Annotated in this window: 47 protein-coding genes, 5 tRNA genes and 3 pseudogenes; 43 read left to right on the top strand and 12 right to left on the bottom strand. The window is 58.2% G+C overall.

Features of this window, described 5'->3' with window-relative positions:
• The first annotated feature begins 168 nt into the window (after positions 1–168).
• The 16 genes and pseudogenes from truA (at position 169) to HT737_RS05575 (ending at position 15,735) form a co-directional block, all read left to right on the top strand.
• Positions 169–993 carry a tRNA pseudouridine(38-40) synthase TruA gene (gene truA / locus HT737_RS05650; protein WP_041066053.1) on the top strand — a complete coding sequence of 275 codons (825 nt, stop codon included), beginning with the start codon at positions 169–171 and terminating at the stop codon, positions 991–993.
• 65 nt (positions 994–1,058) lie between these two features.
• Positions 1,059–1,705 (top strand): annotated as a pseudogene (locus HT737_RS05645) (phosphoribosylanthranilate isomerase).
• Between the two features lie 200 nt (positions 1,706–1,905).
• Complete coding sequence (accD, locus tag HT737_RS05640; protein WP_041066058.1) at positions 1,906–2,826, top strand: acetyl-CoA carboxylase, carboxyltransferase subunit beta; 921 nt, start codon at positions 1,906–1,908, stop codon at positions 2,824–2,826.
• Positions 2,823–4,130 carry a bifunctional tetrahydrofolate synthase/dihydrofolate synthase gene (gene folC, locus HT737_RS05635; RefSeq protein WP_182401789.1) on the top strand — a complete coding sequence of 436 codons (1,308 nt, stop codon included), beginning with the start codon at positions 2,823–2,825 and terminating at the stop codon, positions 4,128–4,130. The genes accD and folC overlap by 4 nt, the downstream gene beginning before the upstream one ends.
• The gene (locus HT737_RS05630; RefSeq protein WP_047293229.1) at positions 4,114–4,779 is read left to right on the top strand and encodes an SPOR domain-containing protein; all 666 of its coding nucleotides are present in this window, start codon (positions 4,114–4,116) and stop codon (positions 4,777–4,779) included. The genes folC and HT737_RS05630 overlap by 17 nt, the downstream gene beginning before the upstream one ends.
• A gap of 98 nt (positions 4,780–4,877) precedes the next feature.
• Positions 4,878–5,438, top strand: coding sequence for a CvpA family protein (locus HT737_RS05625; RefSeq protein ID WP_007961197.1), 561 nt, complete (start codon positions 4,878–4,880; stop codon positions 5,436–5,438).
• 41 nt (positions 5,439–5,479) lie between these two features.
• Positions 5,480–6,985: an amidophosphoribosyltransferase gene (gene purF / locus HT737_RS05620; protein WP_123448659.1), complete on the top strand. Its 1,506-nt coding sequence runs from the start codon at positions 5,480–5,482 to the stop codon at positions 6,983–6,985.
• A gap of 80 nt (positions 6,986–7,065) precedes the next feature.
• Entirely contained in the window at positions 7,066–8,277 is a 1,212-nt protein-coding gene (locus tag HT737_RS05615) for an O-succinylhomoserine sulfhydrylase (protein WP_095668817.1), read from the top strand.
• On the top strand, positions 8,274–9,050 hold the full coding sequence (locus HT737_RS05610) for an SDR family oxidoreductase (protein WP_047293232.1): 777 nt from the start codon (positions 8,274–8,276) through the stop codon (positions 9,048–9,050). The genes HT737_RS05615 and HT737_RS05610 overlap by 4 nt, the downstream gene beginning before the upstream one ends.
• A 216-nt stretch (positions 9,051–9,266) precedes the next feature.
• Positions 9,267–9,342: transfer RNA gene (locus tag HT737_RS05605), tRNA-Val, on the top strand.
• Between the two features lie 54 nt (positions 9,343–9,396).
• Positions 9,397–9,473, top strand: a tRNA-Asp gene (locus HT737_RS05600).
• A gap of 94 nt (positions 9,474–9,567) precedes the next feature.
• Positions 9,568–9,644 (top strand) — tRNA-Asp (locus tag HT737_RS05595).
• A gap of 515 nt (positions 9,645–10,159) precedes the next feature.
• Positions 10,160–12,991, top strand: a complete 2,832-nt coding sequence (locus HT737_RS05590) for a xanthine dehydrogenase family protein molybdopterin-binding subunit (RefSeq protein WP_047293233.1) — start codon at positions 10,160–10,162, stop codon at positions 12,989–12,991.
• Positions 12,984–13,523, top strand: coding sequence for a (2Fe-2S)-binding protein (locus tag HT737_RS05585; RefSeq protein WP_047293235.1), 540 nt, complete (start codon positions 12,984–12,986; stop codon positions 13,521–13,523). Before HT737_RS05590 ends, HT737_RS05585 begins: the two co-directional genes overlap by 8 nt.
• Before the next feature lie 2 nt (positions 13,524–13,525).
• Entirely contained in the window at positions 13,526–14,761 is a 1,236-nt protein-coding gene (locus tag HT737_RS05580; RefSeq protein ID WP_182401787.1) for a cytochrome c, read from the top strand.
• A 1-nt stretch (position 14,762) separates the two neighbouring features.
• Positions 14,763–15,735 (top strand): annotated as a pseudogene (locus HT737_RS05575) (XdhC family protein).
• Positions 15,736–15,883: 148 nt separating this feature from the next.
• On the opposite strand, the gene HT737_RS05570 reads toward HT737_RS05575, so the two are convergent.
• The gene (locus tag HT737_RS05570; RefSeq protein ID WP_047293239.1) at positions 15,884–17,167 is read right to left on the bottom strand and encodes an FAD-binding oxidoreductase; all 1,284 of its coding nucleotides are present in this window, start codon (positions 17,165–17,167) and stop codon (positions 15,884–15,886) included.
• A 184-nt stretch (positions 17,168–17,351) separates the two neighbouring features.
• Here HT737_RS05570 and HT737_RS05565 point away from each other — a divergent pair.
• The 3 genes from HT737_RS05565 (at position 17,352) to HT737_RS05555 (ending at position 18,388) form a co-directional block, all read left to right on the top strand.
• Positions 17,352–17,428, top strand: a tRNA-Val gene (locus HT737_RS05565).
• Between the two features lie 204 nt (positions 17,429–17,632).
• Positions 17,633–17,896: a hypothetical protein gene (locus HT737_RS05560; RefSeq protein WP_131671784.1), complete on the top strand. Its 264-nt coding sequence runs from the start codon at positions 17,633–17,635 to the stop codon at positions 17,894–17,896.
• Positions 17,897–17,932: 36 nt separating this feature from the next.
• Positions 17,933–18,388 carry a DUF2214 family protein gene (locus HT737_RS05555; protein WP_182401785.1) on the top strand — a complete coding sequence of 152 codons (456 nt, stop codon included), beginning with the start codon at positions 17,933–17,935 and terminating at the stop codon, positions 18,386–18,388.
• A gap of 223 nt (positions 18,389–18,611) precedes the next feature.
• Here HT737_RS05555 and csrA read toward each other — a convergent pair whose 3' ends face one another.
• Positions 18,612–18,806 (bottom strand): carbon storage regulator CsrA, encoded by a 195-nt coding sequence (csrA, locus tag HT737_RS05550; protein ID WP_003179932.1) that lies wholly within the window; start codon positions 18,804–18,806, stop codon positions 18,612–18,614.
• Between the two features lie 250 nt (positions 18,807–19,056).
• On the opposite strand from csrA, the gene HT737_RS05545 reads away from it, so the two are divergent.
• Together HT737_RS05545 and HT737_RS05540 are read left to right on the top strand one after the other, a co-directional pair.
• The gene (locus HT737_RS05545; protein ID WP_047293271.1) at positions 19,057–19,425 is read left to right on the top strand and encodes a sporulation protein; all 369 of its coding nucleotides are present in this window, start codon (positions 19,057–19,059) and stop codon (positions 19,423–19,425) included.
• An 86-nt stretch (positions 19,426–19,511) separates the two neighbouring features.
• The gene (locus HT737_RS05540) at positions 19,512–20,423 is read left to right on the top strand and encodes a siderophore-interacting protein (RefSeq protein WP_182401783.1); all 912 of its coding nucleotides are present in this window, start codon (positions 19,512–19,514) and stop codon (positions 20,421–20,423) included.
• Positions 20,424–20,479: 56 nt separating this feature from the next.
• On the opposite strand, the gene HT737_RS05535 is transcribed toward HT737_RS05540, so the two are convergent.
• The 3 genes from HT737_RS05535 to HT737_RS05525 form a co-directional block, all read right to left on the bottom strand.
• Complete coding sequence (locus HT737_RS05535) at positions 20,480–21,169, bottom strand: endonuclease (RefSeq protein WP_041066103.1); 690 nt, start codon at positions 21,167–21,169, stop codon at positions 20,480–20,482.
• A gap of 4 nt (positions 21,170–21,173) precedes the next feature.
• Positions 21,174–21,464: a DUF1654 domain-containing protein gene (locus HT737_RS05530; protein WP_182401781.1), complete on the bottom strand. Its 291-nt coding sequence runs from the start codon at positions 21,462–21,464 to the stop codon at positions 21,174–21,176.
• A gap of 178 nt (positions 21,465–21,642) precedes the next feature.
• On the bottom strand, positions 21,643–22,731 hold the full coding sequence (locus HT737_RS05525; protein WP_027611548.1) for an asparaginase: 1,089 nt from the start codon (positions 22,729–22,731) through the stop codon (positions 21,643–21,645).
• A 349-nt stretch (positions 22,732–23,080) separates the two neighbouring features.
• Between HT737_RS05525 and HT737_RS05520 the strand changes: the two genes are divergently transcribed.
• From HT737_RS05520 to HT737_RS05485, 8 genes are all read left to right on the top strand, one after another.
• The gene (locus HT737_RS05520) at positions 23,081–23,536 is read left to right on the top strand and encodes a hypothetical protein (protein ID WP_121186252.1); all 456 of its coding nucleotides are present in this window, start codon (positions 23,081–23,083) and stop codon (positions 23,534–23,536) included.
• Between the two features lie 201 nt (positions 23,537–23,737).
• Positions 23,738–24,694, top strand: a complete 957-nt coding sequence (locus tag HT737_RS05515) for a sugar ABC transporter substrate-binding protein (protein ID WP_041066111.1) — start codon at positions 23,738–23,740, stop codon at positions 24,692–24,694.
• A 56-nt stretch (positions 24,695–24,750) separates the two neighbouring features.
• The gene (locus HT737_RS05510) at positions 24,751–26,304 is read left to right on the top strand and encodes a sugar ABC transporter ATP-binding protein (RefSeq protein WP_047293277.1); all 1,554 of its coding nucleotides are present in this window, start codon (positions 24,751–24,753) and stop codon (positions 26,302–26,304) included.
• Positions 26,301–27,278 (top strand): ABC transporter permease, encoded by a 978-nt coding sequence (locus HT737_RS05505; protein WP_041066117.1) that lies wholly within the window; start codon positions 26,301–26,303, stop codon positions 27,276–27,278. Before HT737_RS05510 ends, HT737_RS05505 begins: the two co-directional genes overlap by 4 nt.
• 3 nt (positions 27,279–27,281) lie before the next feature.
• The gene (locus tag HT737_RS05500; RefSeq protein ID WP_121186246.1) at positions 27,282–28,301 is read left to right on the top strand and encodes a LacI family DNA-binding transcriptional regulator; all 1,020 of its coding nucleotides are present in this window, start codon (positions 27,282–27,284) and stop codon (positions 28,299–28,301) included.
• Between the two features lie 24 nt (positions 28,302–28,325).
• Positions 28,326–29,243 (top strand): ribokinase, encoded by a 918-nt coding sequence (rbsK, locus tag HT737_RS05495; protein WP_182401779.1) that lies wholly within the window; start codon positions 28,326–28,328, stop codon positions 29,241–29,243.
• Positions 29,240–29,644 (top strand): D-ribose pyranase, encoded by a 405-nt coding sequence (gene rbsD / locus HT737_RS05490; protein ID WP_041066125.1) that lies wholly within the window; start codon positions 29,240–29,242, stop codon positions 29,642–29,644. Before rbsK ends, rbsD begins: the two co-directional genes overlap by 4 nt.
• A gap of 45 nt (positions 29,645–29,689) precedes the next feature.
• Entirely contained in the window at positions 29,690–30,718 is a 1,029-nt protein-coding gene (locus tag HT737_RS05485; RefSeq protein WP_047293285.1) for a nucleoside hydrolase, read from the top strand.
• 33 nt (positions 30,719–30,751) lie between these two features.
• Here HT737_RS05485 and HT737_RS05480 read toward each other — a convergent pair whose 3' ends face one another.
• Positions 30,752–30,964 (bottom strand): hypothetical protein, encoded by a 213-nt coding sequence (locus tag HT737_RS05480; RefSeq protein ID WP_182401777.1) that lies wholly within the window; start codon positions 30,962–30,964, stop codon positions 30,752–30,754.
• A gap of 132 nt (positions 30,965–31,096) precedes the next feature.
• Here HT737_RS05480 and HT737_RS05475 point away from each other — a divergent pair, with 132 nt between their 5' ends.
• Both HT737_RS05475 and HT737_RS05470 read left to right on the top strand, forming a co-directional pair.
• Positions 31,097–31,402, top strand: a complete 306-nt coding sequence (locus HT737_RS05475) for a hypothetical protein (protein ID WP_041066130.1) — start codon at positions 31,097–31,099, stop codon at positions 31,400–31,402.
• A 168-nt stretch (positions 31,403–31,570) separates the two neighbouring features.
• Entirely contained in the window at positions 31,571–31,888 is a 318-nt protein-coding gene (locus HT737_RS05470) for an I78 family peptidase inhibitor (RefSeq protein ID WP_047293287.1), read from the top strand.
• A 72-nt stretch (positions 31,889–31,960) separates the two neighbouring features.
• Here HT737_RS05470 and HT737_RS05465 read toward each other — a convergent pair whose 3' ends face one another.
• Complete coding sequence (locus HT737_RS05465) at positions 31,961–32,173, bottom strand: cold-shock protein (RefSeq protein WP_003179963.1); 213 nt, start codon at positions 32,171–32,173, stop codon at positions 31,961–31,963.
• 292 nt (positions 32,174–32,465) lie between these two features.
• A complete protein-coding gene (locus HT737_RS05460) occupies positions 32,466–32,765 on the bottom strand; it encodes a hypothetical protein (RefSeq protein WP_047293289.1) in 300 nt (99 codons plus the stop codon).
• A gap of 379 nt (positions 32,766–33,144) precedes the next feature.
• Here HT737_RS05460 and thrS point away from each other — a divergent pair.
• The 9 genes and pseudogenes from thrS (at position 33,145) to HT737_RS05415 (ending at position 40,597) form a co-directional block, all read left to right on the top strand.
• Positions 33,145–35,067, top strand: a pseudogene (thrS, locus tag HT737_RS05455) (threonine--tRNA ligase).
• Positions 35,067–35,618: a translation initiation factor IF-3 gene (gene infC / locus HT737_RS05450; RefSeq protein ID WP_170929410.1), complete on the top strand. Its 552-nt coding sequence runs from the start codon at positions 35,067–35,069 to the stop codon at positions 35,616–35,618. The pseudogene thrS and the gene infC overlap by 1 nt, the downstream one beginning before the upstream one ends.
• A 60-nt stretch (positions 35,619–35,678) precedes the next feature.
• The gene (gene rpmI, locus HT737_RS05445; protein WP_002553160.1) at positions 35,679–35,873 is read left to right on the top strand and encodes a 50S ribosomal protein L35; all 195 of its coding nucleotides are present in this window, start codon (positions 35,679–35,681) and stop codon (positions 35,871–35,873) included.
• 28 nt (positions 35,874–35,901) lie between these two features.
• Positions 35,902–36,258, top strand: coding sequence for a 50S ribosomal protein L20 (rplT, locus tag HT737_RS05440; RefSeq protein ID WP_002553161.1), 357 nt, complete (start codon positions 35,902–35,904; stop codon positions 36,256–36,258).
• A gap of 109 nt (positions 36,259–36,367) precedes the next feature.
• Positions 36,368–37,384 carry a phenylalanine--tRNA ligase subunit alpha gene (pheS, locus tag HT737_RS05435; RefSeq protein WP_003226365.1) on the top strand — a complete coding sequence of 339 codons (1,017 nt, stop codon included), beginning with the start codon at positions 36,368–36,370 and terminating at the stop codon, positions 37,382–37,384.
• Positions 37,385–37,410: 26 nt separating this feature from the next.
• Entirely contained in the window at positions 37,411–39,789 is a 2,379-nt protein-coding gene (pheT, locus tag HT737_RS05430; protein ID WP_182401775.1) for a phenylalanine--tRNA ligase subunit beta, read from the top strand.
• Between the two features lie 3 nt (positions 39,790–39,792).
• Positions 39,793–40,095, top strand: a complete 303-nt coding sequence (gene ihfA, locus HT737_RS05425) for an integration host factor subunit alpha (protein ID WP_002553164.1) — start codon at positions 39,793–39,795, stop codon at positions 40,093–40,095.
• The gene (locus tag HT737_RS05420) at positions 40,076–40,432 is read left to right on the top strand and encodes a MerR family transcriptional regulator (RefSeq protein WP_003179985.1); all 357 of its coding nucleotides are present in this window, start codon (positions 40,076–40,078) and stop codon (positions 40,430–40,432) included. Before ihfA ends, HT737_RS05420 begins: the two co-directional genes overlap by 20 nt.
• A gap of 88 nt (positions 40,433–40,520) precedes the next feature.
• Positions 40,521–40,597, top strand: a tRNA-Pro gene (locus HT737_RS05415).
• A gap of 89 nt (positions 40,598–40,686) precedes the next feature.
• Here the strand turns inward: HT737_RS05415 and HT737_RS05410 are convergent.
• From HT737_RS05410 to HT737_RS05400, 3 genes are all read right to left on the bottom strand, one after another.
• A complete protein-coding gene (locus tag HT737_RS05410) occupies positions 40,687–41,799 on the bottom strand; it encodes a tyrosine-type recombinase/integrase (protein ID WP_182401791.1) in 1,113 nt (370 codons plus the stop codon).
• On the bottom strand, positions 41,799–42,011 hold the full coding sequence (locus tag HT737_RS05405; protein ID WP_182401773.1) for a hypothetical protein: 213 nt from the start codon (positions 42,009–42,011) through the stop codon (positions 41,799–41,801). The genes HT737_RS05410 and HT737_RS05405 overlap by 1 nt, the downstream gene beginning before the upstream one ends.
• Before the next feature lie 376 nt (positions 42,012–42,387).
• Positions 42,388–42,558, bottom strand: coding sequence for a hypothetical protein (locus tag HT737_RS05400; RefSeq protein WP_182401771.1), 171 nt, complete (start codon positions 42,556–42,558; stop codon positions 42,388–42,390).
• 559 nt (positions 42,559–43,117) lie between these two features.
• Between HT737_RS05400 and HT737_RS05395 the strand changes: the two genes are divergently transcribed.
• From HT737_RS05395 to HT737_RS05385, 3 genes are read left to right on the top strand one after another with little or no spacing between them, the layout of a single operon-like run.
• Positions 43,118–43,945: an ATP-binding protein gene (locus HT737_RS05395; RefSeq protein WP_182401769.1), complete on the top strand. Its 828-nt coding sequence runs from the start codon at positions 43,118–43,120 to the stop codon at positions 43,943–43,945.
• Positions 43,946–43,947: 2 nt separating this feature from the next.
• A complete protein-coding gene (locus tag HT737_RS05390; protein WP_220459315.1) occupies positions 43,948–44,190 on the top strand; it encodes an STAS-like domain-containing protein in 243 nt (80 codons plus the stop codon).
• A gap of 51 nt (positions 44,191–44,241) precedes the next feature.
• Entirely contained in the window at positions 44,242–44,727 is a 486-nt protein-coding gene (locus HT737_RS05385) for a hypothetical protein (RefSeq protein WP_182401766.1), read from the top strand.
• A 393-nt stretch (positions 44,728–45,120) separates the two neighbouring features.
• Here the strand turns inward: HT737_RS05385 and HT737_RS05380 are convergent, their stop codons facing one another.
• Positions 45,121–46,350: a hypothetical protein gene (locus HT737_RS05380; RefSeq protein ID WP_182401764.1), complete on the bottom strand. Its 1,230-nt coding sequence runs from the start codon at positions 46,348–46,350 to the stop codon at positions 45,121–45,123.
• Positions 46,351–46,625: the final 275 nt, after the last annotated feature.

Raw genomic sequence — 46,625 nt, 5'->3', positions numbered from 1 at the left:
GGTATTGCATGCGCTGCAGAAAACTGTGGGAGCTGGCTTGCCAGCGATGGGGCCGGATCGGTCAACACAGAACTGACTGGCATCCCCGACCCACAGCCTTATAATGCCCGCCTTTGTACATCAGCAGGCTGTCCCACCTTGGCAAACATAGATAATCCGGCCGCCGAAATGGCACCCGAAGGCTTTTACCGCGTGGCACTGGGCGTCGAGTACAAAGGCTCGCGCTACAGCGGCTGGCAGCGTCAGTTGACCGGCGTGGCCACGGTGCAGGAAGAGCTTGAAAAAGCCTTGTCGAAAGTCGCCAATTCGCCGATTTCGCTGCAGTGCGCCGGTCGCACCGATGCCGGGGTGCATGCGTGCGGGCAGGTGGTGCATTTCGACACGCCGGTCGATCGTTCGCTGAAAGCCTGGGTGATGGGCGCCAATATCAATCTGCCCCACGACATCAGTGTCAGTTGGGCGCGGGTGATGCCGGCGCATTTTCATGCGCGGTTCAAAGCCATCGCCCGACGTTACCGCTATGTGATCTACAACGATCAGATTCGTCCGGCGCATCTCAATGAAGAGATCACCTGGAACCATCGCCCGCTCGACGTCGAGCGCATGGCGCAAGCTGCGCAATATCTGATCGGCACCCACGACTTCAGTGCGTTCCGTGCCGGTCAGTGCCAGGCCAAGTCGCCGATCAAGAAGATGCATCACCTGCGCGTGACCCGGCACGGCAAGATGATCGTGCTCGATATCCGTGCCAATGCGTTCCTGCACCACATGGTGCGCAACATTGCCGGTGTGCTGATGACCATCGGTGCCGGCGAGCGCCCGGTGGAGTGGATGAAGGAAGTGTTGGAGAGCCGAGAGCGGCGCTCCGGTGGCGTGACAGCGCATCCGTATGGGTTGTATCTGGTGCAGGTTGAGTATCACGACGAGTTCCCGTTGCCCGAGCGTTTCATCGGGCCACATTTCCTTACGGGTTTCTCGGACCTTGACGGCTGACGCCTCCCGACGCTTTTGTTACCATCCGGGACTTTCCCGGTTTTTACCTTGAGGTTTTTATCGACATGTCAGCCGTTCGCAGCAAGATTTGCGGGATTACCCGCATAGAGGATGCGTTGGCAGCGGTCGAGGCCGGGGCCGATGCCATCGGTTTCGTGTTTTTATGCAAAAAGTCCGCGCGCAGTGAGCGTGCAGCAGGCAAGGGCGATCATTCAGGCTTTGCCGCCCTTCGTGACGACGGTGGGCTTGTTCGTCAACGCCAGTCGCTGTGAATTGGGGGAAATCCTCGATGCCGTGCCGCTGGATCTGTTGCAGTTCCATGGCGACGAGACCGCTGAAGAGTGCGAAGGCTGGCATCGTCCGTACATCAAGGCATTGCGGGTCAAGGCCGGCGACGACATCGCGGCTGCCGTCGATGCCTATCTGAGTGCCAATGGCGTGCTGCTCGACACCTACGTCGAAGGCGTGCCTGGCGGAACCGGTGAGGCGTTCGACTGGTCATTGATTCCGCAGCAGTTGAGCAAGCCGCTGATCCTGGCGGGTGGCCTGACCCCGGAAAACGTCGCCGACGCCGTGGCCCGGGTCAAACCGTACGCCGTCGATGTCAGCGGCGGGGGTAGAGGCGAGCAAGGGCATCAAGGATCCTGCGAAGATCCGCGCGTTCATCAATGCCGTACGCAGCAGCTCGCAGGGAGCGTCTACTTCGATGTGACGGCTGGCAGTCTGCCGCCGTCCATCAATGCACTTGCACAAAGCAGGCGAGGCTGAGGGTTTCTGGAGGTGCACGCAGGTCATGTTTCGCGCTGACCGCGGCGTTCCACGAACCATCGCCACACACATGAATTTAGCTGAAGGGCATACGCGGGGCTGCGAACCAGAGCGTTCGGGCCGCCGGTACTGGAGAAAGAAAGCATGAGCAACTGGTTGGTAGACAAACTGATCCCTTCGATCATGCGGTCGGAGGTCAAGAAGAGCTCGGTGCCCGAAGGTCTGTGGCACAAATGCCCGTCCTGCGAGGCTGTGCTGTATCGTCCTGAGCTGGAAAAGACCCTGGATGTTTGCCCCAAGTGCAACCACCACATGCGCATCGGCGCACGGGCGCGTATCGACATCTTCCTGGATGCCGAAGGTCGCAACGAGCTGGGTGCCGATCTGGAGCCGGTTGACCGTCTGAAGTTCCGTGATGGCAAGAAGTACAAGGACCGTCTGGTTGCTGCACAGAAGCAGACCGGCGAAAAGGACGCGCTGATCTCCGTCAGCGGTACCTTGCTGGGCATGCCGGTGGTGGTGTCGGCGTTCGAATTCAACTTCATGGGCGGTTCCATGGGTGCCATCGTCGGTGAGCGCTTCGTGCGCGCCGCCAACTACGCCCTGGAAAACCGTTGCCCGATGATCTGCTTCGCCGCCTCCGGTGGTGCGCGCATGCAGGAAGCGCTGATCTCGCTGATGCAAATGGCCAAGACATCGGCCGTACTGGCGCGCCTGCGTGAAGAAGGCATTCCGTTCATCTCGGTGCTGACCGATCCGGTCTACGGCGGTGTTTCTGCCAGTCTGGCGATGCTCGGCGACGTGATCGTCGGTGAGCCAAAAGCCCTGATCGGCTTCGCCGGTCCGCGCGTGATCGAGCAGACCGTGCGGGAAAAACTGCCGGAAGGCTTCCAGCGCAGCGAGTTCCTGCTGGAGCATGGCGCAATCGACTTGATCATCGATCGTCGTGAACTGCGTCCACGTCTGGGCAATCTGCTGGCGCAGCTGACCGGTCAGCCGACACCGACCTACGTCGCCGCTCCTGTCGAGCCAATCGTCGTTCCACCGGTGCCTGCCAACGTATGACCGAACGTACCCTTGGCGAGTGGCTCGCCTACCTTGAACAGTTGCATCCATCGGCCATCGACATGGGGCTGGAGCGTTCGCAACAGGTAGCGTCCCGCATGGGACTGGGCCAGCCGGCGCCTCGGGTGATCACGGTCACCGGCACCAACGGCAAGGGTTCAACCTGCGCTTTCATGGCTTCATTGCTACGGGCGCAGGGCCTGAGCGTAGGTGTCTACAATTCTCCGCACCTGCTGCGTTACAACGAGCGGGTGCAGCTAAATGGCGTCGAAGCCACTGACGCACAGCTGTGCGAGGCCTTCGCTGCAGTCGAGGCCGGGCGAGGCGACACTTCCCTGACTTACTTCGAAATGGGCACCCTGGCGGCGTTCTGGCTGTTTCAACAGGCAAAACTTGACGCTGTGGTGCTGGAAGTCGGTCTGGGCGGGCGTCTGGATACGGTCAATGTGGTGGATGCCGATATCGCGCTGGTCACCAGCATTGGCGTTGATCATGCCGAATACCTGGGTAACACCCGTGAATCCGTGGCATTCGAGAAGGCCGGGATTTTCCGTCAGGGCAAACCTGCCTTGTGTGGTGATCTGAATCCTCCGCAGCCGTTGCTCGACAAGGCGCGCGAATTGGCGTGTCCGTTTTTCCTGCGTGGGCGTGATTTCGACCTGGGTATCACTGATCAGCATTGGCAATGGCGCGGTATCGATGCGCAAGGCCTGCAGGTCGAACTGCATGATCTGCCGTTGCTGGATCTGCCGATGGAAAACGCCGCGCTGGCCTTGCAGGCGTATCTGCTGCTCGGTCTGCCGTGGCATGCGTCGCAGATCGTTGCAGCCTTGCAGGCGACTCGCGTGGTCGGGCGTCTGGATCGTCGCTCCTTTGACTTCAATGGCAAGCGCTTGAACCTGCTGCTGGATGTGGGACACAACCCGCACGCGGCGGAGTATCTGGTGCGGCGTCTGGCCAGTCGGCCACTGGCGGGCAAACGTCTGGCGGTGTTCGGCTTGCTGGCCGACAAGGATCTGGATGGTGTTGTCGGCGAATTGAATGCTAGTGTCCAGCATTGGGCGGTCGCGCCGCTGGATTCGCCGCGTTCGCGCCCGGTCAGCGAATTGCACGCCGGGTTACAGAACCTTGGCGCATCCGTCACGTCCTATGACAGTGTTGCGGCGGCGCTGGAAGGGCAGTGCGCAGTGGCCACCAGTGACGACGAGATTCTGTTGTTCGGATCATTTTATTGTGTCGCCGAGGCCCTTGAATGGCTGGCCCGGCGCTCCACGGAGGAAGCGGCAAATGGCTTTGCTGGATAAAGCGTACAAGCAGCGCATGGTTGGTGCCCTGGTGCTGGTGGCACTGGCGGTGATTTTCCTGCCGATGCTGTTTTCCCGTCAGGACGAGCAACGTCAAGTGACGGTCGAGGCGCCATCCGCACCGCAAGCGCCGGCTGTGCCGCAAGTGCAGCTCGAGCCGGTGGCCGTGCCTGAGCCGCAAGCACTGCCGCAGGAGCCGGTACCGAGCGACGACGAAGTGGCCGAGCAATCGGCGCCGTCGATGCCGATTGCCGCAGCACCGGCACCCGCGCCGACCCCGGCTCCGGCTCCGGCAGCCAAACCGGTTGCGCCTGCGCCCGTTGCCAAGCCTGCTGCGGCGCCGGCTCAGCCGATTGCTGCGGCTGCGGCCAAGCCTGATACCACGCAAAGCCGGGTCGATGCCAACGGTCTGTCGGTCAGCTGGTCGGTGCAACTGGCCAGCCTGTCGAGCCGTGAGGGCGCGGAATCGCTGCAGAAAACCCTGCGCAGCCAAGGCTACAACGCTTACATCCGTTCTGCCGATGGCAAGAATCGGGTGTTCGTCGGGCCGCTGATCGAACGTGCCGAGGCTGATCGTCTGCGGGATGTGTTGAGCCGTCAGCAGAACCTCAAGGGTTTTGTCGTGCGCTTTCAGCCCGAGCGCGGCTAGGATCTATCGATTCGATTGAAATGCACTGAAAATCGCAGCTTACCGACAGCGGTGCGCTCTGCTAAAATGCGCCGCCTTATCCGTCTGTAGGCTGCACTGTGCCATTTACCCTGGTTGACTGGGCGATCGTTGCAATCATCGCCATCTCCGCTTTGATCAGTTTGAGCCGCGGCTTCGTCAAGGAAGCATTATCGCTGGTGACCTGGATCATCGCAGGAGCGGTTGCCTGGATGTTCGGTGGCTCACTGTCCGAGTACCTCGCCGGATACATCGAAACCCCATCGGCTCGCGTGATCGCGGGCTGTGCCATCATGTTTGTCGCCACACTGATCGTGGGCGCAATGATCAATTATCTTATCGGCGAGTTGGTGCGCGTGACCGGGTTGTCCGGCACCGACCGATTCCTGGGCATGGCCTTCGGCGCGGCGCGTGGCGTGTTGCTGGTGGTCGTGGCAGTCGGGCTGTTGAGCCTGGGGCCGGTACAGCAGGACGGGTGGTGGAAAGAATCACAGCTCGTGCCAAAGTTTCTATTGGTCGCCGACTGGTCCAAAAACCTGATTCTCGGGTGGAGCAGTCAGTGGCTTGCCAGCGGAATCAGCGTACCCGCTGATATTCCGTTCAAGGAGCAGCTCTTGCCGTCGGCCAAAACGCCACAGTGAGTGTTGTTCAGTTCAGATCCATTAAGTAGGGGTTGCGTCGCATGTGTGGCATCGTCGGTATCGTCGGTAAGTCGAACGTCAATCAGGCGCTGTATGACGCGCTAACCGTGCTCCAGCACCGCGGCCAGGACGCTGCCGGTATCGTGACCAGCCATGATGGCCGGTTGTTCTTGCGCAAGGACAATGGTCTGGTGCGTGACGTGTTTCAGCAGCGTCACATGCAGCGCCTGGTCGGCCACATGGGTATCGGCCACGTGCGTTACCCGACCGCCGGCAGCTCGACCTCGGCCGAAGCGCAGCCGTTTTACGTCAACTCGCCTTACGGCATCACCCTGGCGCACAACGGCAACCTGACCAACGTTGAACAGTTGGCCAAGGAAATCTACGAATCCGACCTGCGTCACGTCAACACCAGTTCCGACTCGGAAGTGCTGCTCAACGTGTTCGCCCACGAGCTGGCCCAGCGCGGCAAGCTGCAGCCGACCGAAGAAGATGTGTTTGCCGCCGTGACCGACGTGCACAACCGTTGCGTCGGCGGTTACGCCGTGGTGGCAATGATCACCGGTTACGGCATCGTCGGTTTCCGGGACCCGCACGGCATTCGTCCGATCGTGTTCGGCCAGCGTCACACCGACGAAGGCGTCGAGTACATGATCGCTTCCGAAAGCGTTTCGCTGGACGTACTCGGTTTCACCCTGATCCGCGACCTGGCCCCGGGCGAAGCGGTCTACATCACTGAAGACGGCAAGCTGCACACCCGTCAGTGCGCGACCAACCCGTCCCTGACCCCGTGCATCTTCGAACACGTTTACCTGGCGCGTCCGGATTCGATCATCGACGGCGTGTCGGTGTACAAGGCGCGTCTGCGCATGGGTGAGAAACTCGCCGAGAAGATCCTGCGCGAGCGTCCAGAGCACGACATCGACGTGGTCATCCCGATTCCGGACACCAGCCGCACCGCCGCGCTGGAGCTGGCGAACCATCTGGGCGTGAAATTCCGCGAAGGTTTCGTCAAGAACCGTTACATCGGCCGGACCTTCATCATGCCGGGCCAGGCGGCGCGCAAGAAATCGGTTCGCCAGAAGCTCAACGCGATCGAACTGGAATTCCGCGGCAAGAACGTGATGCTGGTCGACGACTCGATCGTGCGCGGCACCACCTGCAAGCAGATCATTCAGATGGCCCGCGAAGCCGGCGCGAAAAACGTCTACTTCTGCTCGGCGGCCCCGGCGGTACGCTTCCCGAACGTTTACGGCATCGACATGCCGAGCGCTCACGAACTGATCGCACACAACCGTTCGACGCAGGACGTGGCGGATCTGATCGGCGCAGACTGGCTGATCTATCAGGACTTGCCTGACTTGATCGAGGCGGTCGGTGGCGGCAAGATCAAGATCGAGCATTTCGATTGCGCAGTCTTCGATGGCAAGTACGTCACCGGCGACGTCGACGAGGCTTACCTGGACAAGATCGAGCAGGCCCGCAACGATGCCTCCAAGGTCAAGACCCAGGCGGTCAGTGCGATCATCGATCTGTACAACAACTGAGTTTCTACCGGCCCTGAGGGGCCGGTTTTGTATCTGGCAAAAGACTTTCATTTATTCAGAACAGGGCAAGGAGTGACAGCATGAGTCAGGAATGGGATGCCGGTCGGCTGGACAGCGACCTCGAAGGCGTAGCGTTCGATACCCTGGCCGTACGTGCCGGTCAGCACCGTACGCCGGAAGGCGAACACGGTGATCCGATGTTCTTCACTTCCAGCTATGTGTTCCGTACCGCCGCCGACGCGGCCGCGCGCTTTGCCGGGGAAGTGCCGGGCAACGTTTACTCGCGCTACACCAACCCGACCGTGCGCGCGTTCGAAGAGCGCATTGCCGCGCTGGAAGGTGCCGAGCAAGCGGTCGCCACTGCCACGGGCATGGCCGCGATCATGGCGGTGGTGATGAGCCTGTGCAGCGCCGGCGATCATGTGCTGGTGTCGCGCAGCGTATTCGGTTCGACCATCAGCCTGTTCGAAAAGTACTTCAAGCGTTTCGGCGTGGAAGTCGATTACGTGCCGCTGGCCGATCTGTCGGGTTGGGAGGCGGCGATCAAACCGAACACCAAGCTGTTGTTCGTCGAATCGCCGTCCAATCCGCTGGCTGAACTGGTCGATATCAGCGCGCTCGCGGAAATCGCTCACGCCAAAGGCGCGATGCTGGTGGTCGACAACTGCTTCTGCACGCCTGCCTTGCAGCAACCGCTGAAGCTCGGTGCAGACATCGTCGTGCATTCGGCAACCAAGTTCATCGACGGCCAGGGCCGTTGCATGGGCGGGGTGGTGGCCGGTCGCAGCGAGCAGATGAAAGAAGTTGTCGGTTTCCTGCGCACCGCCGGGCCGACCCTCAGCCCGTTCAATGCGTGGATCTTCCTCAAGGGCCTGGAAACCCTGAACCTGCGGATGAAGGCGCACTGCGCCAACGCTCAGCAACTCGCCGAGTGGCTGGAGCAGCAGGACGGTATCGAGAAAGTCCATTACGCCGGGCTCAAGAGCCATCCGCAGCACGAACTGGCCCAGCGTCAGCAGAAGGGCTTCGGTGCGGTGGTGAGTTTCGAGGTCAAGGGCGGCAAAGAGGGCGCATGGCGCTTTATCGACGCCACCCGCTTGATCTCGATCACTGCCAACCTTGGTGACAGCAAAACCACCATCACCCATCCGAGCACCACCTCCCACGGCCGTCTGGCGCCGCAGGAGCGTGAGGCGGCGGGGATTCGTGACAGCCTGATCCGCATTGCGGTCGGTCTGGAAGACGTGGCGGACCTGCAGGCCGACCTGTCGCGCGGTCTGGCGGCGTTGTGATCGAGTTGTCGACGCCGACGGCGGGTACCCATGGCCGCGTGGCGCTGGTCACCGGAGCCGCGCGTGGCATCGGTCTGGGCATCGCGGCCTGGCTGATCAGCGAAGGCTGGCAAGTGGTGCTGACCGATCTTGATCGCGCACGCGGTTCGAAAGTGGCGAAGGTGCTGGGTGAGAATGCCTGGTTCATCGCCATGGACGTGGCGGATGAAAGTCAGGTGGCATTGGGTGTTGCTGAAGTGCTTGGGCAGTTCGGTCGTCTCGATGCGTTAGTGTGCAACGCGGCGGTGGCTGATCCGCACAACATCACCCTGGAAAGTCTGGATCTGGCGTACTGGAATCGGGTGCTGGCGGTGAACCTCAGCGGGCCGATGCTGCTGGCCAAGCACTGTGCGCCGTATCTGCGTGCGCACAACGGTTCGATCGTCAATCTGGCGTCGACGCGTGCGCGGCAGTCGGAGGCAGATTCCGAGGCCTATGCGGCGAGCAAGGGCGGGTTGTTGGCGCTGACCCATGCGCTGGCGATCAGTCTCGGGCCGGAGATTCGGGTCAACGCGGTCAGTCCCGGCTGGATCGATGCGCGGGATCCTTCTGCGCGTCGAGCCGAGCCGCTGGCCGATGCCGATCATGCGCAGCATCCGGCGGGCAGGGTAGGGACGGTCGAGGATGTGGCGGCGATGGTTGCGTGGCTGTTGTCGCGCAATGCCGGGTTTGTCACCGGGCAGGAATTCGTCGTGGATGGCGGCATGACCAAGAAGATGATTTACACCGAGTAGATCGCGTGCTTCTCCTGAATTTGCGTCAAATGGGCTGCCGTCTTCGCGAGCAAGCTCGCTCCCACATTTGGAATGCAATCCCCTGTGGAAGCGAGCTTGCTCGCGAATGCAGTCTTGCAGGATGGAAACAATTTCGTCTTTTTCAGAAAAACTTCAATCCTGCTATTGACTTAGGTTCGCCACCTGCGTAAATTTCGCGGCCTCGGAGATGCAAACGGGTGATTAGCTCAGCTGGGAGAGCGTCTGCCTTACAAGCAGAATGTCGGCGGTTCGATCCCGTCATCACCCACCACTCCCGAGAAACTTGCGAAAGCAAGAGGTAGGCTGAAAGTGCCTCCACCGACGCGCAGCGGTAGTTCAGTCGGTTAGAATACCGGCCTGTCACGCCGGGGGTCGCGGGTTCGAGTCCCGTCCGCTGCGCCATATTTTACGAGTCGGGCATTGTCCGGTTCGCGATTGAAAAGCACCGAAGCTTTCAGTCAAAACGAGTTACTTGAGCGCAAGCTCAAAGCGATACGCAGCGGTAGTTCAGTCGGTTAGAATACCGGCCTGTCACGCCGGGGGTCGCGGGTTCGAGTCCCGTCCGCTGCGCCATATCTGTTTCAAGGACCACTGAACGCCTTGAAACACCGAAAGCAACCCTTGGTTGATTCGGAATCGATAGCAAAGACCCTGGTCGAAAGACCGGGGTTTTTTGTGTCTGAAATTTCACCGCTCTCCCTTCACTACCCAGTCCTGCACAAATCCCTGTAGGAGCTGCGGCACGCTGCGATCTTTTGATTTTGATCTTGATCGTAGAAGTAGGATCAAAAAATCGCAGCCTCGTTTCACTCGACAGCGCCTGCATGAAGTGGGCAACCGCATTCGACTGTGTATGGCGGGGGGCAATCGACCTCATGCGGTGCCACGTCGCATTGATTTTTTGATTCTTTAGTCAAATTTTTGTAACTGGTTGTTTGCTGCGAGCGCGGAAACCTTTAAAGTTAACCTTTCGGTCAGCTTTGCACTGTCAACACGCCCTTTGTTTAGCCAAGAAGGGCTTCTGCAAGACTCGAGATTCCCAGTAGATAACCAGAAGGGCGGACACATAACCGCCCAGAGGATGATCCATGTCCAACCGTGATATATCCCGGCGCTCGTTCCTCCAGGGCGGGCTGGTGGCGGGTGTGAGCGTCACGCTCACGCCGCTCAGCAGCCAGGCGCTGGCTGCCTTGATGGAAACCAGCGTTACCGTGCCGTCCGAGAAGTGGCTCGGCAACAACGGCAAGGCGCGTCAGCGTAACGATGCGCTGTCCAAAGTTTGCGGCAGCAAAGTATTTGCCCGCGACATTCGCTCCAAGGACATGCCGGGCTGGCCTGAGCAACAGGGCCACGCCATGCTGCTGAAAACCATCAAGGCCGACCGTATCTACGCTGGCTACGACCTGTCGTGGCTCGGTGCCGACTTGCAACCTGACCGCATCGTCACCGCCGCCGATCTGGACAAGGACGGCATCGTCTTCCCGGAAGAGCACGCGCCGGACCCCTTGCTGCCGGAAGGCAAAGTACCGATGTTCATCGGTCACCCGGTAGCAATCCTGATCTGGAACGATTTCGAGCGTTTCCGCCAGGCCAAGAACAAACTCAAATTCAATGACAAGGCGATTCGTTACGGTGCACAAGTACCGTACTACGAAGGCGACCCTTATGGCAGCTTCCGCTACGTGCGCGTGGGCGGTCCGACCTCGGCCGACGAAGACGAATTCGCCAGCCTGAAAGACTCGATCCTGTTCCCGATGCTGAAGAACCGTCGGCCGGTGTGGAATTCTCAGCCGAACCTGCACGGCAACCTGACTGAGCGCGGTCTGTTCTACGCCGATCGCATGAAGAAAGAGATCGATAGCCCGCCAGACAACTGGCTGGTGTTCGACGAGCGCTACAAGACCCCGTCGATCGAACCGGCTGCGATGGAACCGGACAACGGCAACGGCTGGTACGACCCGAAAACCAAGACCCTGCATTTCGTGGTCGCCACTCAGTGCCCGCTGGAAGCCGCGACCGAGACCGCGAAAATGATCGCGCCGTCGCGCTTCGGCCTGGCCAATTTGAACATGCACCCGGGTTACACCGTGGGTTACGGTTCCAAAGACCACAACATCTTCGTCTACTACGCAGCCCTCGCGGCGCTGTACGGTGCCGGTGTGCCGATCCGTCTGGCGAATGACCGCTATGAGCAGTTCCAGAGCGGCATCAAGCGTCACCCGTTCGACATCCGCTACCAGTTGGCGGTGGACAAGAACGACTACAGCTTCAAGATTTTCCGTGCCGAGATGAGCGTCGACGGTGGCGGTCGCATCAACTACAGCCCGTCGGTGGCGGCGGTGGGTGCCACGGCTGCGCAGTCGATCTATTACATGCCGCAGAACGATCTGCAGGTCACCGCTTACCACTCGCGTGGTGTTGAGGCGGGGTCGATGCGCGGTTACGGCACCCTGCAAAGCATGGCCTCGACCGAAATGATGGTCGACGAAATCGCCCATCGTCTCGGCGTTGACCCGATTGATCTGCGTCGCAAGAACGCCTTGCGTTCGGGGATGAAAAACACCCAGGGCGCGATCCCGGCGGGTGCTCTGCGCCTGCACGAAATTCTCGACAAGGCTTCGGTGCACGAAGTCTGGAAAAACCGCGACGCGATCAAGAAGCAGCGCGAAGCCGCCGACCCGGACAACTGGTACGGCGTGGGTTTTGCCATTTGCCAGAAAGACTTCGGCACCGGTTCGGAAGCGCCGATGGCCAGCATCGAATTCACCGCTGAAGGTCGCATCACCCTGCGCCACATCGGTATCGAAATCGGCACCGGCATGTCCACTTCGCAAGCGCTGGTGGTGGCCGATTTCCTCGGTAGCCCCGCGCATGAAGTGAAGACCGGTGAAACCGAATGGCAGGAAATGCAGCTGATCACCAGCGGTAACCCTTACATCATGAGCCAGGCCGAACAGGACAACCTGCTGCGCAATCCGCGCTGGGTTGGCAAGCTGGCTTCGGCGTCGTCCGCGACCAACTCGGCCTACTATTTCAGCCACGCCACCCGTGAAGCGGCGCGCGTGCTGTTCAACAATGGCTTGTGGCCGGCGGCCATGGAAATCTGGCGTCAGGGCCCTTACGGCGGTCAAGCCAACCCATACGTGGTGCGTCGTGAAGATGCGCATTGGGTCGACGGCAAACTCACTGCCAACGGCATGCAGCCGTTGAGTTTTGAAGAGCTGGCCAAGCGCGCTCACGAACGTGGCCTGGTCACCGGTGCCACCGTTCACGCGTTCAACCGCTGGAGCTGGGCCGAGGCTGAATACAGCATCGACGGTGTGCGCGAGCGTCTGCCGCTCGACGGTCTGGCGGTGAAGTACGGCGATGGTGCGCCGAAGGCGAAGAAGGCGCTGATGAACACCGCTGGCTTCCACCTGCTGGATCGCCAGAACATCAACTACCCGGTGGTTCAGTTGAACAATGCCGCGGTGACTTACTACAGCCCGGTCGCGACGCTGGTCGAGCTGAAGGTCAACAAAGGCTCGGCGGAAGTCGAAGTGCTCAACCACCATTCGTGGGTCGAGTGCGGTCGGGTGCTGGTTGAAGAACTGGTCAAGGGCCAGCTCGAAGGCGGTATCGCGATGGGTATTGGTCACGCATTGATGGAAGAGATGCCGCTGTACGAAGGCGGACCGGGGGAGGGTGACTGGAACTTCAACCGTTATCGCCTGCCGATGGCCCGTCACGTCGCAGTGTGGAAGCAGACCGCGGAGATTCTGCCGCCGCTGTCGCCAAGCGATCCGTCCAAAGGCATCGCCGAAGTGGTGATGATCCCGGTGGTTGGTGCCATCGGTAACGCCGTGGCGCATGCCATCGGTAAACGTGTTCGCGATCTGCCAATCACTGCTGCGCGCATCAAGGAGGCCCTCAATGGCTAACCGTCCGCTTCAACTGACCCTCAATGGTCAATCCGTCGGCCCGGTGGACATCCCTGATGACCTGCCGATGATCGACTACCTGCACGAATACAAGAATCTCACCGGTTCGCGCCTGGGCTGCGGCCAGGGCATCTGCCACGCCTGTGTGGTGATCGTCGACAACCCGGACGGCACCAGCGAAGAAGTGCGCACCTGCATCACCGGCGCGCATTACTTCGAGGGCAAAAAAGTCCGCACCATCGAAGGTCACGCCAAACGTGATGAGAGCGGTCAGGTCACTGAGCTGAACCCGATCCAGCAGCGTTTCGTCGACGAATTCGCCTTTCAGTGCAGCTATTGCGCGCCGGGCTTCGTCAACGCCGCGACGGTGCTGGTGGAGAAGCTGCAGCGCCAGCCGATCGTCAAAAGCCAGCTGGAAAGCGTCATCGAAGACAGCCTCGGCCATCACGTCTGTCGTTGCACCGGGTACGTGCGTTACTACAACGCCACGCGCAACGTGCTGACCGATCTCGGCCTGGTCAAGGAGGGTTGAGCATGAAGCATCTATTGACCCGCTTGACCCTGGCGGTCGGGCTGGCTGCGCCGGTGTTGTTTGCCCACGCCGACGATCAGGTCAAGCGCGGCGAATACCTCGCCCGCGCGGCCGACTGCATGGCGTGCCACACCGCACCGGGCGGCGCGCCGTTTGCCGGCGGGCTGCCGATCGTCTCGCCGTTCGGCACCATCTACGGCACCAACATCACTCCGAGCAAAGAGCACGGCATCGGCCTGTACAGCGATGACGAGTTCTTCGCCGCGCTGACCGAAGGCAAGCGTCGCGACGGCGCCAATCTGTATCCGGCGATGCCCTACACCTCGTATCACCTGGTGCCGCGGGAAGACTCGGACGCGATTCATGCGTACCTGAAAACCATCGAGCCAATCGAGCGCGCCGCGCCGGTCACCCGCCTGAGTTTTCCGTTCAACGTGCGTCCGGGCCTGATCGGCTGGAACATGCTGTACGGCAAGGCCTTGAAGCTTGAGTCTGGTGAAGGCAAAAGCGAAGCCTGGAAGCGTGGCCAGTACATGGTCGAAGTGCTCGGCCACTGTGGCGAGTGCCACACGCCACGCGGTCTGCCGGGCGCGATGCAACTGGACAAGCGCCTGACCGGCGGTATTCTCAACGGTTATCTGGCACCGAGCCTGCTCGCCACCGATCTGGCGGCGCGTGGCTGGAATCAGCAGGACCTGAGCACGTTCCTCAAGCACGGCATGAGCGCCCAGGGCACGATGTTCAACGAGATGTTCCCGGTGTTCCACAACAGCACCCAGGGCCTGAACGATCAGGATCTGGCGGCGATGGCGACGTTCCTGCTTGGCGACAAGCCACCCGCGGCGAAAGAGCTGACTGAAGTGTCGCTGGACAAACTCAGCCCGAGCGCCCAGCGCGGTCGTCAGGAATATTTGAACGTCTGCGCCGGTTGCCATGCTGCCGGCGGCGAAGGCAAGCCGCACATCGCCGTGGCCATGCGCGGCAACACCACGCTGCGTCTGGAAGATCCGCTCAATCTGTTGCGGGTGATCGAGGACGGCATCGGCGAGCAGAAATTCGCCGGGTTCGAACACATGCAGCCAATGCCGGGATTCGCTGACAGGCTCAGCGCTGAACAGCTGACCGATCTGCTGAACTACCTGCGTCAAGGCTGGGGCGGCCAGTCGGCAGAGTTGGCAGTGAGCGATGTGCAGAAGCTGCAGGCTGACGCTCCAACCGTCGAGCACAAGGCGCACTGACATGCAGCATCTCGATCTACAGGTTGTGCGGCGGGTACTGGAGTGGTCGGTGGCCGGGCAGCGTATTTGGCTCTGTACGGTGCTGACCACTTACGGCTCGGCGCCGCGTGCGCCGGGTTCGCTGCTGGCGGTGAACGATAACGGCCAGTGGATCGGGTCGCTGTCCGGTGGCTGCGTCGAGGAAGACTTTCTCGCGCGCGTCGCTGAAGGTGCGTTTCTCGATGCAGTCAACGTGGTGCGTTACGGCGAAGGTGATGATCCGCGCTCGCGGGTCAGCCTGCCCTGTGGCGGTATTCTCGACGTACTGGTAGAGAAATTTGACGCCGACTGTGAAGTGCAGGCGCATCTGCGTGAGCTTGAATCGGCGTTGCTCGGCCAGCGTCGTCTGATTCGCGAGGTCGATCTGGCCAGCGGTGCGCGCAGTCTGTTCGCGGATCGCGAGCAAGGCGCGCGCATCGAGCGCGAGATCGACCGGGTGCGGATTCGCATCGGTGCTGCTCAGCGCTTGCTGCTGGCGGGTTACTCCAGCGTGGCGCAGGCCTGTGCCGAGTTCGCGGTCGGTCTCGGCTTCGAAGTGATTCTTTGCGATCCGCGCGACGAAGTGCTCGAAGGCGTGGTGCTGAATGGCGTAGAGATTCGTCGGCAATTGCCGTCAGTGTTTATCGCCGATGGCGGCTGTCACCGCGATACCGCGGTGGTAGCGCTGACCCATGATCCGCGTATCGACGACCTGGCAATGATGGAAGCGGTGCGCACCGAAGCGTTTTTACATCGGCGTCATGGGCTCGCAGCAGACCTCGCAGAAACGTTTCGAGCGCCTGCGCAGGATTGGTGGGCTGGGAGAGGTCGAACTGGCGCGGATTCATGCGCCGATCGGGCTTAACCTGGGCAGCAAGACACCGGCTGAGATCGCTTTGGCGGTGCTGGCGGATATCTTGCGGATTCGTAGCGGGATCGCTCGAGACCAGCTCTGATCTGGATTTTGCAAATATTTGTGGCGAGGGAGCTTGCTCCCGCTGTACTGCGCAGCAGGCCTTCTTTCTAGATAAAAAGAGGGGCCGCTGCGCGACCCGGCGGGAGCAAGCTCCCTCGCCACAGTTGTTTGCCAGTCAAGAAAACTGATCAGAAACCCAGCTTGTCACGCAGTCCGTAATACCACGCACCCAGCGCCGCAAATGGCGTACGCAGCAACTGCCCGCCCGGGAACGGGTAATGCGGCAGATCGGCAAATGCATCAAAACGCTCGGCCTGTCCACGCAACGCCTCGGCCAGTACCTTGCCGGCCAGATGTGTGTACGTCACACCATGGCCGCTGCAGCCTTGCGAATAGTAGATGTTGTCGCCCAGGCGCCCAACCTGCGGCAGGCGCGACAGGGTCAGCAGGAAATTGCCGGTCCAGGCGTAGTCGATCTTCACGTCCTTGAGTTGCGGAAAAGCCTTGAGCATTTTCGGGCGGATGATCGCTTCGATGTTCGCCGGGTCCCGCGCGCCATAAACCACACCGCCGCCGAAGATCAGGCGCTTGTCGCCCGTCAGGCGGTAGTAGTCGAGCAGGTAGTTGCAGTCCTCGACGCAGTAATCCTGTGGCAGCAGGGATTTCGCCAGTTCTTCGCCCAGCGGTTCGGTAGTGATCACCTGAGTGCCGCACGGCATCGATTTGGCCGCCAGTTCCGGCACCAGATTACCGAGGTAGGCGTTGCCGGCAACGATGATGAACTTGGCCCTGACCTTGCCTTGCGGCGTGTGCACCACCGGACTGGCACCGCGCTCGATGCGCACGGCCGGCGATTGCTCATAGATCGTGCCGCCGAGGGACTCGACTGCAGCGGCTTCACCGAGCGCCAGGTTCAGCGGGTGGATGTGACCGCCGCTCATGTCGAGCATGCCGCCGACGTACTGATCGCAGGCGACCACTTCGCGAATGCGGCGCTGGTCGAGCAGTTCCAGTTGCGTGTGGCCGAAGCGCTCCCACAGGCGCTTCTGCGATTCCAGGTGACCCATCTGTTTGGCGGAGAGGGCGGCAAACACGCCGCCGTCCTTCAGGTCGCACTGGATGTTGTATTTGGCCACGCGCTCCCGAATGATCCGGCCGCCTTCGAAGGCCATCTGCCCGAGCAGTTGTGCTTGCTTGGGGCCGACTGTGCGCTCGATAACGTCGATGTCGCGGCTATAGCTGTTGACGATCTGCCCGCCATTACGCCCCGACGCACCGAAGCCGACCTTCGCTGCTTCCAGGACTGTGACGCGAAAACCGTTCTCCAGCAGAAACAGCGCCGAGGACAGCCCGGTGTACCCGGCGCCGATCACACAGACATCCGTCTCCACATCATCCTGCAGGGCCGGACGTGGCGGTGCAGTATTGGCCGACGCAGCGTAATAAGACTCTGGGTAAGGGGTGTTCGCCATCCTGCAGCCTCTGTTTAATATATTTTACGAGTGCGTCGATCCTACCCGAGTTGAAAAACCTCCGCCAGCCACCGGAAAAATCTTCCTCACCGACCCGAAATTAAATATTTTGCATATTCATAGGGTTAGGTGAAAAAAAGGTGTTGACACCCCTCCGGAATTCCGTAGAATGCCGCCTCACAGCAGGCACGTAGCTCAGTTGGTTAGAGCACCACCTTGACATGGTGGGGGTCGTTGGTTCGAGTCCAATCGCGCCTACCAAACAAAATCCGCTCTGCTGGGCGGTCTCGAAGGGCTCACCGAAAGGTGGGCCCTTTTTTGTTGTCTGCGATTTTTCAAAGCCTTGCTCCAGGCGCTCGCCTCAATCCTTCCGATCTTTCGTTACCCTGACCGCTTAGCGTGTTTCGAAATAACACGACCTGCTGATATGGCGTTCTGTGCTTTTTTTGGATCCGTCGAAAAAGTGTGGATATTGAAGGGGTTACCGGGATTTTTAACCGTCCGGTAATCAAAAAAATGTTGTTGCTGATCGTGAATTTCAGTAACATCTGCCCCGCGTTCACCACCACGGTTTATGCATTTTTAAATCCCAAGCTTCCATCAGCTGCTTGGGATTTTTTTTGCCTGCGATTTGGCCAATCCCGTTCTCTGTCTCCTGGCTTCCTGCGCGAAGCTTTCCAGTCCCACTGCTGTGTGCGGGCGAAACCGGTTTTTTTCGACTACTACTGACTGGCGTTTTTCACGGCTTTCTCAAGGAGTTCGTCGATGCTGGTTCATTGGTTTCTCGCCGCTATTCATCTCTTGGCTTTTGCACTGGGCTTCTGGGCCGTGTTGGCCCGTGGCACGGCGTTCAGTCGTTTGGCGACTGGCGTCGGTGAAGCAAAACGGGTTTTGCTTGCCGATAATCTGTGGGGCATTGCTGCGCTGGTGCTGTTGGTGACTGGCGGCATGCGCGCCTTCGGCGGCTTTGAAAAGGGCACTGACTACTATCTGCACCAGCCGCTGTTTCATTTGAAGATGACGTTGTTCGTGCTGATTCTGCTGATAGAGCTGGCGCCGATGATCACGCTGGTCAAATGGCGGATCGCATTGGCGCGAGGCAAGGCGTTCGATACCACGCGTGCAAAGCTGTTTGCACGGATCAGTCACGTCGAGGCGCTGCTGTTGGTATTGATGGTGATTGCAGCCACCGGCATGGCGCGCGGTGTGACGTTCGGCTAGCAGGGAGCAATTCCCTGTGTGCTCTCGGAAATGTCTGACAGCCAGGCTGGGCAGTCGCAGGTAGTATCGCGCTGCAGGGGAGGAGGGAAGCGAAGGAAATAGAGCGATGGGATGTGTCAGGCGCCGTGCCCAGTAAATTGGGGAGCGGATGGCAATACGGCGCGTGTATCTCTAGCCAGTCATTACGCAAAGCAAACGAACTGGCTACTGACTGCAATGCGGTTCAGGGTGTTTGTGGCTTGTCCGGGGCGGTCAGGCCGGCCTGAATGCGCTGATAGATTTCTTCACGGTGTACGGCAACGTTTTTCGGAGCATTGATGCCGATACGGACTTGCTGACCGCTTACGCCGAGGATGGTGATCGTAATGTCATCACCAATATTTATGCTTTCACCGACTTTGCGGGTGAGTATCAGCATGGTCTTCTCCTTGATTGCTTTGTAGGGCACCTGATTCAGACAGTGCAGAGGTCGGTGGTACGTATAGATTAGTGCGAAGTCTCACGGTTTGGGTGCCTCTTTCTGACGCGCAGATGCGGCATTAATTCCCAGGGCGTAACTATACAGAGGCTGCAATCATCAATCTCGTTGTTTTGTGCCCATTTTGCGGGCCTCGCGAAGTATTTATGAATGTTAAGATCGCCGCTTTGTGATTTTCGAGGAAAGCGTTGTGCGCAAACTGGTCTGGATGGTCGCGGCACTGGCATTGGCGGGATGTGGTGAAGGCAAGAGTGTAGACGTGCAGAAGCCGAAAACGGCAGTCGCAGCCGCACCTGCGGCGGCGTCCGCCCCGCAATGGGACCTCGAAGTACGTGGCGAAACACCTCAGGCTGTCAGTGACCTGAGTGGCTGGTTGATCGAGCATGCGTTCGTGCCGACCGTGATCAAGGACAGCAGCGGCAAGACGCGGATCCTGATTGGTCCGTTCAACTCCCAGGCCGACGCGCAAGCACGCAAGGTCGAGGTGGATGCAGCATTGGTGAAGGCCAAGAAGCAGAACGTCGAATCGGTGATCGTCGAGCATCCGCTCGCACCGTAAGCCGCACTTTCAGCGGAGCGGCCTAAAGGACATCGCAGTCGACTCGTCTTATACGAATCAATCACGATTTCTCGAAGGAGCTCCGCATGGCCTCCGCCGCTCCCTATAAGCTTTTCAATGCGGTTTTGCGCCGCAAGACGCTGGTGAGTCCGCACATGATGCGGATCACGCTCGCCGACCCTTCAATAGGTGGCATGGCCACTTGGGCGCCGGATCAGCGCGTCAAACTGTTCTTCCCTGCTGAAGATGGATCACCTGCGAGCCTTGCGCAGGAGGAGGGCTGGTACGCGCGTTTTCGTTCGATGTTGGCGAGCCGTCGACCGGCAATGCGCACTTACACCATTCGTCATTTACGCGCTGATCAGGGCGAGGTCGACATCGATTTTGTCCTGCATGGCGAGACCGGTCCCGCGTCGCGCTGGGCGCTGCGTGCGCAGCCGGGAGCGTCGATGCAGATTCTTGCTCCCGACAGCGGGTTTTCCGCGCAGGACGCCGGAGGGTTCGAATGGAAACCGCCGCAGCTGCTCAAACAGGTTTTGCTGGTGGCCGATGCCACGGCATTGCCGGCGGCGATGGGTATTCTCGAAGAATTGTCCGCCATGGCTGAGCCGCCTCAGACTCAGGCGTACTTTGAAGTCGACAGTCTGCCAGACATGCTCCCGGTGCCGGATTGGCCAGGGCTGTCGGTGCAGTGGCTGATTCGCGATCAGGCGCCAGAAGCAGTGGCTGGCGCGCTGATGGTAGAGGCGGTGCAGCAGGCGTTCTTGCCTGCAGAGGATTCATCGGTCGGGCAAGCCGCCGAACTCGCCGAAGTCGATATCGACAAAGACATTCTCTGGGAGATCGCCAACACGGCCCCCGAAGGTTTTTATGGCTGTATTGCCGGCGAAAGTGCTGCGGTCATGCGTCTGCGCAAATACCTGATCAAGGAATGCGGTATCCCCCGCGAGTCACTCAATCTGATGGGCTACTGGCGCTACAACAAGGCTGGCAGCTAAAAACAGAAAAGGCCTCGAACATCACGTTCGAGGCCTTTTCTTTTTGCGCTGAAGAATCAGCCGCAGGCTTTCAGGTTCACCGGGCCGACAAATTCATTGCCGTGTCCCATGACGCACGCCACGCTCTGATTACGCTGGCGTTCCCAGTCTTGCACCGGGTACGTCTTGTCCCAGGCTTCGTAAAGCTGCCGATCCTGTTTCGACAGGCGCAAGCCGTACTGCTTGCTCATGTAGAAATAGGTGCGCGCGATCATGCCGCGAATCGACGGGCGAGGCATGACCTTCTTGGCCTTGAAGTCGACTTGAGTCAGGCACGAGCCATACTGACCGGATTGCACCGGCAGCCAGCCGTAGCTGAAGTTGCTGCGATCACCGTTGACTTCGCCAATGCTCGGTACCAGGTTGTGCAGGTCGGCTTCGGCTTTCTGATAACTCGGGTCGTAGCGTGTGCAGTTCTTGCGCCCGCCCGACTGCCAGCATTGACGCTGGTGACCGAATTCCCACGCCGGGACAATGTGCTCCCATTCGATGCGCGAAGCGCGCTTGGCATTTTTGCGTGGCACATAACCGCAAGCCTTCAAGTCCACCTTGTTGCCAGTGTATTTGCATCCGCAGTAAAACTCGGTGGACTGCGGTGCATACAGCTTCCAGGCGGCTTTCTTGGCCTCGGTAAAGGTGCGGGGAGCGCCAGCCTGGGCGCCAAAAGCGATGAACAGCAACAGTAATGCAAAACAGCGGACACTCATTGAATCAATCTTCCTTCGGCACAACCCAAAAAATCTGCACGCCACCATCGTCGCGATAGGCGAGTGTGACGTTGTCGTTCTCGTCGATTTCCTCGAGCAGTTGCTCCCATGCATCCACAGGCTCGTCCGGCAGACGGAAGATCAACGCGGCTTTGGCTTTTTGTGCGGTAGGGGAATTGATGATTTTTTGAACGCGCATACCCATGCGTTCGTAAGCAGCAGGAGCATCAGGGGAGGTGGCCACGAGGTTATCCTTATTAAGCTGTACGTGCATACAGTATTTAACTGTAAGCATTTTCGCAACTGCTTAAAATTCAAGAAAATCCTCTGACAGCGCTTTTGCGATTTTGGTGTAAGCCGGGTCGATTATTTTGTGCGAAAAAGTCGCGCGCAGCGTAGGTGGCTGCACCACCCGCCGCGTGGGCGAGTGGTGAGCAGGTTGCCCGATCCGGAAAGGCTCAGGCGAGGGCCAATCAATATTCCCAGAACATCCGTTGCAGCTCTTTGCTGTCGTTGGTTTTGGTCAGGGCGACCATGGCCAGGATCCGGGCTTTTTGCGGGTTCAGGTCGTGAGCGACGACCCAATCGTATTTGTCGTCAGGTTGTTCGGCGTTACGCAGAACGAAACCGCCGGCGTTGACGTGGGACGAGCGGATGATCTGCACGCCGTCTTTGCGCAAGGCTTGCAGGCTCGGCACTACGCGCGAAGAAACAGAACCATTGCCGGTACCGGCATGGATGATGGCTTTGGCGCCGGCCTGGGCCAGTGCTTTGTAGGCGGTGTCATCAACGTTGCCGTAGGAATAGGCGATTTCTACGTCAGGCAGGCTCTTGATGTTCTTGATGTCGAATTCCGAATCCATGGTGTGGCGCTTGGCTGGCAAGCGGAACCAATAGGATTTGCCTTCGACCACCATGCCCAGCGGCCCCCAGGGGCTTTTGAACGCCTCGGTCTTGATGTTGATCATTTTGCTCACGTCGCGACCGGACTGGATTTCATCATTCATGGTCACCAGCACGCCTTTGCCGTGCGCTTCTTTGCTGCTGGCCACGGCGACGGCGTTGTACAGGTTGAGCATGCCGTCCGCCGACATGGCGGTGCCCGGACGCATCGAGCCGACGACGATGATCGGCTTGTCGGTCTTCTCGACCAGGTTGAGGAAGTAGGCAGTTTCTTCCAGGGTGTCGGTACCGTGGGTGATGACGATGCCATCGACATCTTTGCTGTCGGCCAGTTCGGACACGCGACGACCCAGTTGCAGCAGGTTGTCGTTGGTGATGCTTTCCGAGGCGATCTGCATGACTTGTTCGCCACGCACGTTTGCCAGTTTGCTCAACTCGGGGATGCCGGCAATCAGTTGTTCAATGCCAACCTTGGCCGCCTGGTAGGTGGCGCTGTTGGCTGCGCTGGCGCCGGCACCGGCAATGGTGCCGCCAGTGGCAAGTACCACGACGTTGGCGAGTTTGGTCTGGGTTTCGACTTCTTTTGCCTGAAGGGCGGTTGGCAGGAGCAGGAGGAGGGCCAAAGCGCCCGGTACCAAGGTGTTGAAAGCAGATTTCATTATTTTTCTCTCTAGTAGTGAGACGGTGCTGATGCAGGTTCATCTAGATGCGCCCCGAGCCGATCTGAATGCTCGGGGTCCAGGCTAAGGAGCAGGATCCGTACCAGCGCTACTTTGCTTCAGAGAAATGTTTAACATCATGATTCGCATCAGGATTTTATGGATCGGCCAATGGTTGTGCCGATCACCTGTCCGGGTTTCCGAATATTGGGACCTTTCATGTTCGGCTTACCGAAAAAGGCTACAACTCTTGACGAACGAAGCGGCTTGCCGGTTTCGGCTTTTCTGCTAAAGAAACCCGTCAGCAGGCCGATGGGTGTTAAAGGAAACGATTATTTAGGGAGTTCACATGTCACTGACGATCGGTTTTTCACATCCCGGCGCAGTCACCATCGGCGGTAAAACCGCAGCGACAATCAATGCAATGAACCAGGCGGAAGCAGACGCATCCGAAGAGGCGCTGGGCGTTGAAAAAGAGCAAAGCAACCAGGTCAGAACCGGTGGACCTGCGCAAGAAGCCAGCCAGGCGAGTAGCGCTGACAGCGGCGATAGCCTGAGCATCACCGTCAAAATGTTGCTCAAGCGGATGCAGGAATTGCAGAAGCAACTGCAAGAACAGCAACAACAATTGGCGGCGGCGCAGGCGGCAAGTTATCCGACGCCCGAGGCCAAGTCACAGGCGGTCATGTCCGTTCAGGGCCAGATCGCGCAAACCAGCGGCGCGCTGATGGAAGTCGCGGCGGCACTGGTCAAGGAAATGTCCAAGGATTCAACCAGCGGCAACCTGGTCAGTACCACGGCGTAAGCAGGTAAGGGCGAATCAGCCGATTCGCCCCGCGATAAAACGATGATTTCTGATTGTTGACAAATGTCGGCGGGATTCGCATAGTTCGGTCTACGCAAACGTTTGCGCGGCTTCCCCGGTGCCCTATTGGCCGGAAGAGAGCGCTGAAGCTTACGCCAGCGCGAGCGTTGCTCACAATAATCATAAGATCGGAGTGAACCCATGAAGCTGCCATTCGCTGGACGTCTTCTTGCTGTCGCTATGCTGGCTGCTGCAGCCGCCGCACTACCTGTCTCTTCGGCCTTCGCCGAGTCCCCGGAAAAACCCAAAGTCGCATTGGTCATGAAATCCCTGGCCAACGAATTCTTCCTGACCATGGAAGATGGCGCCAAAGCTTACCAGAAAGAACACTCCGCCGATTTTGACCTGATCTCCAACGGCATCAAGGACGAGACCGATACCGCCGGCCAGACCCGCATCGTCGAGCAGATGATTCTGGCCAAGGTCAACGCGCTGGTCATCGCACCGTCCGATTCCAAGGCCATGGTGCCGGTCATCAAGAAAGCCGTCGATGCCGGCATCACCGTGATCAACATCGACAACCAGCTCGATCCGCAAATCGTCAAAAGCAAAAATATCAGTGTGCCATTCGTAGGGCCGGACAACCGCAAGGGTGCGCGTCTGGTTGGTGAGTACCTGGCCAAGCAACTGAAGGCCGGTGACGAAGTCGGCATCATCGAAGGTGTGTCCACCACCACCAACGCCCAGCAGCGCACCGCCGGCTTCAAGGATGCGATGGACGCGGCGCAGATCAAGGTGGTTTCGTTGCAATCGGGCGACTGGGAAATCGACAAGGGCAACAAGGTTGCTGCTTCGATTCTCAGCGAATACCCGGATGTGAAAGCGCTCTTGGCGGGTAACGACAGCATGGCCGTCGGCGCTGTTTCCGCTGTGCGCGCTGCCGGCAAGGCGGGCAAGGTACAAGTGGTCGGTTACGACAATATCAACGCGATCAAGCCGATGCTCAAGGACGGTCGAGTGCTGGCGACGGCCGATCAGTTCGCTGCCAAGCAGGCCGTGTTCGGTATTGAGACCGCACTGAAAATCCTCAAGGGCGAAAAAGTCGACAGCGGCGCCAATGGCGTGATCGAAACGCCAGTCGAGCTGGTCACCCAGTAAGTCTTTCGGCGACACAACGGCGCTCGTCCGTCCGGACGAGCGCATGGAGAGTTTTTATGTCAGTTTCCGCCCCGAACGCTGTCCTCTCGGTCAGCGGTATCGGTAAGACCTATGCGCAGCCGGTGCTCACGGGCATCGACTTGACGCTGATGCGCGGTGAAGTGCTGGCGCTGACCGGTGAAAATGGTGCCGGTAAAAGCACGCTGTCGAAGATCATTGGTGGTCTGGTCACGCCGACCACAGGCCAGATGCAGTTCCAGGGCAAAGACTACCGCCCTGGCAGCCGTACCCAGGCCGAAGAGCTAGGCGTGCGCATGGTCATGCAAGAACTCAATCTGCTGCCGACCCTGTCGGTGGCGGAAAACCTGTTTCTCGACAACCTGCCGAGCAACGGCGGCTGGATCAGTCGCAAGCAATTGCGCAAGGCCGCCATCGAAGCCATGGCGCAGGTCGGCCTCGATGCGATTGATCCGGACACTCTGGTCGGCGAGTTGGGTATCGGGCATCAGCAGATGGTCGAGATCGCACGCAACCTGATCGGCGATTGTCATGTGCTGATTCTTGATGAGCCGACGGCCATGCTCACTGCCCGTGAAGTGGAAATGCTCTTTGAGCAGATCACCCGTTTACAGGCGCGTGGGGTTGCGATCATCTATATCTCCCACCGCCTGGAAGAGCTGGCCCGAGTTGCGCAACGCATTGCTGTGCTGCGTGACGGCAATCTGGTCTGCGTCGAGCCGATGGCCAACTATAACAGTGAGCAGTTGGTGACCTTGATGGTCGGCCGTGAGCTGGGCGAACACATCGACATGGGCCCGCGCAAGATTGGCGCGCCAGCCCTGACGGTCAGGGGCCTGACCCGCTCCGACAAGGTGCGCGATGTTTCCTTTGAAGTGCGTGCTGGCGAGATTTTCGGGATTTCCGGGCTGATCGGAGCCGGGCGCACTGAGTTGCTAAGGCTGATTTTTGGCGCCGACCTTGCCGACAGCGGCACGATTGCGCTGGGTTCGCCGGCGCAGGAGGTCAGTGTGCGTTCGCCGGTTGATGCAGTGAAGCACGGCATCGCCCTGATCACCGAAGACCGCAAGGGTGAAGGCTTGCTGCTCAGCCAGTCGATCAGCGCCAATATTGCTTTGGGCAACATGCCGGAAATTTCCCGGGCCGGGGTCGTCAATAACAGCAACGAAATTTCTTTGGCGCAGCGTCAGATCAACGCCATGCGCATCCGCAGTTCGAGCCCGACCCAATTGGTTTCCGAGTTGTCTGGCGGTAATCAGCAGAAGGTCGTGATCGGTCGCTGGCTGGAGCGTGATTGCTCGGTGCTGTTGTTCGACGAGCCGACTCGCGGCATTGATGTGGGTGCCAAGTTCGATATCTATGCCTTGCTGGGCGAGTTGACACGTCAGGGCAAAGCGCTGGTGGTGGTATCCAGTGACCTGCGCGAACTGATGCTGATCTGCGACCGGATCGGTGTTCTGTCGGCAGGGCGTCTGATCGATACCTTCGAGCGCGACAGCTGGACCCAGGATGATTTGCTTGCTGCCGCGTTCGCCGGCTACCAAAAACGTGATGCGCAGCTCAATGAAGCGGCGCCTAGGGAACTCCCATGAAAACTGCATCTTCTGCCGGCAAACGTGGTGGCAATTTCTACGGTCTTGGCACCTATCTGGGCCTGGCGGGTGCCTTGTTGGCGATGGTGGCGTTGTTCTCGGTCATGAGCAGCCACTTTCTGTCCTATGACACCTTCAGCACGCTGGCCAACCAGATCCCCGATCTGATGGTGCTGGCGGTGGGCATGACCTTCGTGCTGATCATCGGCGGCATCGACCTGTCGGTCGGTTCGGTGCTGGCACTTGCCGCCTCGACAGTCAGCGTCGCGATTCTCGGCTGGGGCTGGAGCGTGTTGCCGTCCGCTCTGCTCGGTATGGCGGTGGCTGCACTGGCGGGTACGGTGACTGGTTCGATCACTGTAGCGTGGCGTATTCCGTCGTTCATCGTTTCGCTCGGTGTGCTGGAAATGGCCCGTGGCCTGGCGTATCAGATGACCGGTTCGCGCACCGCCTACATCGGTGATTCGTTTGCCTGGCTGTCGAACCCGATCGCCTTTGGTATCTCGCCGTCGTTCATCATTGCCTTGCTGGTGATCTTCATTGCGCAAGCGGTGCTGACCCGCACCGTGTTCGGTCGCTACCTGATCGGCATCGGCACCAACGAAGAAGCGGTGCGTCTGGCCGGGATCAATCCAAAACCGTACAAGATTCTGGTGTTCAGCCTGATGGGGCTGCTCGCCGGCATCGCCGCGCTGTTCCAGATTTCCCGTCTGGAAGCGGCGGATCCGAATGCCGGCTCCGGCCTCGAACTGCAAGTGATCGCTGCGGTGGTCATTGGTGGCACCAGCCTGATGGGGGGGCGTGGTTCGGTGATCAGCACCTTCTTCGGTGTGTTGATCATTTCGGTGCTGGCGGCCGGTCTGGCGCAGATCGGTGCGACGGAGCCAACCAAGCGCATTATCACCGGTGCGGTGATCGTCATTGCGGTGGTACTCGATACCTATCGCAGTCAACGCGCCAGTCGACGGGGCTAAGCCATGGCAACGATCAAGGATGTGGCGGCGCTCGCGGGGATTTCCTACACCACGGTTTCTCACGTGGTGAACAAGACCCGGCCGGTCAGTCAGGAGGTGCGGTTGAAGGTCGAGGCGGCCATCAAAAGCCTCGATTACGTGCCAAGTGCCGTGGCGCGTTCACTGAAAGCCAAGACCACTGCGACCATTGGCTTATTGGTGCCTAACAGCCTCAACCCGTATTTTGCCGAGTTGGCTCGGGGTATCGAGGATTACTGTGAGCGTAACGGCTATTGCGTGATCCTTTGCAACTCTGACGATAACCCGGAAAAACAGCGCAGCTATTTGCGGGTGCTGCTGGAGAAGCGCATTGACGGCCTGATCGTCGCCTCCGCCGGTGGCGACATCGGGCTCGCGCAAGGGCTGGCCGGGGTGAAAACGCCGATGGTCATCGTCGACCGCGGGCTGGATGGCGTGGACGCCGACCTGGTGCGCATCGACCATGAATATGGTGCCTATCTGGCGACGCGTCACCTGCTGGAGCTGGGCCATCGTGACATCGCCACCATCGGCGGTCCGTCGAGCACCAGCGTGGCGCAAATGCGTCAGGCCGGTTTTTGTCGAGCGCTGCAGGAGGCGGGCATCAAGGTGCGGGCCGAGCGCATGCTGGAAAGCGATTTCACCAGCACTGGCGGTTACAACGCGGCGGCGATCCTGCTTGAAAGCAATCCGCCGAGTGCGATCTTCGCCGGTAACGACATGATCGGGATCGGTGTGCTGCGCGCGGCGGCCGAGCGCAATGTCCGCGTACCGAGCGAGCTGTCGGTGATCGGCTTCGACGATATCCAGATGAGTCGCTACGTGTACCCGGCGCTGACCACCGTTGGCCAGTCGATCCTGCAGTTGGGCGAGATGGCTGCCGAAGTGCTGCTGCGAAGGATTGCTACCCCGAGTCTGGTCACCGATCAACGAATCGTGACCCCGAGTATTGTCTTGCGCGAATCGACTGCACCGCTGTCAAGCGTGTTCACCGAGTACCGCTGAAATCGAATTGACGAGTAGTGATGTATGCCAGCAAATGTAGTGGTAATAGGCAGCCTGAACATGGATCTGGTCACCCGGGCGCCACGGCTGCCAAAGGGTGGTGAAACGCTGATCGGTCATTCTTTTGCCACCGTTTCCGGCGGCAAGGGCGCCAATCAGGCAGTCGCTGCTGCGCGCTTGGGTGCGCAGGTGGCGATGGTCGGCTGTGTTGGCAACGATGACTACGGCGTTCAATTGCGCGACGCGTTGCTGGCCGAGCAGATCGATTGTCAGGCGGTGAGCACGGTTGCCGACTCCAGTGGCGTGGCGCTGATTGTGGTCGATGACAACAGTCAGAACGCCATCGTGATCGTCGCTGGCGCCAACGGTGCAATGACCCCGGCGGTGATTGACCGCTTTGATGCAGTTCTGCAGGCGGCCGACGTGATTATCTGCCAGCTGGAGATCCCGGATGCAACGGTGGGGCATGCGCTCAAGCGTGCGCGTGCGCTGGGCAAGACCGTGATTTTAAACCCGGCGCCGGCCAGTCGTCCGCTGCCGGCAGACTGGTATACCACCATCGATTACCTGATTCCCAACGAAAGCGAAGCCGCTGCATTGAGCGGGTTGCCAGTCGATTCGCTGGAGGCCGCAGAAAGCGCTGCCAGTCAGTTGATCGCAATGGGCGCGGGCAAGGTCATCGTTACCCTCGGTGCGCAAGGCTCGCTGTTTGCCAATGGCAAAGATTTCGAGCATTTCCCGGCGCCCAAAGTGCAGGCGGTCGATACCACCGCCGCGGGCGATACCTTTGTTGGTGGTTTTGCCGCAGCGCTCGCCAGTGGCAAATCCGAGGCTGAGGCGATCCGTTACGGGCAAGTCGCTGCAGCGTTATCTGTGACCCGGGCCGGCGCACAGCCTTCCATTCCCACCATGTCCGACGTACAGGCGTTCAAATCCGCATGAAAAAGACTCCTTTGCTCAACGTCGCGTTGTCGCGGCTGATCGCATCCCTGGGCCATGGTGACATGGTGGTGATCGGTGACGCCGGACTGCCGGTTCCTCCTGGTGTTGAACTGATTGATCTGGCGCTGACCCACGGCGTTCCGGATTTTGTCAGTACCCTGAAAGTCGTGCTCAGCGAGATGCAGGTGGAGAGCCATGTGCTGGCCAACGAAATCCTCGACAAGCAGCCGACCGCCCTGGTTGTGCTGGACGAGTTGCAAGAAGAGGGCGCCCTCGGTCGGCGCGATCTGCTGACTCATGAGCAATTCAAGGTCCTTAGCCGACAGGCACGGGCGATTGTTCGTACAGGCGAATGTCAGCCGTACTGCAACATCGTGCTGGTGGCCGGAGTAACGTTCTAATCGGGTTTTCGACCCTTTCATTTTCATCAGCACAAGGAATGCGCCATGCACCGTTACGCTCACAAACTCCACCAATTGCTTCGGAGTCTGCTGCTTTTGTCTTTTATGACCGCCACCAGCGCTCAGGCTGCTGAAAAGATCGACCTGATCATCGACACCGATCCGGGTGCCGACGATGTGGTCGCCTTGCTGTTCGCCCTGGCTTCGCCGGATGAACTGAACATCCGCGCACTGACCACCGTGGCCGGCAACGTGCGCCTCGACAAGACTTCGCGCAACGCGCGCCTGGCTCGCGAGTGGGCAGGGCGCGAGGATGTTCCGGTTTACGCCGGCGCGCCGAAGCCGCTGATGCGTACGCCGATCTACGCCGAGAACATCCATGGCAAGGAAGGCCTGTCGGGTGTCACCGTGCATGAGCCGAAAAAAGGCCTGGCCGAAGGCAATGCGGTCAACTACCTGATCGATACCCTGAAAAAAGCCAAGCCGCACAGCATCACCATCGCCATGCTGGGCCCTCAGACCAACCTGGCGCTGGCGCTGATCCAGGAGCCGGAGATCGTTAACGGTATCAAGGAAGTGGTGATCATGGGCGGCGCGCACTTCAATGGCGGCAACATTACCCCGGTGGCCGAATTCAACTTGTTTGCCGACCCGCAAGCGGCAGAAGTGGTACTCAAGAGTGGTGTAAAACTGACCTATCTGCCGCTGGACGTGACCCACAAGATTCTCACCAGCGACGCCCGCCTGAAGCAGATTGCCGCGCTCAACAACAATGCGAGCAAGATTGTCGGCGACATCCTCAACGAGTACATCAAGGGCGACATGGAGCACTACGGCATCCCTGGCGGTCCGGTGCATGACGCTACCGTCATTGCTTACCTGCTCAAGCCGGAGCTGTTCACCGGTCGCTCGGTGAACGTGGCCATCGACAGCCGCGAGGGGATCACGTTCGGTCAGACCGTGGTCGACTGGTACGATGGTCTGAAACAGCCGAAAAACGCATTTTGGGTCGAGAATGGCGATGCCCAAGGTTTCTTCGATCTGCTGACTGAGCGTCTGAAGCGCTTGAAGTAAGGCCAGGACCCGCAGGTGCAAGTCTGCGGGTTTTTACTCCCTCTCCGTGTCCGCCGTGCTCTTGTCGTCATGCTGGTACCGTTCGAACACTTGAGCGATAAACGTTTGTGCGCCTTGTGTTCCCATCGTCTTGACCAGCAGATCGATGCTGATCAGCGCCAGCTCCTCCGAACTGCCCGGGCTATACGAACTGTGCCCCTTCGGCCAAAGAACCTTGATGTCGGCGGAGATGCTTACGGTGCTCATGAGTGCGCTCGAAAAGTCGGGAATGTCTGAGCGCGAGTTAACCACTTTGTCGGGCGTTTGGCACTGCGACTTAGGCATGGGCGCGACGCTATGCGACACTTGGTCTTTTCCGGTTGAACCAAGGAATGTGCTGTGCAGATCGATTTGAATTCCCCCGACGGCCTCACACTTGACGCTGTGCGCCAGTTGCTCGCGTCGGCCAGCGATGATGTACACACGCAACTGCGCGTGACCAAGGGTGGGATTGCCTATATTTCTTCCGGTGTGACCGGCGGGCAGGATATTGACGGCCTGCTCTTTCGCCTGGAAACCTGGGCCAAGGGTTCGGGGTATGTCGGCAATGTCGCGGCCAGTGATGAAGTCTGGGTGATGCAGATTTTCAATGCGCTTAAAGACAACTGGCCGAATCCGCCGCTCGACTACATCGACGTCTATTGAGCTTCGTTAATATTCGGTGACGATTGTGTGAGGATGCGCTGCACGTTCTTCAGGCAGACTCAGCGTTTTTCCGGATCGTGGGGCAGGGTGGCAGCATTGGTTGTGAAACCAAACGCCAGATTGGCGGTCGCACGATCTCAGCTTAACCATTTGAAAGAAGGAGGCTTCATGCCTTTGAAGTTCGCGTCTCTGGGTGCACTTATGGCCGTTGTCATGTTGGCCGGTTGCAGCACGACCTCCAGCGAGTCGGCAAAGGATCCTGTGGCGACCGATGCCGGTCACAGCCGCTGTGAAGCAAAGGCAGCGGAATTTGCCATCGGTAAAAAGGCTTCGCCGGAACTGCTCGATCAGGCGCGTGCCAAGGCTGGCGCGCAAAACGCCCGTTTCCTCAAGCCAACCGACATGATCACGCTGGAATACCGCTCCGATCGCTTGAATCTGAACACCGACAACAACCTGGTGGTCACCCGCGTCAACTGCGGTTGATCGCAGAGCGCTTTTGTTGCAGGCATAAAAAACCCCGTCACATGGACGGGGTTTTTTTAGCGCGCCGGGAAATTACTCTGGGCGAACTTGTGCAGCTTGCATACCCTTTTGGCCTTTCTCAGCCACGAAAGAGACGGTCTGGCCTTCTTTCAGGCTTTTGAAACCGTCGGATTCGATAGCTTTGAAGTGTACGAACAGGTCGTCACCGCCACCTTGAGGAGTGATGAAGCCGAAGCCTTTTTCATCGTTGAACCATTTAACGGTGCCGGTTTGGCGATTAGACATGGTGTATCTCCAAGAAACATATATTTTCAGTAGTACTGTGCTGCTCAGGCCAACTGGGCACACCCGGGTATCATAGTCGAAATGTTCGCTTTGGTAGCCCCCCGGACGTGCTGTTTGCTTTCATATTGCATCGATTTCAACCTCTGAAATGTCTGCAAGCCCCGGTTTCAGTGGCTTTTGGCCGAAAGAAGAGGGTGTAAAAAAAGCTATAAAACCTGCGTAAATTATCGATTTCGGGGTCTTTTTAGCGATTTTTGGTCTGCCGGACGCCCGAAAAAACATTCGTCAGCGCTTATTTCTGCACGCGGCAAACCGAGATTTCTTTCAGTGCGCGTTGACCCAGTTCACCACTGGGCGGGGTGTTCTTGTCCATCAGCTGCGCGATCTCTTGCGTGGTGAATTTCTTTTCCAGAACATCGGCACCGCAAGCGCAGTGTTTATTGGCTTCGGCTGGATTGACGCTCTTGCTGGCGGCGGCGGTGCAGTCGTTCATGTACTGGGCTTTGACACCGGCAGGCCAGGCCGCGTTGGCGCTCAGCGGCAGTAGCAGGGCCAGCGGGGCCGCGTAAGCAAAAAGTCGGGTAAGGCGCATGTCGGAAACTCCTTGGGTTGATATCGGCGACGATTCTCAGCTTATTTGAGGCAAAGCGTATATCCCAAGTTCACTTTGCGCCGCAAAAATGCATAAATCTTCAGCACTGAAAATCCTTCGACTCGATGACCGCTCATCTGTGTTAGCATGCCGGGCTCATGCGTTCTCAGGCTCCGGATGGCCTTCAGCCCCGAAGCGGTCAGCGTGCGAAACCCTGATTTGAATCCCAGTCACTCTGGTTCGGTTTTCCGGTTGGCCGCAAGGCTCCTGCCGCTGTAAGGCAGGCGTTCGTCATTGAATGGCCTGGATCGGATCTTGTACTGGCTCATCCCAACCCACGTGACCTTTGGTAGGGGTCACCACTAGGAGAGGAGGCGCCATGCCAACTATTACTCTTCCCGACGGCAGTCAACGTTCATTCGATCACCCGGTTTCCGTAGCCGAGGTCGCCGCATCCATTGGTGCCGGTCTGGCCAAGGCCACCGTGGCCGGCAAGGTCAACGGCAAGCTGGTTGACGCCTGCGACATCATCGACAGCGACGCGACGCTGCAAATCATCACGCCAAAGGATGAAGAGGGGCTGGAGATCATTCGCCACTCTTGCGCGCACCTGGTTGGCCATGCGGTCAAGCAACTGTACCCGACTGCGAAAATGGTCATCGGCCCGGTTATCGACGAAGGCTTCTATTACGACATCGCCTTCGAACGTCCTTTTACGCCGGACGACATGGCCGCCATCGAACAGCGCATGCATCAGCTGATCGACAAGGATTACGACGTCATCAAGAAAGTCACTCCGCGCGCCGAAGTGATCGAAGTGTTCAAGGCTCGCGGCGAAGATTACAAGCTGCGTCTGGTCGAGGACATGCCGAACGAGCAGGCCATGGGCCTGTATTACCACGAAGAATACGTCGACATGTGCCGCGGCCCGCACGTGCCGAACACGCGTTTCCTGAAGTCCTTCAAACTGACCAAATTGTCCGGTGCCTACTGGCGCGGTGATGCCAAGAACGAGCAACTACAGCGCGTTTACGGTACTGCCTGGGCAGACAAGAAGCAGCTGGCGGCTTACATCCAGCGCATCGAAGAAGCGGAAAAGCGCGATCACCGCAAGATCGGCAAGCGCCTGGGCCTGTTCCACACCCAGGAAGAAGCGCCGGGCATGGTGTTCTGGCACCCGAACGGCTGGACCCTGTATCAAGTGCTCGAGCAGTACATGCGCAAGGTGCAGCGTGACAATGGCTACCTCGAGATCAAGACCCCGCAAGTGTCGATCGCAGTCTGTGGGAAAAATCCGGGCACTGGGCCAACTACGCCGACAACATGTTCACCACCGAGTCGGAAAGCCGCGACTACGCCATCAAGCCGATGAACTGCCCGTGCCACGTGCAGGTGTTCAATCAGGGTCTGAAGAGCTACCGCGAGCTGCCGATGCGTCTGGCCGAATTTGGTGCGTGCCACCGTAACGAGCCGTCGGGTGCGTTGCACGGCATCATGCGGGTGCGCGCGTTCACTCAGGACGACGCGCACATTTTCTGCACCGAAGAGCAGATGCAGGCTGAATCCGCAGCGTTCATCAAGCTGACCATGGATGTTTATCGCGACTTCGGCTTCACCGACGTCGAGATGAAACTGTCCACTCGTCCGGAAAAACGCGTAGGTTCCGACGAGCTGTGGGATCGCGCCGAAGCGGCACTGGCGGCAGCCCTCGATAGCGCGGGCCTGCCGTATGATCTGCAACCGGGCGAAGGTGCGTTCTACGGTCCGAAGATCGAGTTCTCGCTGAAAGATTGCCTCGGTCGCGTCTGGCAGTGTGGTACCTTGCAGCTCGATTTCAACCTGCCTGTCCGTCTCGGCGCCGAATACGTCTCCGAAGACAACAGCCGCAAGCATCCGGTGATGTTGCACCGCGCGATCCTCGGTTCTTTCGAGCGTTTCGTCGGGATTCTGATCGAGCACTACGAAGGTGCATTCCCTGCGTGGCTCGCGCCAACGCAGGCAGTGATCATGAATATCACTGATAAACAGGCAGATTTCGTCGCTCAGGTTGAAAAAAACTCTCAACGAAAGCGGATTTCGTGCCAAGTCCGACTTGAGAAATGAAAAGATCGGCTTTAAAATCCGCGAGCATACTTTGCTCAAGGTTCCCTATCTTTTGGTTATCGGAGATAAGGAAGTCGAGATGCAGACTGTCGCTGTGCGTACTCGTGAAGGTGCTGACCTGGGCTCGATGCCCGTCGCCCAGTTCGCTGAGTTTCTCGCGCAAGCGGTTTCCCGGCGTGGTCGCCCAGATTCGGAGTAATTATTATTAAGCGTGAAATGAGACAAGATAAACGAGCTGCACCGAAAGCCCCGATCAACGAGAATATCTCGGCACGCGAGGTTCGGTTAATTGGCGCTGATGGCGAGCAGATTGGCATCGTCTCGATTGATGAAGCGCTTCGTATTGCTGAAGAAGCAAAGCTTGATCTGGTAGAAATCTCTGCTGACGCAGTCCCACCGGTTTGCCGGGTGATGGACTACGGCAAATCGATCTTCGAAAAGAAGAAGCAGATTGCAGCAGCGAAGAAAAACCAGAAGCAGATTCAGGTAAAAGAAATCAAGTTTCGTCCAGGGACGGAGGAAGGGGATTACCAGGTAAAACTGCGCAACCTGGTACGTTTCCTGAGTGACGGGGACAGGGCCAAGGTATCCTTGCGATTCCGCGGCCGTGAGATGGCCCACCAGGAGCTGGGGATGGAACTCCTCAAGCGGGTTGAAGCTGACCTGCTCGAGTACGGTTCGGTCGAACAGCATCCTAAGATGGAAGGACGCCAGCTGATCATGGTCATCGCCCCGAAAAAGAAGAAGTAATCAACAGGGCACGGCAGGCCTTCTGATTATGTTTATCAACTGAATGCGGAGTATCCGAACATGCCAAAAATGAAAACCAAAAGTGGTGCTGCTAAGCGGTTTCTGAAAACTGCTAACGGTATCAAGCACAAGCACGCTTTCAAGAGCCACATCCTGACCAAAATGTCGACCAAGCGTAAGCGTCAACTGCGCGGTAGCAGCTTGCTGCATCCGTCTGACGTGGCAAAAGTCGAGCGCATGCTGCGCCTTCGTTAATTTTAGTCAAGAATAGAGGAAGTAACTCATGGCTCGTGTAAAGCGTGGCGTCATTGCCCGTAAGCGTCACAAAAAAATTCTGAAACTTGCTAAAGGCTACTACGGCGCACGCTCCCGCGTATTCCGTGTTGCCAAGCAAGCGGTAATCAAGGCAGGCCAATACGCCTACCGTGACCGTCGTCAGAAAAAACGTCAGTTCCGCGCTCTGTGGATCGCTCGTATCAACGCTGGTGCTCGTGTTAACGGTCTGTCCTACAGCCGTTTCATTGCTGGCCTGAAAAAAGCGTCCATCGAGATCGACCGTAAGGTTCTGGCTGATCTGGCAGTGAACGAAAAAGCGGCGTTTGCTGCGATTGTCGAGAAAGCTAAAGCCACCTTGGCTTAAGTACCCCCGACAGTCACCCGGCCTCACCTCTGTGGGGTCAGGTGTTAAACGTCATAAATAGGGGAAGAGCCTTCAAGCTCTTCCCCTATTTTGTATCTGGAGTCTGTACATGGAAAACCTGGATGCGCTGGTCTCTCAAGCACTAGAGGCTGTGCAAAGCGCTGAAGATATCAATGCCCTGGAGCAAATCCGGGTTCAATACCTTGGCAAAAAGGGTGAATTGACTCAGGTGATGAAGACCCTGGGGAATTTGCCGGCAGAAGAGCGTCCGCAAGTCGGCGCCCTGATCAACGTTGCCAAGGAGCGTGTTACAGGCGTTCTCAATGCGCGCATGGCCCTGTTTGAAGAAGCTGAACTGGCTGCCAAACTGTCTGCCGAATCCATTGACGTGACGTTGCCGGGCCGTGGCCAGACCTCCGGTGGTCTGCATCCGGTGACCCGGACTCTGGAACGAGTCGAGCAGTTCTTCACCCGCATCGGCTACGGCATCGCCGAAGGCCCTGAGGTCGAAGACGACTATCACAACTTCGAAGCGCTCAACATCCCAGGCCACCACCCGGCCCGGTCGATGCATGACACTTTCTATTTCAATGCGAACATGTTGCTGCGCACCCATACCTCGCCGGTACAGGTCCGCACCATGGAGTCCAAGCAGCCGCCGATCCGCATCGTCTGCCCAGGTCGTGTGTATCGCAGCGACTCCGATATCACCCACTCGCCGATGTTCCACCAGGTCGAAGGCCTGCTGGTCGATCGCGATATCAATTTCGCCGATCTCAAAGGCACCATCGAAGAATTCCTGCGGGTGTTCTTCGAGAAAGAGCTGGCCGTACGTTTCCGTCCTTCTTACTTCCCGTTCACCGAGCCATCCGCTGAAGTCGACATGGAATGCGTGATGTGCAGCGGTAAAGGCTGCCGCGTCTGCAAGCAGACCGGCTGGCTGGAAGTCATGGGCTGCGGCATGGTCCACCCGAACGTGCTGCGCATGTCTGGCATCGATCCGGAAGAGTTCTCCGGTTTTGCTTTCGGTATGGGCGTCGAGCGTCTGGCCATGCTCCGTTACGGCGTGAACGACTTGCGTCTGTTCTTCGACAACGACTTGCGGTTCCTCGCGCAATTTCGCTAGTCGTAACGAATTCTTAGGAGAGCAGGATGAAATTCAGTGAACAATGGCTGCGTGGCTGGGTTAGCCCGCAGGTAAGTCGCGACGAGCTGGTTGCTCGTCTGTCGATGGCGGGTCTGGAGGTCGATAGCGTGACCCCGGCCGCCGGTGTATTCAGCGGCGTGGTCGTGGGCGAGGTGCTGAGCACCGAGCAACACCCTGACGCCGACAAGCTGCGTGTGTGCCAGGTCAGCAATGGCGCGGAGACCTTCCAGGTCGTGTGCGGTGCGCCAAACGTGCGTCCGGGCCTGAAGATTCCGTTCGCCATGATCGGCGCCGAACTGCCGGGCGACTTCAAGATCAAGAAGGCCAAGCTGCGCGGCGTCGAGTCCAACGGCATGTTGTGCTCGCAAGCCGAGCTGCAGATTGGTGAAGGCAACGACGGTCTGATGGAACTGCCGGCCGATGCGCCGGTGGGCGAAGATTTCCGTGTGTATCTGGATCTGGAAGACGCCAGCATCGAGGTCGACCTGACCCCGAACCGTGGCGACTGCTTGTCGCTGGCCGGTCTGGCCCGTGAAGTGGGTGCGCTGTACGCCGCTCCGGTTACCCGTCCGGTGGTCATGGCGATTCCGGCAGTGCACGACGAAGTGCGTCCGGTAGACGTGCTGGCGCCTGCCGCTTGCCCGCGTTACCTGGGGCGTGTCATCCGTAACGTTGACCTGTCCAGGCCGACCCCGCTATGGATGGTTGAGCGACTGCGCCGCGCCGAAGTGCGCAGTATCGACGCTGCCGTCGACATCACCAACTACGTGATGCTCGAGCTGGGTCAGCCGCTGCACGCGTTCGATCTCGCCGAAATCAATGGCGGCATCCGCGTGCGTATGGCGGAAGAGGGCGAGAAGCTGGTGCTGCTCGACGGTCAGGAAGTCAGCCTGCGCAGCGATACGCTGGTGATCGCCGACCATACTCGCGCTCTGGCGATTGCCGGCGTGATGGGTGGTGAGCACAGCGGTGTGTCCGCGACCACGCGCGACGTGTTCCTGGAAAGTGCGTTCTTTGACCAGATCGCTGTGGCGGGCAAGGCCCGTTCCTACGGCCTGCACACCGATGCTTCGCACCGATACGAGCGTGGCGTGGACTGGCAACTGGCCCGTGAAGCCATGGAGCGCGCCACTGGCCTGCTGCTGGAAATCACCGGTGGTGAAGCCGGCCCGATCATCGAGACCGTCAGCGAGCAACACCTGCCGTCGATCGCGCCGATCACCCTGCGTGCACAGCGCATCACCCAGATGCTGGGGATGGACATGGATTCGGCGCAGGTTGAGCGTCTGCTCAGCGCTTTGGGTCTGAAGATTTCCGCTGACGGAGCAGGTCAGTGGCGCGTAGAAGTGCCAAGCCACCGTTTCGATATCAGCCTGGAAGTCGATCTGATCGAAGAGCTGGCGCGTCTTTACGGCTACAACCGTCTGCCGGTTCGTTACCCGCAAGCGCGTCTGGCGCCACAAGCCAAAGCTGAAGCACGCAGCGAGCTGCCTGAGTTGCGTCGTCTGCTGGTTGCCCGTGGTTATCAGGAAGCGATCACTTACAGCTTCATCGATCCCAAGCAGTTCGAACTGTTCAATCCGGGCGTTGAGCCGCTGCTGCTGGCCAACCCGATTTCCAATGACATGGCTGCCATGCGCTCGTCGCTGTGGCCGGGCCTGGTCAAGGCGTTGCAGCACAACCTGAACCGTCAGCAGGATCGCGTGCGTCTGTTCGAAAGCGGTCTGCGCTTCGTCGGTCAGCTGGAAGGTCTGAAGCAAGAGCCGATGCTCTCGGGTGTTGTTTGCGGCAGCCGTCTGCCGGAAGGTTGGGCACAGGGTCGCGACAGCATCGATTTCTTCGATGTGAAAGCTGACGTTGAAGCGGTGCTGGGTTACGCCGGTGCGTTGGAGGCCTTCACTTTCACTCCGGGCAAACATCCGGCGCTGCACCCGGGTCAAACCGCGCGCATTGAACGTGATGGGCGTGAAGTCGGCTTCATCGGTGCGATTCACCCTGAACTGTCCAAAGCCTTGGGTCTGGATCGTCCGGTATTCGTCTTCGAGCTGGTTTTGGCTGAAGTCGCTTCCGGAAAAATGCCGCAATTCCACGAGTTGTCGCGTTTTCCTGAAGTGCGTCGTGACCTTGCACTGATCGCGCACAAAGACGTCGCGGCCTCGGCTGTACTGGACGTAATCCGTGAAAATGCAGGCGAATGGCTCACGGATCTCAGGCTGTTTGACGTGTATCAGGGTAAAGGCATTGATCCTGATAGAAAAAGCCTTGCAGTTGGCTTGACCTGGCAGCATCCATCGCGCACTCTTAATGACGATGAGGTGAATTCGACGACGCAAAATATCCTCACCTCGCTCGAACAAAGGTTGAACGCCACGTTAAGGAAGTGACGTATGGGGGCTTTGACGAAAGCTGAGATGGCGGAACGTCTGTATGAAGAGCTGGGCCTGAACAAGCGGGAAGCCAAGGAATTGGTCGAACTGTTTTTCGAGGAAATCAGGCACGCTCTTGAAGACAACGAGCAGGTCAAATTGTCCGGTTTCGGCAATTTCGACCTTCGGGACAAACGCCAGCGGCCTGGCCGCAACCCGAAAACGGGGGAAGAAATCCCGATCACGGCTCGCCGTGTGGTCACCTTTCGTCCAGGGCAGAAGTTGAAGGCCCGAGTTGAGGCTTATGCTGGAACCAAGTCATAACGACGAGCTACCCGTCATCCCGGGCAAACGCTACTTCACCATTGGTGAAGTCAGCGAGCTGTGTGCGGTAAAACCACACGTGCTGCGCTACTGGGAGCAGGAGTTTCCTCAGCTCAACCCCGTCAAACGCCGCGGAAACCGCCGGTATTATCAGCGCCAGGACGTGCTGATGATCCGGCAGATCCGCGCGCTCCTTTACGATCAGGGTTTCACCATCGGCGGCGCGCGCCTGCGTTTGTCCGGCGATGAAGCCAAAGACGACACCACCCAATACAAGCAAATGATCCGCCAGATGATTGCTGAGCTTGAAGATGTACTGGTGGTGCTCAAAAAATAAAAAGCTGCGTTTGAATACTTCCAGTTTTCAAAAGCTTGCGCTATATTCTTGAGCGCTCTTCGAGATGAAGGGCAGGTTCCAAACCAGTCGGGGCGTAGCGCAGTCCGGTAGCGCACTAGCATGGGGTGCTAGGGGTCGAGTGTTCGAATCACTCCGTCCCGACCATTATTCCTGAGTAAAATCAGACACTTGAGCCGATCAAATGGATCGGCTTTTTTGTGCCTGCGTAAAACCCGCGCAAAACTTGCGCAAAACTACCCGGTGATTTCGCTGATATTCAGGTCTGGAATTGCCTCCGACCAGACAATTTCGGCGTGGTCTTTCTGGTAGTTTTTGGTCATGGTTTCGCTGGCGTGGCCGGCGATCTTCTGACCGTCCTTCCCGGCTTTCTGGTACAGGTGCAGCGACAGCGCCCGCACTTCATGAAAGCCTGGCATTTCCTCTTCCTTCCATCCTTTGTAACAACCCGCCGCTTCTCGGGCCTCTTTGAAGGCTCGCGTCAAATATCGTTCTTCGACCTGAGTCCAGTGATCCTTCGTCTGCGCCTGCTTCTGCTTTTTGCGGTCTGGCCGACGGTGGATTAGGTAAGGCGAGACGATGTCATCACGGCACCGGCTGATCACGGCTTGGAGTTCTTCGGTCACTTTGAACCGGATCCATGCTGCATCACTGGCTTTGGCCGTCTTCTGCTGCACCACATACAGAAATCCCTCCCGAACACCGTCGAAACGCATGTTGAGGATGTCGGTGCGCCGCTGCGCGGTGATCAACGCCAAATCTATCGCGTTCTGCAGCCAGAACGGCGACTTCTCCCGAATGGCTTTCAGGCCTTCGACGGTGTGCCGCTTGCGTTGCTTCTTCTCAATGCGGTTGATGGTGCTGGCCGCCGGATTGTCCGGACAGAGGCCTTTGGCCGCTGCGTGGTTGAAGATGTCGATCAGCAGGGCCCGGCACTGGTTGGCAGTGCGCGGCGTGAGGGCGTCCAACATTTCCGCGATCATGCGGATCGTGATCTGGTCGACTGCCTTGCCTTCAAACTGTTTTCGGAAGCGGCGAAAGTGCACGGCGTACAGGCCCAAGGTGCCTTTAGCCAGTTCGCGCGGCGGAAGCACTTCACGCTCATAGGTGTCCAGGAAGCCGGCGAACGATTCGGTTGGGCTGCTCATTACGGCGCCGACCAGGTCAGCGCCGCGCATGAACTCCAGATTCAACTGCTTGGCGGCATCGATCGCTTTGATTCGGTCAGTGCCGAACTGGAACCACTTCCCGTCAGTAGGTCGCCGGTAGCGATAGCTCGAACGCCGCGAATCGAAGTACAGGTTCTGCGGAAGGTTCTTGTTCGCCTTGTTGCGCGGCCGTGGAACCATCATGCAGCTCCTTTCAACACCATCGCGACCAGGTCGTTGCCTTCCGACTTGCTGAACGCTGTCCAATCGACATACCAGAGTTTTCCAATCTGCTCACCGGGCACCTGACCGTTACGGATGTAGTTGCGGATTGCTTGGGGGCAGGGTGGCGTGCCGTTAGGGCCCCAGCGTCGACGTTGAAACTCGCTTATCTTGATCAATTCTCGATTCATTGATTACCTCGGAAGCATCCGCGACGGATCGGCTGACATCATGATTGATTAGGTGGTTGCCAACTGGGTGCGGCGGAGAGGGAAGGCCTCTCCCTCCCACGGCCCTGGCTTTCCGCGTATCACGCCATACCGTTTGTAACGCTGAGGTCTTTTGCTGGAGAACAGCAACTCACAAGCCTCGAAGAGGGCTTTTTCCCCCTTGAGGGCGATCAGCTCTTGCCCTGCAATTGACCCCACTTGAACCCATCCCGACTTGTCGCGACCATAGTTCTCAGTCTTTAACAGTCGGTAACGATTTCGGTGCCCAGTACTGGGAGAGGAGGTTTCAGTGTTCAGGTAGAAGTGGACTCCATCTCGATGAGTGCGCAGGATTGTTTTAGCCATTCTGCTGCTCCGATTTGGATACTGATCGAAGATTCAGTAGCTTGAGGCCGCATGCTTTGGCTAGCTTCTGAAGCTTCCTTACGGTCGTCTGCTCCCGCTTCATCGCCATGCCCAGGTCGATCGGGCGTTGGCCGAACTCCGCGAATTTGTTTGCATTGGTCACGGTTTGTCCTCTCATTTGTGGATGTCTACGAGGCAATTTCTCCAGACGAGCAAGGTTCTGCCGCGTTCGTTGGCGTTCACGATAGGGGAGAAGTGCTCTAGGTTCGCCGTAAGGCAAAGGAAATGCAGGCAAATAATTAGCAAATGCTAAATTGAATATCAATGCAAATTGCTAAATGCTATCTCTAATTTGCTTTTTCTTGCTCGCGTTGAGCCAGCTGAGACTCGTAGTGGCGATTTAATGGTGCTAGTGTGAACAAAGTAACTGAGCGTTTGTGTTGGCTCGGATTGAGCCGAATAAAAATAATAATGGAACAGCGCAATGAGAAGGATAACGGCTAAAGAACGCCTCAGGTTCGAGAGGGTTCGTCGGAATCGCGAATCTCAGCATCGAAGGCATTTGCCGAGTTCCCGGCCCAAGCGACGGGGTAAGGGGGCCATCACAAAGCCCCTTCCTTTAATCGCTCCCGCAGAAATTACGCTGACGGACGTAAGCGGCCATCATCAACTGGTGGGTCTGATCAAAGCCATGCGAAAAAAATGTTTCTCAGGGCGTCCGCGTGCTCCTCGATTTCAAGAATACGAAAAAAGTTCATAGCTGCGGAACACTTCTGTTGGTCGCCGAAATTGACCGAATTGTCAGGTCTGTAGGGGTGGCCTTCGTCAGCTCCACATACCCAAACGATGAAAAAGTCGAAAAAGTTTTTCAGCAGATCGGGCTCCTTAAGCTCCTCGGTAAGGATCATCGTTTACAGGTCACTGAAGACGATAGAGATGTTTTCCACTGGAGATATGCCAGCGGAGTCGATGTGTCGGCTATCCAAGCGGATCCCATCCTCAAGGGAATAAAAACCCAAATTCCAAAGAGTTACAGGAAGGTCGTAGTCGGAGTGGAGGAGGCGATGGACAACTCAGTCCACCATGCTTACATCACTCATCGAGGGGATCGACTGAGTGGCCGGTGGGAGGAGGCAGATGCTAGGAGATGGTGGCTCTTCGCAGAAGTGCTTGACGATTGGCTTCATGTCAATTTTTGTGATTTAGGTATTGGTATTCCTCGCAGCCTCCCGGCAAGCTGGGCAGAAGAAGCTAAAGACATTGTCACTTTGGCACTGTCTAGGGCAAAAAAAGATGTTCGAATGATCCGTAGAGCTTTTGAGGTAGGTAGGACAAGGACTGAATTGGAACATCGTGGAAAAGGCTTGAAAAATATAGCAATTGCAGCAAAGGAACTTGGCGGGGTGCTTACGATCCACAGCAATGCCGGATGCGTTCGGAGAGACTATAGAAAAAACGGTCTTGTGGAACGTTCCCTTTCGTACAAGCGTTCTATAATGGGCACCGTTATCCAGTGGTCTATTCCACTCAAAATAGGTATGGAGAAATGAGCGTGGGCTCCATCAATGTGACAAAGCAGTTCAGCGAATACCCCGCTGGGCGTTACCGCAGGGACGGAAATTTTTCGGGCGAGGTATTTCGAGACGATTGGCTTGCCCCGTATCTGGATCGCCACGACGTCGTTGAGATCGATCTTGATGGCGCAATGGGATATGGATCATCGTTCTTAGAGGAAGCTTTTGGCGGCCTTGTGCGTAAGCATAAGATGAAGCCTGCATGCTACGGCAAAAGCTAAAAATTAAATCGGATGATGAGCCATCCTTGGTGAACGAGATTTGGATCTATATTGACGATGCCAACTCCTGAAACCGGTGCCGTGGAAATCGGTGATTGGCCTACATGGGGTGCGTTCGCATTGGCAGGTATCAGCCTCATTTGGCAATTCGTGAACGAATGGCGTGGCTCTAGGAAGGAAAAGAGAAATTATCGTCTAGCTAGAATTGAAGCTCTCGAAGTGAACATTGCGGAAATTCGATCTCTAGCGATGGCCTATTGGCTTCAACCTGAGAGCTCAAGCTCCCGGGATGGTCTTATGTTGGTGTTTCACGTGAAGGAACTCTCTGTATCCGCCTCTCGTTACAAAAGCTTCCTTTGGCACGGGATCGAGACGGATGTCATGAGGCTTAAGGTTCAGACAACTGGTGCGAATTTTCAGCAGGCAGACCGCCCCCAGTTGAGCGCAGATGATCCATTTGTGAAGCAGTTCATGACGACTTCTTCTGATTTGGGGAGACGTCTTAGGGATTGTAAAGACGAAATCGAAAGAAAATGAGCCCGGCCATTGCGTCGGGCTCATTGTTTCTGAACTCCTATGCTCCGCCCTCTAGCTCCTCTAGCTCCTCTAGCTCCTCTAGCTCCTCTAGCCCCTCTGTCGCCTGGGTGAACTTCACCCCCCGCATTTCGCACGAGCTGACGCCACTCTTCAGGAGAAATCAATTCATCCTGTTCCATCGTGTCCGCCATTTTCAGCAGTTCGTCATACTGTTCCTCGGCGGTCATTCGGATTTCTGTTTCCTCCAGCAACAAGCGCTAGGCGGCTAGGGCTTGTTTTCTCTCTTCTTCTTTCATGGCGATTCACCTAAGGGAGTGTGAATCGATAGAGCCCATCGGAAGCTGCAGGGTTCAGTTGTCCTGACTGACGCTCGCCTCAACTCTGTCTCGCTTCTCATGGCAAGGAGGGCAAGGCGGCTAAGATATCTCCCAGCGTCGCTTTGTCCCGGTCAAAGTAGGCGCCTCCGGCGTTTGTTACTGGGAACTGTTGGTCGCCGATCTCGACGACGTCCACCAGCGCAAAGAGTGAGATCAGTTCAGGTCCTTTCGCGTTGCGGATTTCTCGAGCTGTACCGTCATCCCACTCGGCGGTCGATGCTTCAGCTTCTTCTCGTGAACTGAAGAGTTCGAGGATTTCCGTCGACCAGAACTTGCTGTGATCGCGATATTGGATTTTGTCTGGTGATTCAGCAGTTGCAAGAAAGAAGGCGTGCCTTATTGCGAGTGCATGAAGATCTGGATGGTTCGGTCCACGGCGAATGATCCAGGCGCCGTTGGGGCCCTTGGCGCTGATGTGTGGGATCAGCGCGAATTGCTCGATGGTCGGCTCATCGTCAAATGGGTAGTACGGTAGGGAGGGCCTACCGAGATGCAAGACTGTAGCCCCGCATCTCAATCTTCCTCGGTGGCTCTCTGAAGCGTCCCAATTTCCGAAAGGGGAGTACCTGGCCATCAACCGGATGATCGCCGGCACAAGCGCTTGGGATTTTTTGCCCATCATAGGCGCGACCCTAATGAGCTTGCGGTCTCGCTCGCGTACTGTGGCGCTCGGGACCGGCTCAAGATCTTCCCGCGCGATCTCTACAAAGTCCCACGCGATGATGCCGTCCCTCTCTTGGGCCACTAGCTGTTGTAGCCGCTCGGGCGCCATGTAGAGTTGTTCCGCCCGCAAGGGAATCAAGTCCGTCTCCCTCTCGGCGCGGCCGGCGCTTGGGTCCGGGGTTATTGAATTGATCGGCGCTCTCCAATCACACCCAGGACTGTTCCAGATTTGAACGGCGTTCTCAAACACTACACCGGCGGTGCTGCTCTCCGGAGTTCCAAAGTAGTAGCGAGCGTATTGAGGCGTGCCGAAGAACGTCTTGGTCATAGAGGAAGGAGAGGGATGGGTCCCATCAACGACCTTGTACTCGAGGACTAGGTCCAAGTCGCCACACATCAGTGCGCCGCGGGCGTAGGAGCCCACTACCCACAAAGAGGTGATCTCAATCAGGGAGGCCGCCGGCCTCTTGAGGAAGTTTTTGTAGGCGATCGTACGGATGGATGCCTCGTCTAGCCTCCGGCATATCCGCTCCAGCTTCTTCGTGAACGACTCGCGGGGATAGCGCTTTTCGAGTGCGGCCATGCTCTTGTCTTTTCACGTAGGGTGACGAGGTCAACCGTATCACTACACGCGACCAAATCACCATTAGCAGACGATACAGTCGTTTCGTATCCCGGATTATGCAGCTAAAGTGAGACGGCATCTGGCCATCATGGACGGCACTGGGGCAGAGCATGATCGTTTTCTTGAGCTCCTCAGCCAGTACCGTACCCAACAATTAAACAGGGATTTGTCATGAAAAGAATTATGGGTGTTTTGTTAGCTGTCCTCCTAAGTTCTAGCGCTGGCGCGGAGAC

It is taken from the genome of Pseudomonas sp. MD195_PC81_125 (assembly GCF_014060985.1).
Taxonomy (GTDB): domain Bacteria; phylum Pseudomonadota; class Gammaproteobacteria; order Pseudomonadales; family Pseudomonadaceae; genus Aquipseudomonas; species Aquipseudomonas parakoreensis.
Note: the sequence above shows the minus strand (reverse complement) of the source record. Positions and strands in the feature narration are given on the sequence as shown.

Coding starts and splice junctions, on each gene's coding strand:
- HT737_RS05420 (WP_003179985.1), top strand. CDS start 40,076: ATGCTGGAACCAAGTCATAACGACGAGCTACCCGTCATCCCGGGCAAA.
- HT737_RS05480 (WP_182401777.1), bottom strand. CDS start 30,964: ATGAGCACCGTAAGCATCTCCGCCGACATCAAGGTTCTTTGGCCGAAG.
- HT737_RS05630 (WP_047293229.1), top strand. CDS start 4,114: ATGGCTTTGCTGGATAAAGCGTACAAGCAGCGCATGGTTGGTGCCCTG.
- rplT (WP_002553161.1), top strand. CDS start 35,902: ATGGCTCGTGTAAAGCGTGGCGTCATTGCCCGTAAGCGTCACAAAAAA.
- ihfA (WP_002553164.1), top strand. CDS start 39,793: ATGGGGGCTTTGACGAAAGCTGAGATGGCGGAACGTCTGTATGAAGAG.
- HT737_RS05535 (WP_041066103.1), bottom strand. CDS start 21,169: ATGAGTGTCCGCTGTTTTGCATTACTGTTGCTGTTCATCGCTTTTGGC.
- folC (WP_182401789.1), top strand. CDS start 2,823: ATGACCGAACGTACCCTTGGCGAGTGGCTCGCCTACCTTGAACAGTTG.
- HT737_RS05520 (WP_121186252.1), top strand. CDS start 23,081: ATGTCACTGACGATCGGTTTTTCACATCCCGGCGCAGTCACCATCGGC.
- HT737_RS05555 (WP_182401785.1), top strand. CDS start 17,933: ATGCTGGTTCATTGGTTTCTCGCCGCTATTCATCTCTTGGCTTTTGCA.
- HT737_RS05405 (WP_182401773.1), bottom strand. CDS start 42,011: ATGAATCGAGAATTGATCAAGATAAGCGAGTTTCAACGTCGACGCTGG.
- HT737_RS05465 (WP_003179963.1), bottom strand. CDS start 32,173: ATGTCTAATCGCCAAACCGGCACCGTTAAATGGTTCAACGATGAAAAA.
- HT737_RS05380 (WP_182401764.1), bottom strand. CDS start 46,350: ATGGCCGCACTCGAAAAGCGCTATCCCCGCGAGTCGTTCACGAAGAAG.
- rbsD (WP_041066125.1), top strand. CDS start 29,240: ATGAAAAAGACTCCTTTGCTCAACGTCGCGTTGTCGCGGCTGATCGCA.
- HT737_RS05615 (WP_095668817.1), top strand. CDS start 7,066: ATGAGTCAGGAATGGGATGCCGGTCGGCTGGACAGCGACCTCGAAGGC.
- HT737_RS05590 (WP_047293233.1), top strand. CDS start 10,160: ATGTCCAACCGTGATATATCCCGGCGCTCGTTCCTCCAGGGCGGGCTG.
- rbsK (WP_182401779.1), top strand. CDS start 28,326: ATGCCAGCAAATGTAGTGGTAATAGGCAGCCTGAACATGGATCTGGTC.
- HT737_RS05485 (WP_047293285.1), top strand. CDS start 29,690: ATGCACCGTTACGCTCACAAACTCCACCAATTGCTTCGGAGTCTGCTG.
- HT737_RS05580 (WP_182401787.1), top strand. CDS start 13,526: ATGAAGCATCTATTGACCCGCTTGACCCTGGCGGTCGGGCTGGCTGCG.
- accD (WP_041066058.1), top strand. CDS start 1,906: ATGAGCAACTGGTTGGTAGACAAACTGATCCCTTCGATCATGCGGTCG.
- HT737_RS05460 (WP_047293289.1), bottom strand. CDS start 32,765: ATGCGCCTTACCCGACTTTTTGCTTACGCGGCCCCGCTGGCCCTGCTA.
- HT737_RS05530 (WP_182401781.1), bottom strand. CDS start 21,464: ATGCTTACAGTTAAATACTGTATGCACGTACAGCTTAATAAGGATAAC.
- HT737_RS05570 (WP_047293239.1), bottom strand. CDS start 17,167: ATGGCGAACACCCCTTACCCAGAGTCTTATTACGCTGCGTCGGCCAAT.
- HT737_RS05410 (WP_182401791.1), bottom strand. CDS start 41,799: ATGGTTCCACGGCCGCGCAACAAGGCGAACAAGAACCTTCCGCAGAAC.
- HT737_RS05470 (WP_047293287.1), top strand. CDS start 31,571: ATGCCTTTGAAGTTCGCGTCTCTGGGTGCACTTATGGCCGTTGTCATG.
- rpmI (WP_002553160.1), top strand. CDS start 35,679: ATGCCAAAAATGAAAACCAAAAGTGGTGCTGCTAAGCGGTTTCTGAAA.
- HT737_RS05515 (WP_041066111.1), top strand. CDS start 23,738: ATGAAGCTGCCATTCGCTGGACGTCTTCTTGCTGTCGCTATGCTGGCT.
- HT737_RS05585 (WP_047293235.1), top strand. CDS start 12,984: ATGGCTAACCGTCCGCTTCAACTGACCCTCAATGGTCAATCCGTCGGC.
- csrA (WP_003179932.1), bottom strand. CDS start 18,806: ATGCTGATACTCACCCGCAAAGTCGGTGAAAGCATAAATATTGGTGAT.
- HT737_RS05510 (WP_047293277.1), top strand. CDS start 24,751: ATGTCAGTTTCCGCCCCGAACGCTGTCCTCTCGGTCAGCGGTATCGGT.
- HT737_RS05525 (WP_027611548.1), bottom strand. CDS start 22,731: ATGAAATCTGCTTTCAACACCTTGGTACCGGGCGCTTTGGCCCTCCTC.
- HT737_RS05500 (WP_121186246.1), top strand. CDS start 27,282: ATGGCAACGATCAAGGATGTGGCGGCGCTCGCGGGGATTTCCTACACC.
- HT737_RS05540 (WP_182401783.1), top strand. CDS start 19,512: ATGGCCTCCGCCGCTCCCTATAAGCTTTTCAATGCGGTTTTGCGCCGC.
- HT737_RS05505 (WP_041066117.1), top strand. CDS start 26,301: ATGAAAACTGCATCTTCTGCCGGCAAACGTGGTGGCAATTTCTACGGT.
- truA (WP_041066053.1), top strand. CDS start 169: ATGGCACCCGAAGGCTTTTACCGCGTGGCACTGGGCGTCGAGTACAAA.
- purF (WP_123448659.1), top strand. CDS start 5,480: ATGTGTGGCATCGTCGGTATCGTCGGTAAGTCGAACGTCAATCAGGCG.
- pheS (WP_003226365.1), top strand. CDS start 36,368: ATGGAAAACCTGGATGCGCTGGTCTCTCAAGCACTAGAGGCTGTGCAA.
- pheT (WP_182401775.1), top strand. CDS start 37,411: ATGAAATTCAGTGAACAATGGCTGCGTGGCTGGGTTAGCCCGCAGGTA.